At 30.5% G+C, this 43,729-nt stretch carries 30 protein-coding genes, 1 tRNA gene and 13 pseudogenes (2 of these 44 cut by a window edge); 36 read left to right on the plus strand and 8 right to left on the minus strand.

All coding sequences use genetic code 11. The annotated features are described in order from the left end of the window. The 32 genes and pseudogenes from ACZ1HD_RS10665 to ACZ1HD_RS10820 form a co-directional block, all read left to right on the plus strand. Positions 1–809: the 3' portion of a DUF6371 domain-containing protein gene (locus ACZ1HD_RS10665; RefSeq protein WP_472687419.1), read on the plus strand. The gene continues 124 nt to the left of window position 1, outside the view; only the last 809 of its 933 coding nucleotides appear in the window; its start codon lies off the left edge, out of view; the stop codon is at positions 807–809. Positions 810–930: 121 nt separating this feature from the next. Next, on the plus strand, positions 931–1,248 hold the full coding sequence (locus ACZ1HD_RS10670; RefSeq protein WP_334057672.1) for a DUF6660 family protein: 318 nt from the start codon (positions 931–933) through the stop codon (positions 1,246–1,248). 83 nt (positions 1,249–1,331) lie between these two features. Then, a pseudogene (locus ACZ1HD_RS10675) lies at positions 1,332–3,484 on the plus strand (TonB-dependent receptor). Between the two features lie 2 nt (positions 3,485–3,486). Then, a complete protein-coding gene (locus ACZ1HD_RS10680) occupies positions 3,487–3,900 on the plus strand; it encodes a Fur family transcriptional regulator (RefSeq protein ID WP_298765318.1) in 414 nt (137 codons plus the stop codon). 56 nt (positions 3,901–3,956) lie between these two features. Continuing rightward, on the plus strand, positions 3,957–4,319 hold the full coding sequence (locus tag ACZ1HD_RS10685; protein ID WP_298765320.1) for a DUF3703 domain-containing protein: 363 nt from the start codon (positions 3,957–3,959) through the stop codon (positions 4,317–4,319). Continuing rightward, positions 4,316–4,909: a mercuric transport protein MerTP gene (gene merTP, locus ACZ1HD_RS10690; RefSeq protein WP_298765322.1), complete on the plus strand. Its 594-nt coding sequence runs from the start codon at positions 4,316–4,318 to the stop codon at positions 4,907–4,909. The genes ACZ1HD_RS10685 and merTP overlap by 4 nt, the downstream gene beginning before the upstream one ends. After that, the gene (locus ACZ1HD_RS10695) at positions 4,909–5,115 is read left to right on the plus strand and encodes a GDCCVxC domain-containing (seleno)protein (protein WP_472687420.1); all 207 of its coding nucleotides are present in this window, start codon (positions 4,909–4,911) and stop codon (positions 5,113–5,115) included. Before merTP ends, ACZ1HD_RS10695 begins: the two co-directional genes overlap by 1 nt. 13 nt (positions 5,116–5,128) lie before the next feature. Further along, a pseudogene (locus ACZ1HD_RS10700) lies at positions 5,129–7,073 on the plus strand (heavy metal translocating P-type ATPase); the annotation flags it as partial. Positions 7,074–7,137: 64 nt separating this feature from the next. Further along, entirely contained in the window at positions 7,138–7,554 is a 417-nt protein-coding gene (locus ACZ1HD_RS10705) for an HYC_CC_PP family protein (RefSeq protein ID WP_472687421.1), read from the plus strand. Positions 7,555–7,663: 109 nt separating this feature from the next. After that, positions 7,664–11,370: pseudogene (locus ACZ1HD_RS10710) on the plus strand (efflux RND transporter permease subunit). Beyond that, the gene (locus ACZ1HD_RS10715) at positions 11,367–12,584 is read left to right on the plus strand and encodes a TolC family protein (RefSeq protein ID WP_472687422.1); all 1,218 of its coding nucleotides are present in this window, start codon (positions 11,367–11,369) and stop codon (positions 12,582–12,584) included. Before ACZ1HD_RS10710 ends, ACZ1HD_RS10715 begins: the two are co-directional and overlap by 4 nt. A 3-nt stretch (positions 12,585–12,587) precedes the next feature. Then, positions 12,588–14,962 (plus strand): annotated as a pseudogene (locus ACZ1HD_RS10720) (multicopper oxidase domain-containing protein). Positions 14,963–15,001: 39 nt separating this feature from the next. Further along, positions 15,002–15,598 carry a DUF3347 domain-containing protein gene (locus ACZ1HD_RS10725; RefSeq protein ID WP_472687423.1) on the plus strand — a complete coding sequence of 199 codons (597 nt, stop codon included), beginning with the start codon at positions 15,002–15,004 and terminating at the stop codon, positions 15,596–15,598. Then, entirely contained in the window at positions 15,599–16,057 is a 459-nt protein-coding gene (locus tag ACZ1HD_RS10730) for a heme-binding domain-containing protein (protein WP_472687424.1), read from the plus strand. Positions 16,058–16,082: 25 nt separating this feature from the next. Beyond that, positions 16,083–16,412, plus strand: a complete 330-nt coding sequence (locus ACZ1HD_RS10735) for a hypothetical protein (protein WP_472687425.1) — start codon at positions 16,083–16,085, stop codon at positions 16,410–16,412. A 259-nt stretch (positions 16,413–16,671) separates the two neighbouring features. Beyond that, entirely contained in the window at positions 16,672–17,163 is a 492-nt protein-coding gene (locus ACZ1HD_RS10740; protein WP_472687426.1) for a helix-turn-helix domain-containing protein, read from the plus strand. Between the two features lie 74 nt (positions 17,164–17,237). After that, a pseudogene (locus tag ACZ1HD_RS10745) lies at positions 17,238–19,738 on the plus strand (heavy metal translocating P-type ATPase). 179 nt (positions 19,739–19,917) lie between these two features. Beyond that, a pseudogene (locus ACZ1HD_RS10750) lies at positions 19,918–20,342 on the plus strand (DUF2911 domain-containing protein). Between the two features lie 3 nt (positions 20,343–20,345). Further along, on the plus strand, positions 20,346–21,062 hold the full coding sequence (locus tag ACZ1HD_RS10755) for a PepSY domain-containing protein (RefSeq protein WP_472687427.1): 717 nt from the start codon (positions 20,346–20,348) through the stop codon (positions 21,060–21,062). Positions 21,063–21,079: 17 nt separating this feature from the next. Then, positions 21,080–21,570: pseudogene (locus tag ACZ1HD_RS10760) on the plus strand (DUF305 domain-containing protein). Continuing rightward, positions 21,560–23,340 (plus strand): annotated as a pseudogene (locus ACZ1HD_RS10765) (efflux RND transporter periplasmic adaptor subunit). Before ACZ1HD_RS10760 ends, ACZ1HD_RS10765 begins: the two co-directional pseudogenes overlap by 11 nt. Positions 23,341–23,357: 17 nt before the next feature. After that, positions 23,358–23,798: a heavy-metal-associated domain-containing protein gene (locus ACZ1HD_RS10770; protein ID WP_472687428.1), complete on the plus strand. Its 441-nt coding sequence runs from the start codon at positions 23,358–23,360 to the stop codon at positions 23,796–23,798. 502 nt (positions 23,799–24,300) lie between these two features. Continuing rightward, positions 24,301–25,572: a PAS domain S-box protein gene (locus tag ACZ1HD_RS10775; RefSeq protein WP_472687429.1), complete on the plus strand. Its 1,272-nt coding sequence runs from the start codon at positions 24,301–24,303 to the stop codon at positions 25,570–25,572. A 106-nt stretch (positions 25,573–25,678) separates the two neighbouring features. Next, positions 25,679–26,329: a PAS domain-containing protein gene (locus tag ACZ1HD_RS10780; protein ID WP_472689332.1), complete on the plus strand. Its 651-nt coding sequence runs from the start codon at positions 25,679–25,681 to the stop codon at positions 26,327–26,329. Positions 26,330–26,442: 113 nt separating this feature from the next. Next, a complete protein-coding gene (locus ACZ1HD_RS10785) occupies positions 26,443–28,209 on the plus strand; it encodes a PAS domain S-box protein (protein WP_472689333.1) in 1,767 nt (588 codons plus the stop codon). Positions 28,210–28,296: 87 nt separating this feature from the next. Beyond that, on the plus strand, positions 28,297–29,097 hold the full coding sequence (locus tag ACZ1HD_RS10790) for a hypothetical protein (protein WP_472687430.1): 801 nt from the start codon (positions 28,297–28,299) through the stop codon (positions 29,095–29,097). 158 nt (positions 29,098–29,255) lie between these two features. Next, positions 29,256–29,429, plus strand: a pseudogene (locus tag ACZ1HD_RS10795) (PAS domain S-box protein); the annotation flags it as partial. Positions 29,430–29,528: 99 nt separating this feature from the next. Next, the gene (locus tag ACZ1HD_RS10800) at positions 29,529–30,152 is read left to right on the plus strand and encodes a PAS domain-containing protein (RefSeq protein ID WP_472689334.1); all 624 of its coding nucleotides are present in this window, start codon (positions 29,529–29,531) and stop codon (positions 30,150–30,152) included. A gap of 98 nt (positions 30,153–30,250) precedes the next feature. Beyond that, complete coding sequence (locus tag ACZ1HD_RS10805; protein WP_472687431.1) at positions 30,251–31,036, plus strand: PAS domain-containing protein; 786 nt, start codon at positions 30,251–30,253, stop codon at positions 31,034–31,036. Between the two features lie 19 nt (positions 31,037–31,055). Then, positions 31,056–32,087: a PAS domain-containing sensor histidine kinase gene (locus ACZ1HD_RS10810; protein ID WP_340933279.1), complete on the plus strand. Its 1,032-nt coding sequence runs from the start codon at positions 31,056–31,058 to the stop codon at positions 32,085–32,087. Further along, positions 32,084–32,737, plus strand: a complete 654-nt coding sequence (locus ACZ1HD_RS10815; RefSeq protein ID WP_340933277.1) for a response regulator transcription factor — start codon at positions 32,084–32,086, stop codon at positions 32,735–32,737. Before ACZ1HD_RS10810 ends, ACZ1HD_RS10815 begins: the two co-directional genes overlap by 4 nt. A 112-nt stretch (positions 32,738–32,849) precedes the next feature. Next, positions 32,850–33,032, plus strand: coding sequence for a response regulator (locus ACZ1HD_RS10820; protein WP_472687432.1), 183 nt, complete (start codon positions 32,850–32,852; stop codon positions 33,030–33,032). A gap of 302 nt (positions 33,033–33,334) precedes the next feature. Here ACZ1HD_RS10820 and ACZ1HD_RS10825 read toward each other — a convergent pair whose 3' ends face one another. Continuing rightward, complete coding sequence (locus tag ACZ1HD_RS10825; RefSeq protein ID WP_375241327.1) at positions 33,335–33,766, minus strand: hypothetical protein; 432 nt, start codon at positions 33,764–33,766, stop codon at positions 33,335–33,337. A 265-nt stretch (positions 33,767–34,031) separates the two neighbouring features. Next, the gene (locus tag ACZ1HD_RS10830) at positions 34,032–34,463 is read right to left on the minus strand and encodes a hypothetical protein (protein ID WP_472687433.1); all 432 of its coding nucleotides are present in this window, start codon (positions 34,461–34,463) and stop codon (positions 34,032–34,034) included. 287 nt (positions 34,464–34,750) lie between these two features. On the opposite strand from ACZ1HD_RS10830, the gene ACZ1HD_RS10835 reads away from it, so the two are divergent. Beyond that, positions 34,751–34,823: transfer RNA gene (locus ACZ1HD_RS10835), tRNA-Gly, on the plus strand. Between the two features lie 8 nt (positions 34,824–34,831). Here the strand turns inward: ACZ1HD_RS10835 and ACZ1HD_RS10840 are convergent. After that, positions 34,832–35,534, minus strand: a pseudogene (locus ACZ1HD_RS10840) (rhomboid family intramembrane serine protease). 235 nt (positions 35,535–35,769) lie between these two features. On the opposite strand from ACZ1HD_RS10840, the gene ACZ1HD_RS10845 reads away from it, so the two are divergent. Then, entirely contained in the window at positions 35,770–36,183 is a 414-nt protein-coding gene (locus tag ACZ1HD_RS10845; RefSeq protein WP_472689335.1) for a lysophospholipid acyltransferase family protein, read from the plus strand. A 34-nt stretch (positions 36,184–36,217) separates the two neighbouring features. Further along, a complete protein-coding gene (locus ACZ1HD_RS10850; RefSeq protein WP_472687434.1) occupies positions 36,218–36,505 on the plus strand; it encodes an LpxL/LpxP family acyltransferase in 288 nt (95 codons plus the stop codon). A 1-nt stretch (position 36,506) separates the two neighbouring features. Here the strand turns inward: ACZ1HD_RS10850 and ACZ1HD_RS10855 are convergent. The 4 genes and pseudogenes from ACZ1HD_RS10855 to rpsA form a co-directional block, all read right to left on the minus strand. Then, positions 36,507–37,970: pseudogene (locus ACZ1HD_RS10855) on the minus strand (aminotransferase class V-fold PLP-dependent enzyme). 11 nt (positions 37,971–37,981) lie between these two features. Beyond that, positions 37,982–38,831: pseudogene (locus ACZ1HD_RS10860) on the minus strand (hypothetical protein). An 11-nt stretch (positions 38,832–38,842) separates the two neighbouring features. After that, positions 38,843–40,231 (minus strand): phosphoglucosamine mutase, encoded by a 1,389-nt coding sequence (gene glmM, locus ACZ1HD_RS10865; RefSeq protein ID WP_472687435.1) that lies wholly within the window; start codon positions 40,229–40,231, stop codon positions 38,843–38,845. A 279-nt stretch (positions 40,232–40,510) separates the two neighbouring features. Beyond that, positions 40,511–42,328 (minus strand): 30S ribosomal protein S1, encoded by a 1,818-nt coding sequence (gene rpsA, locus ACZ1HD_RS10870; protein ID WP_079736912.1) that lies wholly within the window; start codon positions 42,326–42,328, stop codon positions 40,511–40,513. Positions 42,329–42,570: 242 nt separating this feature from the next. Here rpsA and ACZ1HD_RS10875 point away from each other — a divergent pair, with 242 nt between their 5' ends. Continuing rightward, positions 42,571–43,200, plus strand: coding sequence for a 7-carboxy-7-deazaguanine synthase QueE (locus tag ACZ1HD_RS10875; RefSeq protein WP_472687436.1), 630 nt, complete (start codon positions 42,571–42,573; stop codon positions 43,198–43,200). A gap of 129 nt (positions 43,201–43,329) precedes the next feature. Here ACZ1HD_RS10875 and cmk read toward each other — a convergent pair. Further along, positions 43,330–43,729, minus strand: a pseudogene (cmk, locus tag ACZ1HD_RS10880) ((d)CMP kinase) (it continues 289 nt past the right edge of the window).

Raw genomic sequence — 43,729 nt, forward strand, 5'->3', positions numbered from 1 at the left:
ATGGTAGATGTGATAGAGAAAGCAAATGTGGTTACTTTAAAAAGCCTTCAAAAAATTGTATCGTTAATAATCTAAGTATTAATCATGTTGCAACGCAACCAACGTTTCACAAAACAACAGTTTTGCAACAATTTTCTAGTATAAATCAACAAGACAACAACACAAGACAACAGGTTAGTATCATAAATAAAGGCATCAACAACATAAAGCAACAAAATAATTTTATCACTTATTTACTTAAAAATTATGATCCAACAAAAGTATTACATGCAATTAATAAATTTCAATTAGGCACCACAAATTACTGGAATGGTGCAACAGTATTACGGCAAATTGATTCCCAAAACATAATCCATGGTGGTAAAATTATGTTATATGACAGTAATACAGGCAAAAGAGTTAAGAAACCTTATAATAGGATTAGCTGGATTCATAAACAACTGAAATTAAAAGATTTCGTATTACAACGATGCCTATTTGGATTACACAATATAAACAACATTGAAAAAGGTAATACAATTTGTTTAGTAGAATCAGAAAAGACTGCTGTAATAATGAGTATTGTAGAGCCAAAATTCCTTTGGCTAGCAACAGGCAGTAAGTCTAATTTCAAAAAAGAATTACTAAACCCCTTAAAAGAATATAATGTTATAGCATATCCAGACAAAACTGAATTTGAAAAATGGAATAGAGTTTCAAAACAATTAAATTTAGAAGGTTTTCACATTCAGTGTAGTAATATCCTAGAGACCTCAAATATTGAAGATGGTGGAGATTTGGTTGATTTAATTAATTCGGAACAGTATTAGATTTTCATTTATAAGCAATAATTCACAATCATTTGCAACTTATGTAATTCTTGTAGTTGATTGTATTTCATACCAAACATTTGCACAATCATTGCATAAGTATTTGTCTATCTTTGTAACAGTGAAAAATGTAACAATTATATTATCATTATTAATACTATTGCTTTCGGCAAAGCCTTGTTCTGATGGTCAAAATTTAGAAGACCAGCATCAAGATGAAATAAGTATGAACCACAATCACCAAGAAGATAGTGATGACACCTGTCCAAGTATGTGTATTTGTAATTGTTGTGGTATGTCAATAACTTATGAGCCTTTAGCAACATTTGAGTTATTAACTTTCAATAAAATTTCTACAAAATTAATATCTACTTATCAGTCTATTTATAGATTTGATTTCCAATCTAATATTTGGCAACCACCAAGAGTAATAAGCTAAATTATTAGGATTTATAAAATCAATTATTTAGTTAATATTACAATTAAAATTCAATGAATAAATACTTATTGAGCATAAAGCTCATGCTATTATTTTGCCTTTCAATTAAGGCACAAACAAACGATATACAAATTAAAATTGTCACTGAAGAAAACGAGCCCTTAATGGGTGCTACAGTTTACTTTGAAACATTAGAAAAAGGAGCAGTAACCAATTTTGATGGTATTGCAGAATTTACAAAAATCCCGGATGGTCAGCACCAAATAATCATTTCATTTTTAGGTTTTGAAACATTTGAGACTTCAATTCAAATTCCAAGTAATACAGCGTTAGTCTTTAAATTAAAAGAAGGAGCTAATCAATTAGAAACTATTGTAGTGCAATCTACTAGAAGTACAAGAACGGTTAAAAAAATACCAACACGTATTGAATTTATAGGTGCAGAAGAATTAGGAGAAAAAGCAATAATGAACCCTACTAATATTTCTATGGTGCTTCGTGAAAGTACAGGAATACAAATGCAACAAACCTCATTAAGTAGTGGTAATACCAATATTCGTATTCAAGGATTAGATGGAAGGTACACACAACTTTTAAGAGATGGATTTCCATTATATGGTGGTTTCTCAAGTGGTTTAAGTATTTTACAAATCCCACCTTTAGACCTACAACAATTTGAAATTATTAAAGGAAGTTCATCAACACTTTATGGTGGAGGTGCAATTGCAGGTTTAATAAATATGGTATCCAAAACACCGGATTTTGAACCTGCTTTAGATATAATGCTCACGCAAACACAAGCATTAGGAAGTACAGCAAATGTATTTTATAGTAAACGAACCGATAAATTCGGTGTATCACTTTATGGCTCTGCTCATTACCAAAAAGCATACGACCCTGAAGGTGATGGGTTTAGTAACTTACCAAAAACAACTGCAATTTCTTTTAACCCAAAACTTTTTATTATCCATCAGAGAATACAACAGTTTGGTTAGGTTTAAATGGAACATATGACGATAGAATTGGTGGTGATATTAATAAAATTGAAAATGGTGAAGAGGGTATTCATCAATACACAGAAGAAAACAATTCAAAACGATTAAGCAGTCAATTGGTATATCAAACGCAATTAGATGCTGTTAGTTCATTAGAGTTTAAAAATAGTGTCTCTTTTTTTGATAGGAATTTAACAGTTCCCGATTTTAATTTTGATGGAAAACAAACAAATACGTTTACTGAAATTACATATAATACAGCATCAGAAAAAACGGATTGGATAATTGGCGCTAATCTATATACCTCAAATTTTGATGAAAATGATAACTTACCATTACAAAGAGACCAAAAAGATGTAACCTTTGGTGCATTTGCCAATAATATCTATGACTTATCAGATAATTGGATATTGGAAACAGGATTAAGAGCAGATTACAATACTGATTTCGGTTTCTTTCCACTTCCAAGAATTTCATTACTCTACAAAAATGATAATGGTTTTTCAAGTAGAATTGGTGGAGGTTTAGGGTATAAGATTCGAGATATTTTCACAGAAGAAGCAGAATATATTAACTTTGAAAATGTACTAGGTATAGATAAGTCTACCACCAATGCAGAACGTTCTTATGGCGTTAATTTTGATTTCAATTATCAAACGCGACTATCTGATGAGATTGGTTTTTCTATAAATCAATTATTTTACGTGACTGCTATTAAAGATGGAATGCTTTTAAATTCAACAGATAACGGTTTATTTCAGTTCGAAAATGCAACAGATGAAATCTTGAGTAAAGGAGCAGAAACAAATATTAAATTTACCTACAAAGATTTTAGATGGTTTTTAAACTACGCACTTATTGATACCAAACTAAATTATTTACCTGGTAATCCACAGAAACCATTAACTGCAAAACATAATGCAGGTAGTGTTTTAATGTACGAATCTGAAAAATGGCGAATAGGTTATGAAACCTTTTATACTGGCAAACAGTTTTTATCTAATGGTACAGAAACCACAGACTTTGTAACTATGGGTTTATTGATAATGCGTAACTTTAAATTAGGAAGTGTATTTGTAAATATTGAAAATTTTACGGATAGAAGACAAAGCAGGTTTTCACCTTTGGTTTTACCACCTCACGAAAATCCTGTTTTCCCAGAAATATATGCGCCAACAGATGGTTTTATATTTAGTGTAGGACTTATTATTAAACCATTTGGTAACAAAGAACAAGATTAATTATGAAAACAATAGAACAATTATTAGAGTCAAAACAAATACGTGTTACAGCAATGCGTTTATTAATTTATAAGTTTCTTGCTGAAAAAAAGGTAGCAGTAACTTTGAGTGATATTGAAAACGCATTTGAAAAAGCAGATAGAACTACCTTGTACAGAACTATTAAAACCTTTGAAGAGAAAGTCATTGTTCATCAAATAGACGATGGAACAGGAATTACCAAATATGCATTATGTGAACAAGGATGTAATTGTGATATAAAAACCGATTTACACCTACACTTCCATTGTAACAATTGCAATGAAACTATTTGCCTAACAGATCATAAAATACCACAAATTAAAGTGCCTGATGGCTTTGTTTCAGAGAATGTAAACTTGGTTGTAAAAGGTATTTGTGATAAATGTAGTAGTTAACAAATGCACTTCCATTGCACTTACTATTGTACTAATTTTACACAAAATTAATGGATATGAAGTTTAATACTAAAATACCTAAACACCTTAAACAGGCGTATAACGAAGAATTAAAACAATACAGTTTCTGTTTAGAAAATAAGCAGTTTGGTAATGCTTGGTTTCATTTAGAACGTAGTCATATAATAGGTCAATCTTATCCTTTAGAACATACCTATTCACATTGGCTAATGCTAAAGTTTGGCTTTAGACAAAAAGATACTAAAGAGGTATTCGGTCAAATTATTAGGCTTATTGTTGGTGGTTGGAAATCATTTATTAATCACGTCCCACTTGGTAATACAGGTGGTGCAAACGTACCACCATTAAAGCGAATGCCTATTCCAAGTGATATTGAAAAATTATTAAATAAATTATGAAAAATAAATTAGCGGTTACAAGTATCCTTACAGCAATCACAGCTTCATTGTGTTGTATCACACCTGTTTTGGCTTTAATTGCAGGAACAAGTGGTGTAGCTTCAACTTTTTCTTGGATAGAACCATTTAGACCTTACTTAATTGGGTTAACTATATTAGTTCTTCTCTTAGCTTGGTATCAAAAATTAAAACCAGAAAAAGAAATCGACTGTGAATGTGAAACAGATGAAAAACCAAAATTTATAAAGTCAAAAACCTTTTTAGGCATTGTAACCATATTCGCAATAGTGATGTTGGCATTTCCATACTATTCAAGTATATTTTATCCAAGTAACGAAAAACAAATCATAGTAGTTGATAAAACAAATATAAAAACAATAGAGTATAAAATAAGCGGAATGACTTGTGCCAGTTGTGAAACTCACATAAACCACGAATTAAATAAACTTAACGGAATTGTAAACTCAAAAACATCTTACAAAAATGGTAATACAATCATTGAGTTTGACAAAACAAAAACAAATGAAGCGGAAATTGAGAAAGCAATTAACTCTACAGGTTATAAAGTAACTAATAAAAAAGAAAATTAATGGAAACTATATTAAAATCGGAAATCACTTGCCCTAACTGCGGACATAAAAAAGTGGAAGATATGCCTACTAACGCTTGCCAATTCTTCTACGAATGTGAGAATTGTAAAACGGTTCTAAAACCACACGAGGGAGATTGTTGTGTGTATTGTTCTTATGGCACAGTTCCTTGTCCACCAATTCAAGAAAACAAAAGTTGTTGCTAAAACAAAACTTGATGAAAAAAAGAAAGTTAATTTAAGTGATTTAAAACCAGGTTCAGAAAAGCAACACAATCACAAAGATCATCATAATCACGAACACTCAAATAGTAATTCATTAAAAACCTATATACCTGCAATAGCAAGTTTTATAATGCTAATTATTGGTATTGCATTAGATTATTATGATGTTGATTTTTTTAAAGATTGGATTCGTATTGTTTGGTATGGTGTTGCTTATATTCCAGTTGGTTTTCCTGTAGTAAAAGAAGGTTGGAAAAGTATTACAAAAGGCGATGTTTTTACAGAGTTTTTTCTAATGTCTATTGCAACCATAGGTGCATTTGTAATTGGAGAATATCCTGAAGGAGTTGCAGTAATGTTGTTCTATGCAGTTGGAGAATTGTTTCAAAGTGCAGCAGTTAATAGAGCAAAAAGTAATATTAAAGCGCTACTTGATGTTCGCCCAATTGAAGCGTTAGTGTATCGAAATAATGATTATAAATCGGTAAATCCTGAAACTGTAGAAATTGGAGAAAAAGTGAAAGTTCGTGTTGGTGAGAAAATTCCTTTAGATGGAATTTTATTATCCAAAAAAGGTTCTTTTAATACGGCTGCATTAACTGGTGAAAGCAAACCTGATACGATTACAAAAGGAGAAAAGGTATTTGCAGGTAGCATAAATATGGATGGTGTTATCGAAATTGAAACTACTAAAGAATTTAAAGACAGTTCTATTGCCGAATTTTGGATATGGTTCAAAATGCAACAGCTCGTAAATCTAAAACCGAATTGTTTATTAGAAAATTTGCGAGAGTATATACACCAATTGTTGTGTTTTTAGCAATAACTGTTACGTTTCTACCTTATTTTATTGTAGATGATTATGTGTTTAGAGATTGGCTATATCGTGCGTTAATATTTTTAGTAATATCCTGTCCTTGTGCCTTGGTTATTTCTATTCCTTTAGGATATTTTGGAGGATTGGGAGCAGCTTCAAAAAATGGTGTTTTGTTTAAAGGAGCTTCTTTTTAGATGCAATGACAAAGATAAATACTTTAGTGATGGATAAAACTGGTACTGTCACCAAAGGTGTTTTCAAAATCAAACAAATCAAAACTATAAATTGGGGAGAATCAGAATTTATGAAATACCTAATGGCAATGGAAGAACAATCCACGCATCCAATAGCAAAAGCCATTTTAGAGTATAAAGCAGATGATAAAGATTTTGAAGCTTCACAAGTATCCGAAATTGCGGGTAAAGGTTTAAAAGGAAACGTAAATGGTAAACCTGTTTTAGTTGGTAATAAAGCCTTAATGACAGCAAATAATATCGAAGTTTCAAAAGAAATTGACACTATTGTAGAATCTATAGTATTCGTTTCAATCGATAACCAATTTGCTGGTTATGTAGTGATAGCGGATGAATTAAAAGAAGATGCAAAAGAAACAATTACAGCGTTACTTAAAATAGGTATTAAAAAAATAATGATGCTTTCCGGAGACAAAGATTCTATTACTCAAAAAGTGGCATCAGAATTAAATATTCAAGAAGCCAAAGGCGGTTTATTACCCGAAGATAAATTAAATGAAGTAGAAAAATTAAAACAAAATTTAGAAAATAAGATTGCTTTTATTGGTGATGGTATTAATGACGCTCCAGTTTTAGCTGTAAGTGATGTTGGTATTGCAATGGGTGGTTTAGGAAGTGATGTTGCAATTGAAACAGCAGATGTAATCATTCAAACAGACCAACCTTCAAAGATGGTAAAAGCTATTCAAATTGGTCGTTCTACAAGAAAAATCGTTTGGCAGAATATCATTTTAGCATTTGGTGTAAAAGTAATTGTGCTAATTTTAGGAGCGGGTGGTTTAGCTACAATGTGGGAAGCTGTTTTTGCAGATGTTGGTGTTGCTTTATTGGCAATATTGAATGCGGTTAGATTACAAAGAATTTATTAAAAACAATATTTTTTAACATTTATTTTAATCTTTTTTATATCATTATTGTACCTTTGTATTCAGAATGAAAGAGTTTTCTCATAAAATATTCGCTATTTTAATGTCGTTTGTAGTATTATTTTCTACAACTTCATTTGCTATCACAAAACATTATTGTGGTGATACTCTTATGGATACTGCTATTTTTTCAAAAGCAAGCTCCTGTGGTATGGAGACAGAAAACACTTCATCTTCATCTGATTGCTCTTCTTTAAATATCGATTGTTGTACTGATCAACAAATTTTAAAAAGTGCTCAAGATGAATTGCAAACTTCAGCTGATAAAATATCATTTGAGCAAAAGGTTTTTATTGCCTCATTCCTTTATACTTATATAAACCTATTCGAAGGTTTAGATAAAAATGTATCTTCTTTTGAAGAATACGCCCCTCCAATCGTCACAAATCAAATCTACAAGATTGACGAGAGTTATTTAATCTAATTTTTAAACAATAGACCGTATTGTCCTATAACTAAACAGTTATAAGGATAATTTGTTGTATTCGGTGTTTTTTTAACGCCTTTGTCTAATTGTTTAATTATCAAGATAAATGATAAATAATAGTATCAAATTTTTAATAGAAAATAAACTTGTAGCAGTTCTTTTACTAGTCCTTTTTATTGGCTGGGGAACTGTAAATGCACCATTTAATTGGGACACAGGATTTTTACCAAGTAGTTCTGTTGCTGTTGATGCAATCCCTGATATTGGTGAAAATCAACAAATTGTATTCACAAAGTGGGATGGTCGTTCCCCACAAGATATAGAAGACCAAATTACCTACCCATTAACCACTTCATTATTGGGTATTCCAGGTGTTAAAACCATTCGTAGTTCTTCTATGTTTGGCTTTTCAAGCATCTATATCATTTTTGAAGAAGATGTAGAGTTTTACTGGAGTCGTAGTAGAATCCTAGAAAAATTAAATTCATTACCTAGTGGATTATTGCCTAACGATGTAAATCCTGCATTGGGTCCAGATGCAACAGGATTAGGTCAAATATTTTGGTACACTTTAGAAGGTCGAGATGAAAAAGGTAATGTAACTGGTGGCTGGGATTTACACGAACTAAGAAGTATTCAAGATTACTATGTTAAATATGCCTTGTCTTCAGCAAGTGGTGTTTCTGAGGTAGCTTCAATTGGTGGTTATGTTCAAGAATATCAAGTGGACGTGAATCCAGAATTAATGCGCCAATATAATATTGAATTACACCACATTGTAAAAGCTGTAAAACAAAGTAATAAAGATATAGGTGCTCAAACCATTGAGATCAATCAAGCAGAATATCTAGTACGTGGTTTAGGGTATGTAAAATCAATTGCAGATATTGAAGATGCTGTTGTAACTTCCGAAAACTATACATCAATAAGAATTAAAGACATTGGAAAAGTATCATTAGGTCCTGCTACACGTAGAGGATTATTAGATAAAGAAGGTGCTGAAGTTGTAGGTGCAGTAGTAGTTGCAAGATATGGCGCAAATCCTATGGAAGTTATCAATAACGTTAAAGAAAAAATTAGCGAGTTAAGTTCAGGGTTACCTACAAAAGTTTTAGCAGATGGTAGAACTTCACAAGTTACCATAGTGCCTTTTTATGACAGAACAGAACTGATACAAGAAACTTTAGGCACATTAAATGAGGCTTTAACATTAGAGATTTTAATAACAATCTTAGTAATTATGATTATGGTTTTTAATCTACGAGCTTCAATTTTAATATCAGGTCTGCTTCCTGTTGCTGTTTTATTGGTGTTTATTGCAATGAAAATTTTCAATGTTGATGCAAATATTGTAGCACTTTCTGGTATTGCTATTGCCATTGGTACAATGGTTGATGTTGGCGTCATACTTTCAGAAAACATCATTCGTCATCTAGATGAAGATGATGGAAAACTATCAATAAACACAGTGGTTTATAATGCTACTGCAGAAGTTTCTGGTGCAATTATTACTGCTGTTATGACAACTATTATTAGTTTCATTCCTGTATTTACAATGATTGGCGCTGAAGGTAAATTATTCAGACCCTTAGCGTTTACAAAAACCTTTGCTTTAACAGCTTCTATAATTGTTGCTTTATTTTTAATCCCACCTTTTGCAGCGTTTTTATTCAGAAAGAAAACTGTTAAAAAAAGTTTCGGATACATTATTAATACGGTTTTAATTTTATCAGGTATTATAGGTGTTATTTACAGTTATTGGTTAGGAATCATCTTAATAGGTTTTGGAATTACAGGTGTATTAAAACTTCAAAACAAAGTAAATGAGAAGAGAGCAAACCTTTTAAATATTATCATTTCAGTTTCTGCAATTGTAATGCTGTTAGCAGAATATTGGAGACCATTAGGAGTAGATAAAAGCATCTTTTGGAATCTTATTTTTGTAAGTATTATTTGTTTTGGTTTATTAGGTGTATTCTCACTATTCATAAAGTTTTATACACGAATTTTAAAATGGTGTTTAGATCATAAATTACTTTTCTTATCAATTCCTACAGCTATAGTAATTGCAGGTGTTTTCATTATGAAAAATACAGGTAAAGAATTTATGCCTTCATTAAATGAGGGGTCATTTTTACTAATGCCAACTTCAATGCCTCATTCTGGTGTTGAAGAGAATAAAAGGGTATTGCAACAATTAGATATGGCAGTTGCTAGTATTCGAGAGATTAAAACAGTTGTTGGAAAATCCGGGAGAACTGAATCTGCTTTAGACCCTGCTCCTTTATCAATGTATGAAAATATCATTCAGTACAAACCTGAATATATGCTGAATAAAAGTGGTCTTCGTCAACGTTATAAAATTAATGATGAAGGTTTATTCGCATTAAAAAATGGTCAATTCATCGCAAATCCCAACAATTCTGAGAATACCATTTTCAGTAACATTAAAAAAACGCAACTGATTAAAGATGATGATGGTGAATTTTACAGAAACTGGCGTCCAGAAATTGAAACACCTGACGATATTTGGAAAGAAATCGTAAGAGTAACAAAACTCCCTGGTGTTACCTCAGCACCAAAACTTCAACCAATTGAAACACGTTTGGTAATGTTACAAACAGGTATGCGTGCACCAATGGGAATAAAAGTAAAGGGACAAGATTTAAAACAAATTGAAGCTTTTGGTATTCAATTGGAAGAAATTTTAAAACAAGTTGAAGGTGTGAAACAAGAAGCTGTTTTTGCAGATAGAATTGTGGGTAAACCTTATTTACTGATAGATATCGATAGAGAAAAAATTGCGAGGTATGGTATTTCAATTCAAGATGTTCAAGATGTTTTAAAAGTAGCTGTTGGTGGTATGGTTTTAACCCAAACTGTTGAAGGTAGAGAACGTTATGGCATTCGTGTTAGATATCCAAGAGAACTACGTAATAATCCAAACGACTTAAAGCAGATTTATATACCAGTTGCTAAAGGAAGTTCTGTTCCATTAGGTGAATTAGCAAGTATTCGATACGAACAAGGTCCACAAGTTATTAAAAGTGAAGACACCTTTTTAGTTGGCTATGTCTTATTTGATAAAATGGATGGTTTTGCAGAAGTAAGCGTTGTTGAAAATGCACAAGTACTAATCCAAGAAAAGATAGATTCGGTGAGCTAATTGTACCAAAAGGAATCAACTATGCATTCACAGGAACTTACGAAAATCAATTAAGAGCAGAAAAAACTTTGTCGGTTGTTGTGCCTTTAGCATTGGCCATTATTTTTTAATTCTGTATTTTCAGTTCCGTTCGGTTGGTACGTCCTTAATGGTATTCACAGGTATCGCAGTAGCCTTCGCTGGTGGTTTTATTATGATTTGGCTATATGGTCAAAATTGGTTCTTAAACTTTAACTTCTTTGGTGAAAACCTTAGAGATTTATTCCGAGATGCATCATATTAATTTAAGTGTTGCGGTTTGGGTTGGTTTTATAGCATTATTTGGTATTGCAACTGATGATGGTGTGGTTATGGCTACATATCTAACACAAATATTTGATAGAAATACGCCACAAAACAAAAAAGAAATTAGAGCATCTATTGTAGAAGCTGGTGAAAAAAGAATTAGACCTTGTTTGATGACTACAGCAACAACAATTTTAGCATTATTACCAGTATTAACCTCTACAGGTCGAGGAAGTGATATAATGATACCTATGGCAATACCGAGTTTTGGTGGAATGCTTATAGCCTTAATCACTTTGTTTGTTGTACCAGTATTGTATAGCTGGAAAGCAGAAGTTCAACTTAAAAGAACATCAAAATGAAAAATATAATTTTAATAATCAGCATTTTGTTTGTTTCCGCTTTCGCGAAAGCACAAGAGCTTCAATCCTACATTCAAGAAGCAGAATCAAACAATCCGGAAATTCAAAAGTTTGAGTTACAATACAAAAGAGCTTCTGAAAAAGTAAATGAGGTCAACACCATTCCTAATACCGAATTTGGTGTTGGTTATTTTGTGAGTGAGCCAGAAACACGAACAGGTGCACAACGCTTTAAAGTATCTGCTAAACAAATGTTACCGTGGTTTGGGACTATTACTTCGAGAGAAAATTATGTGAGTTCATTGGCAGATGCTAAATACGAAGACATTGTCATCGCAAAGCGAAAACTAATGGCTTCGGTATCACAATCCTATTATAATCTCTACGCCAACAAAGCAAAGCAAGAGGTTTTAACTGAAAACATCAAACTATTAGAAACTTACGAAACGTTGGCATTAACTTCTGTTAAGGTTGGTAAAGCATCCGCAGTAGATGTATTACGATTACAGATGCGTCAAAACGAAATGCAACAATTAAAAGATGTTTTAAGTCAACAATTTTTAGCAGAACAAACTAACTTCAATAATCTATTGAATCGAGAAAATGATGTTGAGGTCAACGTGGTAGATAGTCTAATGATACCTTCAGAAGATTTTGAAATCACTACTGAAAATTTAGCATTACATCCCGAATTGTTGAAGTATGATAAACTCTATCAATCCATAGAGCAATCAGAATTATTGAATCAAAAAGAAAGCAGTCCAATGATTGGTTTTGGATTAGACTATATCAATGTTGCTGAAAGACCAAATATGGATTTCAGCGATAACGGAAAGGATATTGTAATGCCAATAGTTTCGTTATCTATCCCAATTTTCAATAAGAAATATAAATCCCAAACCAAACAAAATGATTTGCAACAGCAGGAAATTACTGCTCAAAAACAGGAACGTTTAAATGCATTGGAAACGCTTTTAGATAAAGCGAATAATGAACGCATTTCTGCAAAAATAAGTTATGCTACCCAAACCAAAAACCTACAGCAAGCCAAAGATGCAGAAGACATTTTAATCAAAAGCTATGAAACAGGAACGATTGATTTTAATGATGTTTTGGATATTCAAGAGTTGCAGCTAAAGTTTCAAATGAACCAAATAGAATCTGTGAAGACCTACTATGTGCAAAGTACAATCATTAATTATTTAATTCAGTAAACAATGAAAACATTTAACACAATATTTCTCTTGTTCCTAACTTCAATGGCATTTGCCCAAGTTGGGACAAATGGTGAAGATAGAAAAGAAGAAGGTCGAAACATAAAAGAGTATAACCTTACTATAGAAGAAAATGAAATAACCCTTGCAGGTTTAACCGCAAACGGAATGACCATTAATGGTGGAATTCCAGGTCCTACGCTAGAATTTAATGAAGGCGACCTTGCCATCATTAATGTAACCAATAAAATGGATGAAGAAACTTCTGTACACTGGCACGGTTTAATACTTCCTAATTTTTATGATGGTGTTCCTTATTTAACTACGCCACCTATTGAACCAGGGAGACATTCCAATACAGAATTCCAATCAATCAGTCCGGAACTTATTGGTATCATTCACACACAATGTTACAAGAGCAAAAAGGAGTTTATGGTTCTATAGTCATTCAGCCAAAAGAAAAAACATTGGATTATGACAAAGATTTGGTTGTAGTGTTATCTGATTGGACAAACGAAAAACCAATGAACGTTTTGCGCAACCTTAAAAGAGGTAATGAGTGGTATCAGGTTAAAAAAGGAACAGCAGTTCCATTAAGTAGAGTCATCAAAGAAGGTGCCTTGGGAGCACAGTTCAAATTTTGGCGCGATAGAATGGACGGTGCCGATATTGCAGACGTCTATTATCCAGCGTTTTTATCCAATGGTAAAAAAGTTGCAGAATATCCAGAATTTATACCAGGAGAAAAAGTACGTCTTCGCTTTATCAATGCCTCGGCTTCTACTTACTACTGGGTAGATTTCGGTGGAGGTAATCCAATGATAGTAGCGAGTGACGGTGTTGATGTGCAGCCCATTTCTAAAAGCAGATTTCTCTTTGGTATAGCTGAGACTTATGATGTTATCGTTACTATTCCCGAAGGTATTTTAGAGGTTACCGCTACGGCTCAAGATGGCTCTGGTCATACTTCTATACAATTAGGTAATGGCACTCTCTATCCAGCCAAAAGATCTGATAGACCTAATAAGGTAGCGATGATGAAGCAAATGACCAAAATGGATATGAAAATGGGTGCACCTGCAATGGTAGGAAACAAAAAAAGAATACACCTGAAGTTTTAATAGAGAAGTATGGAATGAAGATGAATATGAAGGACGGCGAGATGAAAATGGGTATGAACGATAAGATGTCGATGAAAGATGGTAAAATGAATGACCGAGATGGATATGAAGATGAATGATGCAATGGGAATGAAAATGGATTCAATGGCAATGAATCACAAAGTAGATTCAGATAAAGTTAGAGACCATATGCAGCACGATATGTCAAAGATGCAGAAGGATTCTTCCTCATTTGATTACGAAACTCGTAAAACCTATTTCAACTATGATTTTTTAAAGGCAAAAGAAAACACGACTTATAAGGCAGACATACCTGTAACCGACCTTTTACTTAACCTAACAGGTAATATGCAACGTTATGTTTGGAGTTTGAATGGCGTACCACTTTCTGAAACAGATAAGATTAAAATCAAAGGTGGAGAGGTTACAAGGATTACCCTAAATAATCTGACAATGATGCACCACCCAATGCACTTGCACGGTCATTATTTTAGGGTGATTAATGAAAATGGAGAGCGTTCACCATTAAAGCACACGGTTAACGTACCACCGATGCAAAAAGTGGTCATCGAATTTTATAACGAAGAATATGGTGATTGGTTCTTTCATTGTCACGTACTATATCATATGATGGGTGGTATGGCAAGAGTATTTAGCTATGATACACCACGAGATGAAAGGATGAAACCTTATCCAGTTCAAAAACTAATTGATGAAACTGACCATTATTACTCTTGGGGAGCTGCACGTGTAGGTTCAAACTTTAATGAACTTTTATTGATGTCGAGCAACATTCGTAACGAATTTGGACTACGTGCCGAGTTTGATTATAACCAAAATGCCGAGATAGAAGTAAATTATAACAGATATCTCAATGATTGGGTACGTGTGTATGCAGGTGTAAATACTGAAACTTCTACACCAAATTCTTATGATACATTTAATACTGTAGGATTAGTTGGAGTTAAATATTTCACGCCTTACAGATTTAATGTGGATGTGAGTATGGACCATCAACTGCGTCCAAGAATACGTTTGGACAGAGAACTATTGATTTTTCCTAGAATTTTTCTCGAAGGAGAATATGAGTATAGAGCGGATTTTGGATGGGTCAATGATTTAGAAAACAACAATTCTTATGAAGGTGAAACTCAATGGTTAATTGGAGCATCGTACATCTTATCTCGAAATTTTTCAATTCAAGGGAATTATAACAACCGATATGGTTGGGGTGGTGGACTTTTAGCCGGATTTTAAATAATAATTAATACATAATAATCTTTAAAACCAAAATTTATGAAAACAATACAAAGAACAATAGGTACAATGGCACTTACTGCCACAATGATGTTAACAATTTCCTGTAAAGATGGAAATAAAAATGAATCTGTTACAAATGGTAATAATCAGGTAAATCAAGAATCTGTAGATGACAAGGTCGATATGGCAATGATAGACAATCAAGACACAAGAGCAGAAGCAATTTTAAAAGATTATTTCAACTTAAAAGATGCCCTCGTAGGCGATGATAATGATAAAGCAAAGGAATTGGGAGGCATATTGGTTAAATCTCTTAAATCTTTTGATGCATCAAAATATTCTGAAAGTGAAAAATCAGAATTGAATGACATTATCGAAGATGCTACGGAACACGCAGAGCATATTTCAGAAAGTGACATCAAGCATCAGCGTGAGCATTTCAAAGTATTAAGTAAAGATGTTACAGATATGGTTGCCATTACGGGAACAGGGATGAAGATATATGAGCAATTCTGCCCAATGTATGATAACAATAAAGGTGGTGCTTGGTTAAGTATGAACGAAGAAATTCGAAACCCTTATTTCGGTGACCAAATGTTGAAATGTGGTAAAGTACAGCGAGAAATTAACTAAATGAAAATTGTAAAAATCATAGCAATAGTATTGTTGGTGGCATTTGTGGGCATACAGTTTGTGCATATAGACCTCAATCAAAGTGATTCTGTTCCAAAAACCGACTTTATGTTGGTAAATGATGTTCCAAATGACATCAATAACAAATTGCAAGTCTCTTGCTATGATTGTCACAGTAACAATACAAAATATCCTTGGTACAATAAGGTGCAACCGGTAGCCTGGTTTCTTGAAGACCATATCAAAGAAGGCAAGGCAGAATTAAATTTTAATGAATGGGATGATTATTCAAATAGAAGGAAAAACAGTAAGTTAAAATCCATTATTAATCAAATTGAAAATGGCGAAATGCCTTTGGATTCCTATACATTAATTCACAGAAACGCAAGATTGTCTAAAAGCGAAAAGAAATCACTCATAGAGTTTATATCAGATTTAAAAGAAATTTTAAATAATTAAAAGTCAAACATCAAAATATTCGATTATGAAACCACCCATATTTGTCTTATTACTCACGATTTTAATTGTGAGTTGTAAAGAAAGTAAACAACAAAATACAACTATCGAAACTCAAAAAGAGGTCGTTGTTGACACCACAAATGAAAAAGAGGAAGTGTTGAAAATTATGAAATCTTATAAAGATGCCATTCAAAACTTAACAACCGAAGGCACTTTTCAACTCTTTACGCAAGATGTCACCGTTTTTGAACAAGGTAAAGTAGAAGGAACTTATAAAGATTATATAGATGGTCATTTAGGTCCGAACTTGGGCATTTTAAAAGTTTTACATTTTCAGATTATCAGATTGATGTAAATGTAAGTTTGCCCTATGCATATTCAACTGAAAATTATTTGTATACAATAGTTTTAAAGGCAGATGAAGCTAAAGGAACAAAAGAACGAACCATTGAAAGTAAAGGCGTAGCAACTTCAATTTTAAAAAAATAGATGGAGATTGGAAGATTATTCATTCACATACTTCATTTAAAAAATTGAATCAATAAACAATGAATCATATTCTTCATATAAAAAATATGGTCTGTAATCGCTGTAAAATGACGATTATAAATCTGTTGGATGATGAAGGCTATGAAGTGGAATCTATTCAATTGGGTAAAATTGTTGTTAAAGAACAGTCTAGTAATGATTATGCTCGGCTAGAAACACAGTTGAATGCTTTAGGATTTGAAGTGATTAAGGATTCTACAAAGGCATTGGTTGAAAAAATAAAAATTAATCTTATTCAACATATTGAAAAAAATGATACAGATGAAATTCTTGGTAAACTTGAGAGTGTAATAGGTAAAAGTTATTCTACATTGAGTAAAACGTTTAGTAAATCAGAAGGGATAACACTTGAAAAGTATTTTATCAACCTGAAAATAGAAAAAGCTAAAGAGTATATTCAATTGAATCAGCTTAATTTTTCAGAAATAGCCTATAGCCTTAACTATAAAAACAGTAGTCATTTATCGAAACAGTTTAAACAAGTTACTGGAATGTCAATGACAGACTATAAAAATTTACAATATGGAGAGAGAAAATCCTTGGATGAAATTGTATAAAAATTAGCCGAATTAGAATAATATTATAAGGTGAGTCCTTGTAATTTAGCCTAATAATTCTAAAATATTTAAAAATGAAACACACATATCATATACACGGAATGACTTGCAACGGTTGTCGTAGTCACGTGGAAGAAACGCTCTCTAAAGTAGAAGGTGTTTTAAAAGCAACGGTCAATTTAGAAAAGGCTGAAGCTACCATAGAAATGGAATCGCATATTCCTATAGAAAAGTTTCAAGAAGCCTTAAAAAAGGATGGTGACAGATATAGTATTCATAAACAAGGTGAACAGCATCAGCATTCCGTAGCCAAAAAGAAAGAACAACCCAAAGGTAAAGGTACAGGCACATTTTATTGTCCTATGCATTGCGAAGGCGATAAAACTTATGATGAACCAGGTGATTGTCCTGTTTGTGGAATGGATTTGGTGGAAGAACAAAATCTATCAGCAACTTCAAAGGAACAATGGACGTGTTCTATGCATCCAGAAATTGTCAAAGACGAAGCAGGTTCGTGTCCTATTTGTGGTATGGATTTAGTACCAAAGGAAGTAAATAGATCAGCAGAGGAAAAAACGTATAAGAAGCTATTAAAGAAATTTCGGATAGCATCTGTATTCACATTACCCATTTTCGTAATTGCAATGAGCGAAATGCTCAACAACAATCCCTTGTATGATATAATGGAACAGAAAAATTGGAACTGGATTCAATTTGCATTATCCATCCCAGTTGTCTTTTACGCTACGTGGATGTTCTTTGAGCGTGCTTATAGAAGCATAAAAACGTGGAATCTCAATATGTTTACACTCATTGGAATCGGTGCAGGTGTGGCTTGGTTGTTTAGCGTAATTGGTATGCTATTTCCGGATGTATTTCCTGAACAATTTAAAACTGAATCAGGCGCAGTTCACGTCTATTTTGAAGCAACAACAGTTATTCTAACGTTAGTGCTTTTAGGTCAGTTGTTAGAAGCTCGCGCACATAGTAAAACCAATTCGGCTGTAAAAGAGTTACTAAAATTAGCACCTAATAAAGCAATTAAAATAGTTGATGGTGAAGAAGTTGAGGTCAGTATTGACGAGATAGAATTAAATGATATTCTAAAAGTGAAACCAGGAGATAAAATTCCAGTGGATGGTGTGATAACTGAAGGCAAAACAACTATTGACGAATCTATGATAACAGGAGAACCCATTCCTGTAAATAAATCTCAAGAGGATAAAGTAAGTAGCGGAACAATAAATGGCAATCAATCCTTTTTAATGAAAGCTGAAAAAGTTGGTGGTGACACCCTTTTATCACAAATCATTCATATGGTGAATGATGCCAGTAGAAGCCGTGCACCTATTCAAAATTTAGCAGATAGAGTTTCGGGTTACTTCGTGCCAGTTGTGGTTCTTATTTCTATTATCACATTTATTGTATGGTCTATTTGGGGGCGGAACCAGTTTATGTGTATGCTTTTGTGAATGCAATTGCTGTACTAATCATTGCGTGTCCTTGTGCTTTAGGTTTGGCAACACCAATGTCTGTAATGGTTGGTGTAGGTAAAGGTGCTCAAAATGGAGTATTGATTAAAAATGCTGAAGCCCTTGAAAAAATGGATAAGGTAAATACGCTTATCGTTGACAAGACAGGAACAATTACAGAAGGAAAACCAACAGTTGAAACCGTTGGTGCTTTTAATGATACTTTAAGCGAAAAAGAAGTGTTACAATACATCGTTTCATTAAATACCAATAGCGAACATCCTTTAGCAGAAGCCACAATTGAATATGGTAAAGAACATAACACAGAAATTTTAAAGTCCGAAGATTTTAGTGCAGTCACAGGTAAAGGTGTTGAAGCTAAAATTGATGGTAAACAAGTAGCATTAGGTAACCCGAAAATGATGGAATATGCCAAAGCAGATATTACTTCTAAAATGAGAGATGAAGCTAAATCTTACCAAAAACAAGGTAAAACAGTTTCTTATTTGTCAATAGAGGAAACCGTTGTTGGGTATGTAGTTATAAGAGATAAAATAAAAGAAACGAGTGCCAAAGCGATTAAAGCACTTCAAGATAAAGGCATCGATGTTATAATGCTTACAGGCGATAATCAAGATACAGCACAGGCAGTAGCATCAGAACTTAATCTAGCAGATTTTAAAGCCAGTATGCTACCAGAAGATAAACTCAAAGAAGTAGAAAAACTGCAAGAAAAAGGAAAAGTAGTTGCTATGGCAGGTGATGGAATTAATGATGCACCAGCATTGGCTAAAAGCGATATTGGTATTGCTATGGGTACAGGAACAGACGTAGCGATAGAAAGTGCGATGATAACACTCGTAAAAGGTGATTTACATGGTATTGTAAAAGCAAGAAATTTAAGTGTTTCAGTAATGAAAAACATTAAGCAAAACCTGTTTTTTGCACTTATCTACAACACAATAGGTTTACCCATTGCAGCAGGTGTTTTGTTCCCATTTTTCGGAATATTACTCTCGCCAATGATAGCAGCTTTAGCAATGAGTTTTAGCTCTGTTTCGGTAATAGCAAACGCATTAAGATTAAGAACAATAAAAGTATAACTATAAATAAAAAACTAATGAAAAATCTAACCCTATTTATTGTCATGATGCTTACAATAGTGAGTTGCAAAAATGAAAAATCAAGTACGGTAAAGCTAAAACATGATCATAACAAAGCAACTGAAAAAGTAGAAGAGCCAAAGAAAAAACCGTTAAGTCCACATACTGAAACGATGGCAATGATAGGTGATGCCCATATTCATATTGATTATTCTTCACCAGGAGTAAGAGGCCGAATCATTTTTGGCGGATTAGTTGGTTATGACCAAGTATGGCAAGCAGGCGCTCATATGGCTACATGGTTAGAAACCAATAAAGATTTAATCATTAATGGAGAAACGCTTCCTAAAGGGAAATATGTTTTTTTACAATTCCATCAAAAGGAGTCTGGACTGTGATGATTAATAAAAACTGGGAGCAGCATGGTAAAGATGAGTATAACGAAAAAGATGATGTTATTCGATTTAAAATTACACCAACATTATCAGAGGAAATCACAGAACATTTAGTGTATAAGGTCAACAAAATAGATGATAAAAGTGGAACTATTTCGATGGCTTGGGAAAAAGTTAAACTCGAATTTCCTTTTGCAATTAAAAAATAGAAAATGGTAAAAAGGCATACAGCTTTAAAAATTAGAAAAACCCACAGGTATTTGGGGCTATTTTTAGGAATTCAATTCCTATTTTGGACCATTAGTGGTTTATACTTCAGTTGGACAGACATTGATGAAATACACGGAGATCAATTTAAAAATTTGGAGTATCAACCCAAAGCATTTAATAATTTAATAAGTCCTTCAAAACTTAGTATAGCTGAAGGTGTAAATACTATAGAGTTAAGGGATATTGGCAATTCACCTTACTATTGGATTAATAAAAACAAGTTGTATAATGCTTTAGATGGTATGCCAAAAAATAGTATTACGCAAGATGAGGCACTCTATATTGCCAAAAACCATATGAAAAGTGGTTTAGAGGTAGAATCTGTTGAACATATAACTAAAACTGGGAAACATCACGAGTATCGAGAAAAATTACTACCTGCTTATGTTATCTCATATAAAACCGATGAAGCTCTAAAAGCCTATGTCTCTGTAAACGATGGTAAATTTCAAACCGTAAGACATCGTTCTTGGCGTTGGTTTGATTTTTTATGGATGACACATACTATGGACTACGAAGGTAGAGACAATTTTAATACCCTTGTTTTGAGAGCCTTTTCACTTTTAGGGTTACTAACCGTATTAAGCGGTTTCTTATTGTGGTTTACCTCTTCACCTTCAATTAGAAAAATATTTAAAAACAGAAAAAGTAAAGTTTAATTATAAAATCAAAAATTATGAAAACAAATAAGCATACAAACAACGATAACGGAATGAGCAATTACACAAAATTCTTCTTAATGTTAGGAGCATCTTTTATAGCAATGTATATCACCATGTACCTAAATACTTATGAATTTGACCATGTATATTTTAGCTTAACACGCTTTTATATGGTTTGTCTCGGGTATTTCTACTATGGCATTGATTATGTTTTTCTTCATGAAAAACATGTACACCAATAAAAAGAAAAACTTGGGTATTGTTATTGGCAGCATAGTTCTTTTTTTAGTGCTTTAGGACTAGTTCGCGACCAGAAATCTACAGTTGACGATGTCCTATGGATGAAAGCAATGATACCACATCATTCTATCGCTATTTTAACAAGTGAAAGAGCAGATATTCAAGACCCGAAGTTAAAAAATTAGCAGAAGACATTATTAAAGCACAAAAGAAGGAAATTGAAGAAATGAAAGCAATGATAAAACGATTAGAGAATGAAAAATAATAAAATAGTCATATACGCAGGTTTACTGGTAGTAGGCGTGGTATTGGGGTGGTTGCTTTTTGGTGGCTCATCAAATAAAGAAACAGACCATAATAACAATGCGGTTGCAGAAACCAATCAAATGTGGACGTGTTCTATGCATCCACAGATTATGAAACCAGAACCAGGTGATTGTCCTATTTGTGGTATGGATTTAATTCCTGCGGAAAGCGGAAGCGATGGCTTAATGGCAGACCAGTTCAAACTAACAGAAAATGCGATGGCATTAGCCAATATTCAAACAACCGTTGTGGGTAAAGGCAATGCAGAAGGCAATACCATAAAACTATCTGGTAAAATTGCTGAAAACGAAGAAGCCAATGCAGTACAAGTAAGTTATTTCGCTGGAAGAATTGAGCGTTTGAATGTGAGTTATACAGGCGAAGAAGTTCGTAAAGGTCAATTATTGGCAACCATTTATTCGCCGAACTCTATGCAGCACAACAAGAATTAATTACAGCAGCATCTTTAAAAGAATCACAGCCTGCTTTATACAAAGCAGTCCGTAATAAATTGAAATTATGGAAACTCTCTGAAAATCAAATCAACCAGATTGAAGAAACAGGAAAAGTAAAAGAAAACTTTCCTGTTTATGCAACCGTTTCGGGTACTGTTACAGAAAAATTGGTAGAGCAAGGCGATTACATCAAACAAGGACAACCCTTATTAAAAATTGCCAATCTCAACACAGTTTGGGGAAACTTTGATGTGTATGAAAATCAGATTGACCGCTTTAAAAAAGGACAGGAAGTGATGATAACAACCAATGCTTATCCTAATAAAGAGTTTAAAGGTAAAGTTGAGTTCATTGACCCAGTTTTAAACACGAAAACAAGAACTGTAACCTTACGTGTTGTTTTAAGCAATAAGGACGATGTATTTAAACCAGGAATGTTTGTCACCGCAAATATTGAAGGCAGTACAGCTAAAAATGATGAAGTATTATCAATTCCTGCATCTTCTGTATTATGGACAGGTGAACGTTCTGTGGTGTACCTTAAAACAAATCCAGATCAACCTATTTTTGAAATGCGTGAAATTAAATTAGGCAATCAAATTGGTAATGAATATGAAGTTTTAGAAGGTGTATTTGTTGGAAATGAAATAGTGACTAACGGAACATTTACGGTTGATGCAGCAGCACAATTACAAGGCAAAAAGTCTATGATGAATAAAGATGGTGGTAAAGTAATGACTGGACACGAAGGTCATTTAGGAATGGATAACAATTCATCAAATAAAGAAATTGACCACACCAATATGAATGAACGTTTGGAAGTATCAGAGAAATTTCAACAACAGTTAAATAGTGTTTACAATGAGTATATCAATTTAAAAGATGCTTTAGTAAAAGAAGATTCAAAAAGCACTTCAACAAGCGCATCAACTTTACTAAACAATTTAACCAAAGTAGATATGAAATTGTTGTCAGATAATAAGGCGCATAAACATTGGATGTCATTAGAAAGCGAAATAAAATCTTCTGCAACTTCAATTTCTAAAACGTCTAATATAAAAGAACAAAGAGGCTATTTTAAACATTTATCATCACATCTAATCAATGCTGTTCAATTGTTTGGTGTCAATGAAAAGGTCTATGTGGAATTTTGTCCAATGGCAGATAACAACAATGGTGCATATTGGTTGAGTAAAGAAGAAAAAGTAATCAATCCATACTTTGGCGAAGCAATGCTAACCTGTGGTGAAGTAAAACAAATAATAGAACAATAACAATTAAATTTTAAACAATGAAGAAAGTAATTTTAAGTATAGCTGTAATAGCTGCATTAGGTTTAACAAGTTGTAAAAACGAAACCAAAAAAGAAACAGAAACCACCACTACTGAAATGTCAAAAGATATAGCAATGACAGACCTGTCTTTTGGTGTAAGAGGTAATTGCGGTATGTGTAAAAGTACCATCGAAAAAGCAGCTAACGGTGTTGAAGGTGTTGCAAGTGCGAATTGGGATGTCGATAAAAAGAAGATTGATATGTCTTTTGATGATACAAAAACCGATGCAATGGCAATCCATAAAGCAATCGCAGCTTCAGGTTATGATACCGAAAAAGTAGCTGGTGATGAAGAAGCATATGATGGTTTACCAGGTTGTTGTAAATACGACCACGAAATGATGATGAATCAATCAACTGAAGACAAAAAAGATGACCACTCAAAACATGATCATTAATTTGGCGATATAATTAAGTTCTGCATTCCCCAATCTTTTGAATAAGATATAAATTTAAAATTGGCAACTAATTAATTTTAATAAAATTATTTCTTTTTATTTGGAATATTATCTTAGGTTTGAGCTATAAATTTTATTACAAATCAGAGTACACAATTCAGTACACGATTTAGTGTAAATAAACATAAAAAAAGGGTAATTTTAGAGTTTTCTTAAAATTCATAACCCTGAGGTCACGGGTTCAAATCCCGTCTTCGCTACAAATTTAAAAAACAGTTTAGTGTATTCTAAACTGTTTTTTTATGTTTTAAACTTCCTTAAAATTCAATTTATAAGTATTTTAAATAATCTTAAATTAAGATTATTTAAAATAACTTACTCTGTAATAAAGTTTTACCAAATAAAAATCACTTTATTTTATTGATTATTAAAATTTATTTGATATTTTTATAATTCTATATTAAGTCCCTTCTACCCTTAAGTACCCCCATAATCTTAAGCTATGAATTATAACCTTATATTAATTTTATTTTTACAAAGCACCTTAGTTGCTTTTGTAATCCTTCTTTTATTTAAATTTAGAAAAAAACTTGGTAAAGGTGTTTTGTACGCTTGTCTTGGCTTGTTTCAATTTGTACAAGTCATGATTTTTATATTAAACAGTGTTTTTCAAAATTTTGCGTACGATTTTCTAGTAACACCAGGATCTTCTATTTTTGTAACTATTTCTCTCTTTACTTTATTATTAATTTACATTAAAGAAGATGCTAACGAAACTAGAAAAATAATATTTACAATATTAATTGCCAATATTTTAATATATTTTATAGTAATTTCTTTTTTATGGAACTTAAACGGCATAAACTCTAAAAATTCTTTTAGTGTAACAGACAACTTTTTAAAAAATACACCTTCTTTTATTGTAGGTAATATTGCATTATTTTTAGATGCTTTATTATTAATATTTACTTTCGAATTTATATCTAAAAGAATAAGATTTCTTTTTCTACAAATTAGTATTACAATGTTTGTCGTCTTAACATTTGATACTATCTTTTTTTCCTTTTTCACTTTTTTCAATTCTAATAACTTAATTGATATTATAGTTTCTGGTTTAATCTCAAAAAATAGTTTTACTATTTATTATAGTTTGCTGTTTTATTTTTATCTAAGGTTTTTAGATGAGACAGACAAAGATTTGGTTTATTTTAAAATTAAAGATGTTTTTAAGCCACTTAGTTATAAGCAAAAATTTGAAGTAGCAGTAAATGATATTAAAAAAGCGAATGAAATGTATCGTTTACTAACAACAAATTCTAATGATATTATTTGTTTACAAGAACTTAATGGTAATTATAGTTACGTTAGTCCTTCAATAAAAAATATTTTAGGTTATGAACAATCTGATTTTTTAGGAAAACAAATTTTTTCTATAGTTCATAAGGATGATATTGAAGAACTTCAAAAGAAAATATCTGAAAAAGAGTTTTTAAAAAATAATCAAAAAACACCACTAATTTTTAGATTAAAACACAAATTAGCTCATTATATATGGATAGAATATTCTACATCACCAATTTATCAAGATAATAAAATTACATCTTTTGTAACTTCTGCAAGAGAAATTACAGATCGAATAATATCGAAAAACAAATTAGACAACTCTTTATTATTATTACAAAAAAGAGAAAAAGCTCTAAATGAAGCGAGTAGAATTGGTAAAATGGGTTTTATAGAGTATGATGCTATGAAAAAAACTTATATCTCGGTCTGATTATCTGTTTTACATTTTTGGTTTAGAACCATCTGATCGTCCACCACCTCAAGAAACCTTTTTAAATTATTTTGAAAAAGAATCTAAACAAAGAATCCTAAAAAACATAAAAACTCTTCAAGAAGAAGGCAAATCATTTAATATTGAAGTTAAAGGTAAAAATCAAATAAATAAAATTATTTGGCTTCGATTGATTATAGAACCAGTTTTTGGTGCTAATAAAATAGTAGTTGGAAGAAGAGGCGTATTACATGATATTACTCATACCAAACAAGCGCAGTTAAAATTAGAAAATTCTTTAGAACTTTTAGAAAAAAATGAAGATTCCTTAAATATTGCCGGTAAAATAGGAGAACTAGCATTTATAGAATATAATACTAAAACCGATACTTTTATTTGGTCTGATTACGCTTATAAAATATTTGGTTTAAACCCAAGAAACGGAACACCGACTTTAAAAGATGTTTTAACTTTTTTTGATGAAAAATCTAAAATAAAATTAAAAAACCTTATCAATAAAATAAATACTAAAGGGCAACCAGGTGATATTGAATTAAAGGGTATTAAAAGAAATGGTGAAGAGTTTTGGGTTAGAAATATAGCCCAACCTATTTTTAATAAAAATAAAGAATTAATAGGTCGAAGAGCTATTTTACAAGACATTACAAAATATAAGAAAGTTCAAAGTAAATTAGAAAACTCCAAAAAAGAGTTACAAATCTCTTTAAGATTATTAGAAAAAAAGAACTATCACTAAGAGAATCTAGTAGAATTGCAAAAATTGGATATTCTGACTATTTATTTGAAACCAATGCTTTTTATTGGTCAGATTATGTTTATAAAATATTTGGTTTAGATCCTAATAAAGAAATACCATCTCGAGAGGAAATGATTGCTGTTTATAAGGGTGAATTCTTAGAAAAATTAATTAGTGCTACAAAGAAATTAGACGCTGATGGAATACCATATGACATCGAACTTAAAATGACAAATTTTGTAAATAAAGAAGTTTGGATTAGAATTATAGGACACTTAATTTATGACGACGATAAAAATGTAATAGGTAGAAGCGGTGTTTTACAAGACATTACAGATTCTAAGTTAAATAGAATAGAACTAAAAAGATCTAAAAAAGAAATTGAAAATTCTTTAAAACAATTAGAAAAAAATAAAGCTTCTATGGATGAAGCTAGCAAAGTAGCTAAAATAGGATACTTTGAATATATAATTGCTAAAGACGATTTTAGATGGTCTGAATATTTATATGATATTTACGGTTTAGATAAAGCAAAACCTTTACCACCAAGGGCAGACATTGTAGCCCAAATTGATAAAGATTCTTTACCTGTTATTAAACAAGCAACATTAGACCTAACTAATAATGGCGTATCTTATGATATACAAATGAAAATATATCATAAAAAAACTGGTAAAGCTGTTTGGGTAAGAAATGTTGCAGAGCCTATTTTTGATGAAAATAAAAATATAATAGGAAGACGTGGCTTAGCACAAGATATAACAGACAAAAAAGAAAGTATTGATAAAATAGCTAGAGCAGAAGAATTATATAGATTACTAGCAGATAATACCAACGATTTAATATGTTTACAAGAATATGATAGTACATTTAAATATATAAGCCCATCAATAGAAAACATTCTTGGTTATAAACAAGAAGAATTTATAGGCAGAAAAGTATATGATATAGTGCACCCAGAGGATTTAAAATCTTTAAAAAACACTTTTTTCAATATTTCTAAAGAAGTTAAATCTCATGCATTTCCTTTTAGGGCTTTACATAAAAAAGGACATTATATTTGGTTAGAGTTTTTATCTACACCTGTTTACAATGGTGATGATATTAATTACTTTGTAACTTCAGCAAGAGACATAACACAAACAATGGTGGCCAATGAAAATATACAAGAATATCAAAAATCTTTAAAAAGGTTAACAACCGAAATTACCTTAATAGAAGAGAAACAGAAAAAAGAAATAGCTTCAAATATTCATGATCATTTAAGTCAATCTTTAGTAATTTCTAAAATGAAAATTAAAGAATTAAAACGTAATAAAGAATATGAAAAACTAATAAAAGATTTAGATTTTATAGAAAATCATATTACTGATGCATTAGACAATAGTCGAAAAATTACTTTTGAACTTTCTCCTCCTGTTTTATATCAATTAGGAATTGTAGATGCGTTGTTTTGGTTATTTGAATACATTGAAAAAACATATGAAATAAAATCTGATATTTATACAACTTTAGATACTGTAAAAATGGATGATACAAAATCTATTTTACTTTATAGAAGTATACAAGAAGTTGTAAATAATGCTGTAAAATATTCTAAGGCATCTTTTTTTACATTGAATATTGATGAGAACTCTAATTACATCTCTTTTATATTTAAAGATAATGGTAATGGTTTTGATACCAAAAAATTAAAAAACAATCACAATACAAACGGTTCTGGTTTTGGGTTATTTACAGTTAAAGAAAGAATAGAAAATATTCAAGGAAAATTCAATATTTCATCAGAAATAAGCAACGGTACAACTGTCGTTTTTAACATCCCTAAATCACCATCAAAAAGTCACAACGTTCAGAATATTCAACAAAAACTCATTTAAATTTTAATAAAACACATTTTTTTTTATCTTTAGAAAAAATCTCCCTAAAAGTTGATATTTCTGTTATCAATTTTAATAATTTTTGCCATGACATTTTATCAATTTACAACACTATTTGTTCAAAGCTCTTTTGTTGCTTTTATTATATTACTATTATTTAAAGTTAGAAAAAAACTAGGTTTAAGTGTTCTTTATGCTAGTTTGGGTTTATTTCAGTTTGTTCAAATATTTCTTTCTAATAGTATAGATTCTAATTATCCAACAAATCACTTAATATCTCAAGGTTCATCAATATTTGTAACTGTAACACTCTTTGCTTTATTAATTATTTATATTAAAGAAGATGCCAAAGAAACAAAAAAAGTTATTTATGCATTGTTTCTAGTAAATTTGTTAATCACACTTTTACTACAGGTTTTCAATTGGAAAATTGAAGATCCTTTAATTGATAATGCCATCGCAAATTCTGCAAAACCATTTAAAAACTCACCGTACATCTCTACTGTTTCTAATATTGCCATACTTTTAGATTCTCTTATATTAATAATTCTGTTCGAATTTATAGCAAAAAAAACAAGGTTTTTATTTTTACAAATTTTTATTACAATGATAATTGTAGTAAGTTTTGATACAATATTCTATGCAACACTTTCTTTCTGGAAATCAGATAAGTTAATTCCCGTAATTACAAAAGGGTTGCAATCAAAAGGAATATTGGCAACCTATTTTAGTGTTTTATTTTATATGTATTTAAGGTTTTTAGACACTACAGATAGAGACCTTGTATTTTTTAAAATAAAAGATGTTTTCCAACCTTTAAGTTATAAACAAAAATTTGAAACTACGTCAATCGACAAAAAAAGGTTGAAGAAAAATATAGATTACTAACAGAAAATTCTAATGATATTATCTGTTTACAAAATGTAGATAGTTCTTTTAAATATATTAGTCCATCAATAAAAAAATATTGGGCTATGATAGTAAAGAGTTTCTTGGAAAAAAATTTTTAATTATGTTCATTCTGATGATATCCGAAATTAAGAGAAACAATAGGTAAAAAATTATTTATTACAGATTACGATAATAACGCATATACATTTAGGGTAAAGCATAAATTTGGTCATTATATTTGGTTAGAATTTATTACTTCTGCCGTATACGAAAATAATAAAATTAGTTATTTTGTTACTTCTGCCGGAGATATAACACAAAGAGTCTTAGCTAAAAATAAAATTGAAAGTTCTTTAAAATTATTAGAACAAAAAGAAACCTCTTTAAATGAAGCTAGTAAATTAGCTAAAATTGGATATTGGGAATATATAAAGACATCTGAAAGAGTAAATTGGTCTGAATATATCCATGTAATTTACGAGAGTGACGTTAAAAAAACAGCACCGAAAAGAGAAGAAATATTTAAAAAATTTGACAAAGAATCTCAATTAAAAATTTCTAAAGCAAATAAAGAGCTAGATGAAAACGGTACACCCTATGATCTTGAATTAAAATTAATTAATAATAACAAAAGAGTAGTTTGGATTAGAAATGTGGTACAACCAATTTACGATGAAAACAAAAAAATTATAGGTCGTAGAGGTGTTTTACAAGATATTACAGAAAATAAAAACATCAATATTAAATTAAAAGAAAGCGAAGAAAAATTCTTTAAAATATTTAAAAACAGTCCTAATTTGATAATACTAAATAGTTTTGATGAACACAAAATTGTTGATGTAAATGATGCCGCTGCAAGAATATCTGGTTACACACCAGAAGAATTAATTGGTACCGTTAATATACAGGCTAGTATTTGGAAGTCTCAGAGAAAAAGAAACATCTATTTTAATAGATTAGTTAAAAATGGCAGCGTTAAAAATTTTGAATCTGAATTTATTACTAAATCGGAGAACTTAGAATTTGGAAAGCAAATGCTGAAATTATTCTAATTGGTAATAAAAAATATGTCTTAAGTATAATAGAAGATATCACAGAGATTAGGCTAGCTCAAAATAAGCTTAAAGCTCAAAATGAGTTTGTTATTGCCATGACAGAAAATCAAAATGCCGGAATTGTTGCATGTAATGATAAAGGTGAAATTGTTCTATTTAATAAGACAGCTAAAGAATGGCATGGTGTAGATATTCTTAAAATTCCTCAAGAGAAATGGGCAAAAAATTATGGCTTATATAAATCAGATTATAAAACCCTTTTAAAGAAAAAAGAAATTCCTTTAATGCAAGCTTTTAATGGTAAAATTTTAACTAATGAAGAAATTGTTATAAAATCAGTTGATCAAGAACCTAGAATTGTACTTTGTAACGGAGCTTCTTTTCATGACAATAAGGGTAAAAAACTAGGTGCTGTGGTTGTAATGAATGATATTACGCATCAAAAATTAATAGAAAAAAACTTAAGAGACAGTAAAGATGAAATAAAAAAAGCACTAATTGCTGCTGAAAGAAGTAAATTTTTGCTAAATGAATCTGGCAGAATTACAAGAGTTGGTGCATGGGAGCTAGATTTAATTACAGAAAATGTTAGCTGGTCAGATCAAATTTTTAAAATTCATGGTTTACCTATAGGAACTATCCCTCCGTTAGATAAATTAATGAAATATTACGTTAATGGATCTGAAGAAATTTTACAACAGGCAATTGACATATGTATTGCAGAAAATAAAAGTTTTAATCTAGAATTAAATTTTAAAAACGAACAAAATGAACTACTTTGGTTAAATGTAATTGGTTACTCTGAAGTTAACAGTAATGGTGAAACAATCTTTTTAAGAGGTGTTTTACAAGATATTACAGAAAAAAATAAACAGAGATAAGGTTGACAAAGCAGAAGAAATGTATCGTTTACTTGCTAATAACACTAGTGATTTAATTTGTTTACAAGAACCAGACGGAACATTTAAGTATATTAGTCCATCAATAGAAAACCTTTTAGGCTATAAACAATCAGATTTTATTGGTAAAAAAATTCTTTCGATAGTACATAAAGATGATTTAGATAGTTTATTTGAGGCTATAGATGAAGTTAATAAAAATTTAAAAACAGAGGCGCACCCTTTTAGAGCAAAACATAAAAATGGAGACTATATTTGGTTAGAGTTTTTGTCGACTCCTATTTACGAGAATGATAGAATTAGTTACTTTGTAACAACAGCAAGAGACATTACACAATGGATGTTAGCAAATATAGAGATTAATGAGTATCAATCTTCCTTACAAAAACTAACCACCGAGTTAACTTTAATTGAAGAAAAACAGAAAAAAGAAATTGCATCTAATATTCATGATCATTTAAGTCAATCTTTAGTGATTTCTAAAATGAAAATTAACGAACTTAAAGGAAATAGTAAATTAGAAGAAATTTTTGAAGATCTAGATTTTATAGAAACTCATATTGTTGATGCATTAGAAAATAGTAGAAAAATAACTTTCGAATTATCACCACCTGCACTCTATCAATTAGGCATAATAGATACTTTATATTGGTTGTTTGAAAACATAGAAAACACTTATAAAATAAAATGCGAAATAATTACCAATTTAGACTTTGTTGAGCTAGATGAAGCTTCTTCAATTTTGTTATATAGAAGTATACAAGAAGTTGCAAATAATGCGCTAAAATATGCTCAAGCATCTATAATAACATTAGAAATTAATAAAACTAATTTAGGTTTTTGGTTTGTTATTAAAGATAACGGTGTTGGTTTTAATACTAGTAAATTAAAAAACTTAAAAAACTATTCAGGTTCTGGTTTCGGTTTATTTACCGTACAAGAAAGAATTGCCAATATTAATGGAGTTTTTAGTATAACTTCAGAAAAAAACTTAGGAACAACTGTTAATTTTTTTATACCTTTAACTATATGATAGCCAACGACCAAATAAAAATAGTTTTAGTAGACGATCACAAACTTCTTAGAGATGGTTTAAGAAATATAATAGAACAAAAGTCTAATATGAAAATTATTGGAGAAGCATCTGACGGAAGAGAAGCTATTAGTGTTTGCTCTAAATTATTGCCAGATGTTTTGGTTATAGATGTAGCTATGGCAAATTTAAATGGTATCGAAGCTGCAAAACAGATTCATAAAACATGCCCTGACATTAAAATTATCGGTCTTTCTATGCATTCTAGTAAACAATTTATACAAGGAATGTTTAAAGCTGGTGCCTATGGATATTTATTAAAAGATGGTGATTCTAACGAATTAATTACTGCTATAAATACTGTTGTACAAGATATAAAATACTTATCTAAGGATATTAATCAAGAATTTTTATCGATAATTAAACAAGGAAATACCATAGAAAACACTCTTTTAAGTTCAAGAGAGAAAGAAGTTTTACAATTAATTACAGAAGGAAAATCTTCTAAAGAAATTGGAGAAATTTTATTTTTAAGCTCTAAAACTGTTGATGTACATAGAAATAATATCATGAAAAAAATTGATTTATATACAATACCGGAATTAACTAAATATGCAATAAAAAAAGGATTTACCTCTTTAGAAATGTAATAATATATCAATAATAAGCAACTCCCCTATATAATATTATTAACTTTAATTGTAATTTTACAATTGGTCAATAATTAAACTTAATTAATAATTGAAACATCCACAAAAAAACATGCTAATTGTAGAAGATAACCCTTTAATTGGAGAAAAAATTCTTAATGCAAGTAAGAGAGTTCTGCCTTTTAAAAATATACGATTAACGCCAACTCTACATGAAGCAATTTCTTATTTGAAAGAAACTGATGTTGATATTGTAACCTTAGATTTAAGCTTACCGAGATGGCAATGGAATTGAACTACTAAAATGGTTTAAAGAAAATAATAAGCTACCTAAAGTGTACGTTTTTTCTACAAGCCGAGAATTAAAAAGAACTTGTTTAAGATACGGAGCTCAAGATTTCTTTGATAAATCTAGTGATTTTGAGAAACTAATTAATACAATATCTAATACTTTACCAATTGACTAAATTTATAATATAAAATACTTTATAAGACTTTAAACCCCAGTTATTAAACAAATGCTTAATAACTGGGGTTTATAAATTATAATATATTAGGGGTATAATTTAATTAAGGGGAATATATTAATTTGGGGGATTAATATAACTTTCTCATTCTTCCTTCCCAAGTTCTACCACCTAAAGTAGACTCGTAAAAAATGTAACCTCTTTTTATTTTTGTAATCTTCATTTTTAATTTAATTCCTTTTTTAAAAGGAAAATTAGGAAGATTTGATTCTTGTAATGTCATATAACATTCATCTTCTGAAACCCAAGAAATGTCAGATTTAATAAAGTATTTTCCTTCATTAAAATATTCTACATGTTGGTCTTCAGAAAATACTACAACCACATTTTCTCCTTTGTATTTGTAGGTGTATTTTGTTTCTTTTAATAATGGTACAATCTCTTCTTTTTCTTCTATTGAAGTATAAGTGTCATAATTGTTTACTGTGGTAATTGCAAAATCTTGTGCTGATACCGAAAATGCAAATAATGCTAAAATTACTACTAGTTTAAAATTTTTCATAATGATTAAATTGGGGGTTAAACATATAATTATACAGCAAAGATAAAACCGAACTTCAGTTTTATAAATAAGCAAAATTCTTAATTTCTCTATTTCTTTGGATTTAATTATGAAATTAGAAACAAGATCATATTTATTCTTAAATAACTAAAAACACTATACTAGTAAAAGCATAAAAGCCCAGTTTGAACAAACAAACTGGACTTTATAAATTATAATTTATTAGGGGTATAATTTAACTTAGGGAATATATTAATTTAGGGGATTAATATAACTTTCTCATTCTTCCTTCCCAAGTTCTACCACCTAAAGTAGACTCGTAAAAAATATAACCTCTTTTTATTTTTGTAATCTTCATTTTTAATTTAATTCCTTTTTTAAAAGGAAAATTAGGAAGATTTGATTCTTGTAATGTCATATAACACTCATCTTCTGAAACCCAAGAAATGTCAGATTTAATAAAGTACTTTCCTTCATTAAAATACTCTACATGTTGGTCTTCAGAAAATACAACAACTACATTTTCTCCTTTGTATTTGTAGGTGTATTTTGATTCATTTAATAATGGTATAATCTCTTCTTTTTCTTCTATTGGAGTGTAAGTACCATAATTGTTTACTGTGGTCATTGCAAGATCTTGTGCTGATACCGAAAATGCAAATAATGCTAAAATTACTACTAGTTTAAAATTTTTCATAATGATTAAATTGGGGGTTAAACATATAATTATACAGCAAAGATAAAACCGAACTTCAGTTTTATAAATAAGCAAAATTCTTAATTTTAAAAAAAGTAAAATTTCAGCAGAATTAAAATCATTATTAGAAGTTAAAATACTTATAATTTAAGCTCAAAAATTATTTTTTGTAAAAAAATGAATAGCTAACTATTTCATTATTAAGAACATTAAAAAAATGTATCTTTTTTGTAAAAAAAATGCTTGCAGATGTTAAAAAACGTTATATATTTGCATCTCTTTACCACGCGAAAGTAGCTCAGTTGGTAGAGCGTCAGCCTTCCAAGCTGAATGTCGCCAGTTCGAACCTGGTCTTTCGCTCAAAAGCTTCATAAGAAATTATGAAGCTTTTTTTTGCTAAAAACTAAACCTTGTAATTTATTTTTTGGCAGTTTATCTCCAAAAACTAATAAAAATATTATTGGTACTGCTAACAATATAATGGTAGCTAAGTTATATGTAAATAAATAGGAATTTAGAATGATTGTAAGAATAAACCCTCCTATTGCTCCTCCTAAATGCGCAGAATGACCAACATTACCAACTTGATTTTTCAAACCATAAATAGAATATAATATGTAACCAATTCCAAAAATATATCCTGGAATTGGAATTGGTATAAACAAAAGATATAGTTTCATACCTGGATCTAATAAAATTGCTGAAAAAATAGTTCCGAAACTGCACCGGATGCTCCAACAGCACTATAATAAGGTTCTTTTTTATGCTCTTTAAGAGAATATAAACTTCCAGCTAACAAGCTTCCAAAATAAATAATTAAGAAATTACTAGTACTTGTGTGTTGCGTTACAATACCTCCAAAAAGATACAAAGCATACATATTTAAACCTAAATGCAACCAATCTACATGTAAAAAGCCGAAGTTAACATTCTAATTTTCTCTCCTGATAAAATTCTACTAATCTGAAACTTGTATTTATCGAGAAATGAATACTCTTTAAAACCCTTCATCGAAATTAATACATTAGCAATCATTAATAATAATATTGCCTTATTTATATTTTCTATCATGTAACAAACTTAATAAAAACCCATTAGTATTTATCTTTTCATTTTAAATATATATACGATATTTGCAACACTAAAATTTATATATGCAATTTATTGTCTTTGCCATTAGTTATCCATTAATTTGGTTACTTTCTAAGTTACCAATGAGAATCTTATATTTAAAATCAGATTTTTTCTATTTTCTAATTTATTATGTAATTGGATATCGAAAAAAGTAGTTTTAGATAATTTACAAATAGCTTTTCCTAACAAACCTTTAAAAGAACTTTTAATTATCAGAAAAAAATTCTTTAAACATTTAATGGATTTGATGATGGAAAGCGTAAAAGCTTTTTCTATTTCTGAAAAAGAAATTTTGAAACGATATACTTATGAAAATCCACAATTGGTAAATAAATTTGCTAAAGAAGGAAAAAGTATCGCATTAGTTGGTGCTCATCAAGCCAATTGGGAATGGTCTACAAGTTTACCTAAAGTTTTAGATATTGATGTTTTGGGTGCGTATACAAAACTTAATAATAAGTACTTCGAAAAAAAGTTAGAGATTCAAGAGAAAAGTTTGGAGTTATTGGATATAAAACTTCTGATATGGTTAGAGGTATGCAACAAAGGTTTTCTGATAAAAAACAAGGTGCATATATTTTATTAAGCGATCAATCTCCACAACCACATAAAACTTATTATTGGAGAGATTTTTTAATATAAAAGTTCCGGTGCATACGGGTGCAGAAATGCTTGCAAAAAAGTTTGATTTAGTAGTGATCAATTATGTAACTAAAAAAGTTAAAAGAGGTTATTATAAAACTGAATTTCAACTGATAACTGAAAATGCTAAAGACTTTGAAAATTATCAAATTACAGATTTATATACCGAATTGACAGAAAAAAATATTTTAAATCAACCGGAATTCTATCTTTGGTCTCACAAAAGATTTAAGCATAGAGATAAAGTTCCGGCTGAATTTTTATAGACTATAAGTTAAACCACTCTTTAACTAAGTTTTGTTCTATTGGTGTAACAGATTTATGAGAATAATCATTCTTTAAGCTATCATATTCATAATCTTTAGCCCAATCTTCTATGTTTACAGACAGTTCTTTTAAAGAATTACAAACAAATTCTAATTCTTTATTTGTTATTGTTGGATGAACAGAGAGACGAACCCAACCTGGTTTTTGAGTATTACAACCATGTAAAATTTCGTCTTTAATTCTATTAGAAGTTTCTTGGTCAACATTTAACAAATAATGACCATAAGTTCCTGCACAAGAACATCCACCTCTTGTTTGTATTCCAAAGCGATCATTTAAAAGCTTTACCACAAGATTAAAATGATATTTTTCGAAATAAAAAGAAAAAATACTTAATCTGTCCTTATGGTTTGGTGCTAAAATTTTTACTCCGTTTAAATTCTCTAAAGTTTTAAAAACAACTTTATTAATCTCGTCTTCTCTCGCTTTAATTTTATCAGTTCCCATTTCTTCTTTCAACTGAATTGAAAGTGCGATTCTAATTGTTTGCAAAAAAGCAGGTGTTCCGCCATCCTCTCTTGTTTCTACATCATCAAAATAATCATGTTGTCCCCAAGGATTTGTATAACTTACCGTTCCGCCACCTGGATTATCAGGTATTGTGTTCTTATACAAACTTTTATTAAAAATTAATACGCCGAACTTCCTGGTCCTCCTAAAAATTTATGAGGAGAAAAGAAAACAGCATCTAAATATTCATCTTCTGCTTCGGATGCATGTTTATATCTACATAAGGTGCACAACAAGCAAAATCTACAAAACATAAACCATTATAACTATGAATCAATTTTGCTACTTTATGATAATCGGTTTTTATACCTGTTACATTAGAACAAGAAGTTATAGAAGCTATTTTAATTTTTCTGTGTTCGTGTTTTTTAATGCTTTTTTCAAAACTTTCTAAACAAACTAAACCTTCATTATTACAAGGTACAACTTCTACATCTGCAATAGTTTCTAACCAAGAGGTTTGATTAGAATGATGTTCCATATGAGAAATAAAAACTATAGGTCTTATTTCTTCTGGTAATTCTGTATAATTTTTTAAACTTTCAGAAACTTTTAGTCCTAGAATTCTTTGAAACTTATTTACAACTCCTGTCATACCGGAACCCGAAGTTATTAAAACATCGTTTTCATTTGCGTTAACATGACGTTTAATAATTTTTCTAGCTTCGTGATAAGCTAAAGTCATTGCTGCACCGAAGTAGAAGTTTCTGTATGTGTATTTGCAACAAATGGTCCAAACTTATGTAACAATTTTTCTTCTATAGGATGATATAATCTACCGCTAGCCGTCCAATCTGTGTAAATTAGATTTTGCAAACCATAAGGAGACTCAAATTTTTGGTTTATACCAACTATATTTTTTCTAAACTTATCAAAATATGCTTCTAAATTCATTGTAAACTGTTTTAAAAAATTCTGAATCTTCCTCCTATTAATATATTATTCTCGAAAAAATAAAAACTTTGAGAGGCAGAATCTTGCAGAACTTAAAGATGTTTTAATATCCGGCATGTTTATATAACCAATTTTATAATCTGATTGAATATAAAAATGCTTTAAAAATGTAATATTTAATCCGGCGCCAACAGAAACTCCCCAACCGGATAAATGAAAGTTATCATGTCTTTCTTTACCTAAAAGCGATGTATCTGTTCTAGGATACAAACCTCCTACTCCAATTCCTTCAGTTAAATTTATTTGAAGGTTTTTCAAATCTAATCCAAACCAATGGTCTATATTATCAAATCTTTTAACTTCTACATTTACATAATTTAAACCATCTGTGTGCTCAAATCTTAAAAAATCTTCTGTTAATTGTATATTCTGATTGTTATAGGTACCATCATATTTTGCATTTCCAATATTAATATTACCATTTATAGTAACATTTTGATCATTGTTAACCACATATTTCATGTGATCTACACCAATGGAAATTGTATAGTTTTCTTTAAAAAAGTAACCAATTCTATAGTTATTCTGAGGAATTGTAATATTACCAGGGTTAAAATAATTATTTACAGAAAACTTAGTTGGTCTATCTTGTGCCTTAACATCAGATAATGTAAAATCATAATCTTTACCTTTAAAACGGATATCAGAATCCGTGTAACTAGACCAATTCCATCCCCAATAAACAAAAAACTTACCTTTATTTACTACCTTATTTTTCTTAGAAAACTTTTTATTTTGTTGTCCTAAAACAGTAAGCGTACTAAATAAAAGTATCCCTAAAACTAAAATGTTTTTTTTCAATCTAAATTATTTTAAATAATTGCTTTAATTTCTTTTATAAATCTCTCTGCTAAATTATCTGCTGCTGTTTGAGATTTAGCTTCTGTATAAATTCTAATAATTGGCTCTGTATTAGATTTTCTTAAATGAATCCATTCATCCGCAAAATCTATTTTTACACCATCTATAGTATTTACATCTTCATTTTTATAAGTTGTTGCCATTGTTTCTAAAATACCATCAACATTAATTTCTGGCGTTAATTGAATTTTATTTTTACTCATAAAATAACTTGGATATGAATCTCTTAATTCTTTACAAGACATTTTATTATTTGCTAAATGGCTTAAAAATAGTGCAACACCAACTAAAGAATCTCTACCATAATGAGATGCCGGATAAATAATTCCTCCATTACCTTCTCCACCAATTACAGTGTTAGTTTCTTTCATTTTTATTACAACATTTACTTCACCAACAGCAGATGCGGTATAAGTTCCGCCATGTTTTTCTGTAACATCCCTTAAAGCTCTAGAAGAAGATAAGTTAGAAACTGTATTACCGCCACCTAGTTTTCCTAAAACATAATCGGCACAAGCTACTAAAGTATATTCTTCTCCGAACATAGAACCATCTTCAGAAATTAAAGCTAATCTATCTACATCCGGATCTACAACAATACCAAAATCTGCTTTTTCTTTAACAACCAGTTCAGAAATGTCTGTTAAATGCTCTTTTAAAGGTTCTGGATTGTGTGGAAATTGTCCGTTTGGTGTACAATATAATTCTACGCATTCTACATTTAACTCTTTTAATAAAGCAGGTATAAAAATTCCTCCGGTAGAATTAACACCATCTACAACAACTTTAAAATTTGCATTTTTAATAGCCTCTACATCTACCAATTCTAAATTTAAAACTTCTTGAATGTGCTTTTCTAAATAAGAAGCATCTTTAGAATACACTCCTAAATCATCAACATCTGCAAATTCAAAATCTTCACTTTCTGCTAATGCTAAAATTTTTTCTCCTTCAGATCCATTTAAAAACTCACCTTTTTCATTTAATAATTTTAAGGCATTCCATTGTTTCGGATTATGTGAAGCTGTTAAAATTATACCACCTTCTGCATTTTCTAAAGGTACAGCAACTTCTACTGTTGGTGTAGTAGATAAACCTAAGTCTACAACGTTTATGCCTAAACCAACTAAAGTATTTGCAACCAAACTAGAAATCATTTTTCCGGAAATACGGGCATCTCTACCAATTACAACAGTTATTTTATCTTTATTAGGATTTCTGTTTTTGATAAAAGCACCGTAAGCGGATGCAAATTTTACTGCGTCTATTGGGGTTAAATTGTCTGCAGTTTTACCACCAATTGTTCCTCTAATACCTGATATTGATTTTATAAGTGTCATTATATTTTTTGTCTTTATTTTAGATACACAAAGATAAATTTATTAAATGGTTATCTAAAATAAATTAACATGTACTGACTTTATACTTTGCAATTGGCTAGCAAATAGTTGCGTTAGGGATTGTAGCATTTGTTTGAGCTCTTTTGTGAAGTATGAACAAAAAGCGAGTGCGTAAAGCCCGACCTAAAAGGTAACGCCCAAATAATAGAAATAAAAAAGCCGAAGCAAAACTGCATCGGCTTTTAGATATTATAAATATCGGCTTGTTAAAAAGTAAGATTACTTTTTGTTACCAGCTTCCATTTTCTTTTTAAGAGCTGCTAAACCACCTATGTCTCCAAGTGTAGTTTTTTCTGCATCTGCAGATTTTTTAACTGCTGCTTTTACATTTCTCTTTTCTTCTTCTCTAAAGATAGAAGTATGAGAAACTACAACTCTTCTGTATTCTTTAGAAAATTCTAAAACTACAAATTCGATTGTATCTCCTTTTCCTAATTTAGAACCATCTTCTTTTTCTAAGAATCTTGTTGGTGCAAAACCTTCTACTCCATCAGCAAAAGTTACAACTGCTCCTTTATCATTCTTTTCTTTGATTGTTCCTTCGTGTGTAGAACCGATTGCATACGTAGCTTCATGTGCATCCCAAGGGTTATCTTGAGTTTGCTTATGACCTAAGTTTAACTTTCTGTTCTCTACATCTAATTCTAATACTTGTACTTCTAATTTGTCTCCAACAGTAACAAAGTCTGATGGATGCTTAATTTTCTTAGTCCAAGATAAGTCAGAAATATATACTAAACCATCAATTCCTTCTTCTAATTCTACGAAAACACCAAAGTTAGTGTAATTTCTTACAGTACCTGTATGAGTAGAACCTACTGGGAATTTAGTTGTAATATCTGTCCAAGGATCTGGGTGTAATTGCTTGATACCAAGAGACATTTTTCTATCTTCTCTATCTAAAGTTAAAACTTGCGCTTCTACTTTATCACCAACTTTTACGAAGTCTTGTGCAGAACGTAAGTGAGTTGACCAAGACATTTCAGAAACGTGAATTAATCCTTCTACTCCTTGTTCTACTTCTACAAATGCACCATAATCTGCAATTACTACTACTTCTCCAGTTACTTTATCACCAACTTTTAAGTCAGTATCTAAAGCTTCCCAAGGATGCGCAGATAATTGTTTTAATCCTAATTGGATTCTAGATTTGTTATCATCAAAGTCTAAAATTACAACGTTTAATTTTTGATCTAATTCAACAACCTCATTCGGGTGGTTAATTCTAGACCAAGATAAATCTGTAATATGTACTAAACCATCAACACCACCTAAATCAACAAATACACCATAAGAAGTAATGTTTTTAACAATACCTTCTAATACTTGTCCTTTTTCTAACTGACCAATGATTTCTTTTTTCTGTAATTCAATATCAGCTTCAATAAGAGCTTTATGAGATACAACAACGTTTTTAAATTCGTGGTTGATTTTCACAACTTTGAATTCCATAGTTTTCTCTACGTATTGATCGTAATCTCTAATTGGCTTAACATCAATTTGAGATCCTGGTAAGAATGCTTCGATACCGAAAACATCTACAATCATACCACCTCTAGTTCTACACTTAACAAAACCGTTAACTACTTCACCAGTTTCATGAGCATTGTTTACACGTTCCCATGCTTTAATTACTCTTGCTTTTTTGTGAGATAATACTAACTGACCGGAAGAATCTTCTCTTTTGTCAACTAATACTTCTACTTTATCTCCTTCTGATAAACCTTGGTTGTAACGGAATTCGTTTAAAGAGATAACTCCTTCAGATTTAGAGTTGATGTCTATAATTGCATCTCTATCTGTAATTCTAATTACAGTTCCTTCAATTACATCACGCTCATTTACAAATCCAACAGTTCCTTCTAAAGCAGTTTCAAATGCTTTTAATTTATCTTCATCAACAGCTTCAATACCTTGTTCGTATTTGTGCCAGTTAAAATCAGCTAAAAATTGTTTAGGATCTACAGCAGGAGTTGCTGTTTCTTGTACTTCAGTTGCAGCTACCTGCTCTTCAGTGTTTTTTGTTTCTTCAGACATGTGTCTAAAATAATTTTGTATCTTATTGTTTTACAGATTTCTAACGACGTAAACGCAAAGAGTTGTTTTTATAAATTGTTTTTTTAATTCCTTTTCTAAATCTGTTCTCGTAAAAAGGAGTGCAAATTTACAAAAATGTTTTGATAATTAAGCGTTTAGAATTAATTTATTATTCTTTTTATTCTTGAATTACAAAAAACTACCTTTGCAAACTTAAACCGTTATGGTAGATTTTAATGAAGATGGATAAAAATACAAAAGATTTAGTAAACAAAGGTATAATGCTTCCTCTAATGGAAGAATTTTATACAATACAAGGTGAAGGCGCTCACACGGGTACAGCCGCATATTTTATAAGAGTTGGTGGTTGCGATGTAGGTTGCCATTGGTGCGATGTTAAAGAAAGTTGGAACGCAGAATTACACCCACCAACATTAGCAGATAAAATAGTAGACAATGTTAAAAAATACGCTAAAACAGTTGTAATTACTGGTGGTGAACCTTTAATGTGGTCTATGGATTATATTACTGATTTATTACAAAATAATAATATAAAAACACACATAGAAACCTCAGGTGCATATTCCTTTTCAGGAAAATGGGATTGGTTTTGTCTGTCTCCTAAAAAAACAAAATTACCTTTAGATGAGTGTTATCCTGAAGCAGATGAACTTAAAATGATTATTCATAACAAATCAGATTTTGAATTTGCAGAACAACAAGCGGCTAAAGTTTCAGATAAATGTCAGTTATTTTTACAACCAGAATGGAGTAAAAAAGAAAAAATGACTGAGTTAATAGTAGATTACGTAATGAAGAATCCGAAATGGAAAATTTCTCTTCAAACACACAAATACCTGAATATTCCATAATATTCAGGTATTTTACATTTTTTTAGAAGCTATTTCCTGCTTTCCGCACTCGCTTTTTTATCGTTCCTCTAAAAAGAGCTCAAACAAATGCTTCAATCAGGGCTAAACTTATCAATTCAAAAGATTACTTTAAAATAGTTTACTGTCTATCAGTGTACATATTCTCTCAAATTGTTCATTTATTCCCATATCAGAATTATCAAATTCTATTGCATCATCAGATTTTAATAAAGGAGAATCTTCTCTAGTAGAATCTATTCTATCTCGTTCTTGAACATTAAATAGAATTTCATCATAATTTACTTTATCTCCTCTATCAATTAATTCTTTATATCTTCTAGTTGCTCTTTTATCCGCAGAAGCAGTCATAAATAACTTTAAATCTGCTTCGGAAAAACTACAGTACCAATATCTCTACCATCCATAACAATTCCTCCATCTTTTCCCATTTGTTGCTGCTCTGCTACTAATTTTTTTCTTACTTCAGAAATTTCGGCTACTTTACTAACCAATTTAGAAACAGATAATG

This window comes from Polaribacter sp. HA6-7, assembly GCF_055693625.1.

Excerpts from the sequence above, each read along its gene's own strand:
- ACZ1HD_RS10820 (WP_472687432.1), top strand. The coding sequence starts at position 32,850 with ATGCTAATTGTAGAAGATAACCCTTTAATTGGAGAAAAAATTCTTAAT.
- ACZ1HD_RS10705 (WP_472687421.1), top strand. The coding sequence starts at position 7,138 with ATGAAAGAGTTTTCTCATAAAATATTCGCTATTTTAATGTCGTTTGTA.
- ACZ1HD_RS10790 (WP_472687430.1), top strand. The coding sequence starts at position 28,297 with ATGACATTTTATCAATTTACAACACTATTTGTTCAAAGCTCTTTTGTT.
- ACZ1HD_RS10825 (WP_375241327.1), bottom strand. The coding sequence starts at position 33,766 with ATGAAAAATTTTAAACTAGTAGTAATTTTAGCATTATTTGCATTTTCG.
- ACZ1HD_RS10730 (WP_472687424.1), top strand. The coding sequence starts at position 15,599 with ATGAAAATTGTAAAAATCATAGCAATAGTATTGTTGGTGGCATTTGTG.
- ACZ1HD_RS10695 (WP_472687420.1), top strand. The coding sequence starts at position 4,909 with ATGGAAACTATATTAAAATCGGAAATCACTTGCCCTAACTGCGGACAT.
- ACZ1HD_RS10775 (WP_472687429.1), top strand. The coding sequence starts at position 24,301 with ATGAATTATAACCTTATATTAATTTTATTTTTACAAAGCACCTTAGTT.
- ACZ1HD_RS10755 (WP_472687427.1), top strand. The coding sequence starts at position 20,346 with ATGGTAAAAAGGCATACAGCTTTAAAAATTAGAAAAACCCACAGGTAT.
- ACZ1HD_RS10805 (WP_472687431.1), top strand. The coding sequence starts at position 30,251 with ATGACAGAAAATCAAAATGCCGGAATTGTTGCATGTAATGATAAAGGT.
- merTP (WP_298765322.1), top strand. The coding sequence starts at position 4,316 with ATGAAAAATAAATTAGCGGTTACAAGTATCCTTACAGCAATCACAGCT.
- ACZ1HD_RS10715 (WP_472687422.1), top strand. The coding sequence starts at position 11,367 with ATGAAAAATATAATTTTAATAATCAGCATTTTGTTTGTTTCCGCTTTC.
- ACZ1HD_RS10770 (WP_472687428.1), top strand. The coding sequence starts at position 23,358 with ATGAAGAAAGTAATTTTAAGTATAGCTGTAATAGCTGCATTAGGTTTA.
- ACZ1HD_RS10875 (WP_472687436.1), top strand. The coding sequence starts at position 42,571 with ATGGATAAAAATACAAAAGATTTAGTAAACAAAGGTATAATGCTTCCT.
- glmM (WP_472687435.1), bottom strand. The coding sequence starts at position 40,231 with ATGACACTTATAAAATCAATATCAGGTATTAGAGGAACAATTGGTGGT.
- ACZ1HD_RS10680 (WP_298765318.1), top strand. The coding sequence starts at position 3,487 with ATGAAAACAATAGAACAATTATTAGAGTCAAAACAAATACGTGTTACA.
- ACZ1HD_RS10735 (WP_472687425.1), top strand. The coding sequence starts at position 16,083 with ATGAAACCACCCATATTTGTCTTATTACTCACGATTTTAATTGTGAGT.
- ACZ1HD_RS10810 (WP_340933279.1), top strand. The coding sequence starts at position 31,056 with ATGTATCGTTTACTTGCTAATAACACTAGTGATTTAATTTGTTTACAA.
- ACZ1HD_RS10830 (WP_472687433.1), bottom strand. The coding sequence starts at position 34,463 with ATGAAAAATTTTAAACTAGTAGTAATTTTAGCATTATTTGCATTTTCG.
- ACZ1HD_RS10815 (WP_340933277.1), top strand. The coding sequence starts at position 32,084 with ATGATAGCCAACGACCAAATAAAAATAGTTTTAGTAGACGATCACAAA.
- rpsA (WP_079736912.1), bottom strand. The coding sequence starts at position 42,328 with ATGTCTGAAGAAACAAAAAACACTGAAGAGCAGGTAGCTGCAACTGAA.
- ACZ1HD_RS10725 (WP_472687423.1), top strand. The coding sequence starts at position 15,002 with ATGAAAACAATACAAAGAACAATAGGTACAATGGCACTTACTGCCACA.
- ACZ1HD_RS10685 (WP_298765320.1), top strand. The coding sequence starts at position 3,957 with ATGAAGTTTAATACTAAAATACCTAAACACCTTAAACAGGCGTATAAC.